At 71.0% G+C, this 54,925-nt stretch carries 57 protein-coding genes (1 of these 57 cut by a window edge); 27 read left to right on the top strand and 30 right to left on the bottom strand.

Features of this window, described 5'->3' with window-relative positions; translation table 11 throughout:
* The 3 genes from ACWC0C_RS30475 to ACWC0C_RS30465 all read right to left on the bottom strand — a co-directional run.
* Window positions 1-48, bottom strand: partial view of an ABC transporter permease gene (locus ACWC0C_RS30475; RefSeq protein WP_450867237.1) — the beginning only. The gene continues 1,404 nt to the left of window position 1, outside the view; only the first 48 of its 1,452 coding nucleotides appear in the window; it begins with the start codon at window positions 46-48; its stop codon lies beyond the left edge, outside the window.
* Window positions 49-174: 126 nt separating this feature from the next.
* Window positions 175-1,422, bottom strand: a complete 1,248-nt coding sequence (locus ACWC0C_RS30470; RefSeq protein WP_450867236.1) for a L,D-transpeptidase — start codon at window positions 1,420-1,422, stop codon at window positions 175-177.
* 223 nt (window positions 1,423-1,645) lie between these two features.
* A complete protein-coding gene (locus tag ACWC0C_RS30465; RefSeq protein WP_450867234.1) occupies window positions 1,646-1,990 on the bottom strand; it encodes a hypothetical protein in 345 nt (114 codons plus the stop codon).
* Between the two features lie 109 nt (window positions 1,991-2,099).
* On the opposite strand from ACWC0C_RS30465, the gene ACWC0C_RS30460 reads away from it, so the two are divergent.
* Window positions 2,100-2,426 carry a hypothetical protein gene (locus ACWC0C_RS30460; RefSeq protein WP_449195826.1) on the top strand — a complete coding sequence of 109 codons (327 nt, stop codon included), beginning with the start codon at window positions 2,100-2,102 and terminating at the stop codon, window positions 2,424-2,426.
* A gap of 42 nt (window positions 2,427-2,468) precedes the next feature.
* Window positions 2,469-3,257: a hypothetical protein gene (locus tag ACWC0C_RS30455; protein ID WP_450867232.1), complete on the top strand. Its 789-nt coding sequence runs from the start codon at window positions 2,469-2,471 to the stop codon at window positions 3,255-3,257.
* Between the two features lie 88 nt (window positions 3,258-3,345).
* On the opposite strand, the gene hutH is transcribed toward ACWC0C_RS30455, so the two are convergent.
* From hutH to ACWC0C_RS30440, 3 genes are all read right to left on the bottom strand, one after another.
* The gene (gene hutH, locus ACWC0C_RS30450) at window positions 3,346-4,884 is read right to left on the bottom strand and encodes a histidine ammonia-lyase (RefSeq protein WP_449195896.1); all 1,539 of its coding nucleotides are present in this window, start codon (window positions 4,882-4,884) and stop codon (window positions 3,346-3,348) included.
* Between the two features lie 108 nt (window positions 4,885-4,992).
* Window positions 4,993-6,138, bottom strand: coding sequence for a diguanylate cyclase domain-containing protein (locus tag ACWC0C_RS30445; protein ID WP_450867230.1), 1,146 nt, complete (start codon window positions 6,136-6,138; stop codon window positions 4,993-4,995).
* Window positions 6,139-6,319: 181 nt separating this feature from the next.
* Window positions 6,320-7,114, bottom strand: coding sequence for an enoyl-CoA hydratase/isomerase family protein (locus ACWC0C_RS30440; RefSeq protein ID WP_450867228.1), 795 nt, complete (start codon window positions 7,112-7,114; stop codon window positions 6,320-6,322).
* A 198-nt stretch (window positions 7,115-7,312) separates the two neighbouring features.
* Between ACWC0C_RS30440 and ACWC0C_RS30435 the strand changes: the two genes are divergently transcribed.
* Window positions 7,313-7,930 carry a hypothetical protein gene (locus ACWC0C_RS30435; RefSeq protein ID WP_450867226.1) on the top strand — a complete coding sequence of 206 codons (618 nt, stop codon included), beginning with the start codon at window positions 7,313-7,315 and terminating at the stop codon, window positions 7,928-7,930.
* Between the two features lie 47 nt (window positions 7,931-7,977).
* Here the strand turns inward: ACWC0C_RS30435 and ACWC0C_RS30430 are convergent, their stop codons facing one another.
* Both ACWC0C_RS30430 and ACWC0C_RS30425 read right to left on the bottom strand, forming a co-directional pair.
* Window positions 7,978-9,084, bottom strand: coding sequence for an adenylate/guanylate cyclase domain-containing protein (locus ACWC0C_RS30430; protein WP_449195831.1), 1,107 nt, complete (start codon window positions 9,082-9,084; stop codon window positions 7,978-7,980).
* Between the two features lie 329 nt (window positions 9,085-9,413).
* Complete coding sequence (locus ACWC0C_RS30425) at window positions 9,414-10,274, bottom strand: biotin--[acetyl-CoA-carboxylase] ligase (protein WP_450867224.1); 861 nt, start codon at window positions 10,272-10,274, stop codon at window positions 9,414-9,416.
* Between the two features lie 110 nt (window positions 10,275-10,384).
* Here ACWC0C_RS30425 and ACWC0C_RS30420 point away from each other — a divergent pair, with 110 nt between their 5' ends.
* The 4 genes from ACWC0C_RS30420 (at window position 10,385) to ACWC0C_RS30405 (ending at window position 13,069) form a co-directional block, all read left to right on the top strand.
* Window positions 10,385-11,968, top strand: a complete 1,584-nt coding sequence (locus ACWC0C_RS30420; RefSeq protein WP_449195833.1) for an acyl-CoA carboxylase subunit beta — start codon at window positions 10,385-10,387, stop codon at window positions 11,966-11,968.
* Window positions 11,969-11,977: 9 nt separating this feature from the next.
* Complete coding sequence (locus ACWC0C_RS30415) at window positions 11,978-12,187, top strand: acyl-CoA carboxylase epsilon subunit (protein WP_449195834.1); 210 nt, start codon at window positions 11,978-11,980, stop codon at window positions 12,185-12,187.
* Between the two features lie 88 nt (window positions 12,188-12,275).
* A complete protein-coding gene (gene mmpB, locus ACWC0C_RS30410) occupies window positions 12,276-12,404 on the top strand; it encodes a morphogenic membrane protein MmpB (protein ID WP_449195835.1) in 129 nt (42 codons plus the stop codon).
* A 32-nt stretch (window positions 12,405-12,436) separates the two neighbouring features.
* Entirely contained in the window at window positions 12,437-13,069 is a 633-nt protein-coding gene (locus tag ACWC0C_RS30405; protein ID WP_449195836.1) for a Maf family protein, read from the top strand.
* Here the strand turns inward: ACWC0C_RS30405 and ACWC0C_RS30400 are convergent.
* The gene (locus ACWC0C_RS30400; RefSeq protein WP_450867223.1) at window positions 13,041-13,625 is read right to left on the bottom strand and encodes a hypothetical protein; all 585 of its coding nucleotides are present in this window, start codon (window positions 13,623-13,625) and stop codon (window positions 13,041-13,043) included. The genes ACWC0C_RS30405 and ACWC0C_RS30400 overlap by 29 nt on opposite strands.
* 374 nt (window positions 13,626-13,999) lie before the next feature.
* On the opposite strand from ACWC0C_RS30400, the gene ACWC0C_RS30395 reads away from it, so the two are divergent.
* A complete protein-coding gene (locus ACWC0C_RS30395; protein ID WP_449195838.1) occupies window positions 14,000-15,772 on the top strand; it encodes an acetyl/propionyl/methylcrotonyl-CoA carboxylase subunit alpha in 1,773 nt (590 codons plus the stop codon).
* A gap of 210 nt (window positions 15,773-15,982) precedes the next feature.
* Here ACWC0C_RS30395 and ACWC0C_RS30390 read toward each other — a convergent pair whose 3' ends face one another.
* Together ACWC0C_RS30390 and ACWC0C_RS30385 are read right to left on the bottom strand one after the other, a co-directional pair.
* Window positions 15,983-16,915 (bottom strand): DeoR/GlpR family DNA-binding transcription regulator, encoded by a 933-nt coding sequence (locus tag ACWC0C_RS30390; protein ID WP_450867221.1) that lies wholly within the window; start codon window positions 16,913-16,915, stop codon window positions 15,983-15,985.
* Between the two features lie 166 nt (window positions 16,916-17,081).
* Window positions 17,082-18,530, bottom strand: a complete 1,449-nt coding sequence (locus tag ACWC0C_RS30385) for an NAD(P)H-quinone dehydrogenase (protein WP_449195840.1) — start codon at window positions 18,528-18,530, stop codon at window positions 17,082-17,084.
* A gap of 96 nt (window positions 18,531-18,626) precedes the next feature.
* On the opposite strand from ACWC0C_RS30385, the gene ACWC0C_RS30380 reads away from it, so the two are divergent.
* The 3 genes from ACWC0C_RS30380 to ACWC0C_RS30370 all read left to right on the top strand — a co-directional run bounded on the left by ACWC0C_RS30380 (window position 18,627) and on the right by ACWC0C_RS30370 (window position 21,744).
* Window positions 18,627-19,064 (top strand): gamma-glutamylcyclotransferase, encoded by a 438-nt coding sequence (locus ACWC0C_RS30380; RefSeq protein WP_449195841.1) that lies wholly within the window; start codon window positions 18,627-18,629, stop codon window positions 19,062-19,064.
* A 126-nt stretch (window positions 19,065-19,190) separates the two neighbouring features.
* Window positions 19,191-20,015: a purine-nucleoside phosphorylase gene (locus tag ACWC0C_RS30375; RefSeq protein ID WP_449195842.1), complete on the top strand. Its 825-nt coding sequence runs from the start codon at window positions 19,191-19,193 to the stop codon at window positions 20,013-20,015.
* A gap of 97 nt (window positions 20,016-20,112) precedes the next feature.
* On the top strand, window positions 20,113-21,744 hold the full coding sequence (locus ACWC0C_RS30370) for a phospho-sugar mutase (RefSeq protein ID WP_450867220.1): 1,632 nt from the start codon (window positions 20,113-20,115) through the stop codon (window positions 21,742-21,744).
* 170 nt (window positions 21,745-21,914) lie between these two features.
* Here the strand turns inward: ACWC0C_RS30370 and ACWC0C_RS30365 are convergent, their stop codons facing one another.
* A complete protein-coding gene (locus ACWC0C_RS30365) occupies window positions 21,915-22,604 on the bottom strand; it encodes a PH domain-containing protein (protein ID WP_450867218.1) in 690 nt (229 codons plus the stop codon).
* A 135-nt stretch (window positions 22,605-22,739) separates the two neighbouring features.
* Here ACWC0C_RS30365 and deoC point away from each other — a divergent pair, with 135 nt between their 5' ends.
* Genes deoC through ACWC0C_RS30350 form a run of 3 tightly spaced genes read left to right on the top strand, consistent with a single transcriptional unit; the run spans window position 22,740 to window position 26,045 of the window.
* Window positions 22,740-23,699: a deoxyribose-phosphate aldolase gene (gene deoC / locus ACWC0C_RS30360; protein ID WP_450867335.1), complete on the top strand. Its 960-nt coding sequence runs from the start codon at window positions 22,740-22,742 to the stop codon at window positions 23,697-23,699.
* 5 nt (window positions 23,700-23,704) lie between these two features.
* Window positions 23,705-25,165 (top strand): aldehyde dehydrogenase family protein, encoded by a 1,461-nt coding sequence (locus ACWC0C_RS30355; RefSeq protein ID WP_450867217.1) that lies wholly within the window; start codon window positions 23,705-23,707, stop codon window positions 25,163-25,165.
* A complete protein-coding gene (locus ACWC0C_RS30350; protein ID WP_450867215.1) occupies window positions 25,158-26,045 on the top strand; it encodes an aldehyde dehydrogenase family protein in 888 nt (295 codons plus the stop codon). The genes ACWC0C_RS30355 and ACWC0C_RS30350 overlap by 8 nt, the downstream gene beginning before the upstream one ends.
* Before the next feature lie 103 nt (window positions 26,046-26,148).
* Here ACWC0C_RS30350 and ACWC0C_RS30345 read toward each other — a convergent pair whose 3' ends face one another.
* Complete coding sequence (locus ACWC0C_RS30345; RefSeq protein ID WP_449195847.1) at window positions 26,149-26,520, bottom strand: hypothetical protein; 372 nt, start codon at window positions 26,518-26,520, stop codon at window positions 26,149-26,151.
* Between the two features lie 125 nt (window positions 26,521-26,645).
* Here ACWC0C_RS30345 and ACWC0C_RS30340 point away from each other — a divergent pair, with 125 nt between their 5' ends.
* Window positions 26,646-27,281, top strand: a complete 636-nt coding sequence (locus ACWC0C_RS30340) for a uridine kinase family protein (RefSeq protein WP_450867213.1) — start codon at window positions 26,646-26,648, stop codon at window positions 27,279-27,281.
* 180 nt (window positions 27,282-27,461) lie between these two features.
* Here ACWC0C_RS30340 and ACWC0C_RS30335 read toward each other — a convergent pair whose 3' ends face one another.
* The gene (locus tag ACWC0C_RS30335; protein WP_449195849.1) at window positions 27,462-28,202 is read right to left on the bottom strand and encodes a SigE family RNA polymerase sigma factor; all 741 of its coding nucleotides are present in this window, start codon (window positions 28,200-28,202) and stop codon (window positions 27,462-27,464) included.
* A 240-nt stretch (window positions 28,203-28,442) separates the two neighbouring features.
* Between ACWC0C_RS30335 and afsQ1 the strand changes: the two genes are divergently transcribed.
* The 5 genes from afsQ1 to ACWC0C_RS30310 all read left to right on the top strand — a co-directional run bounded on the left by afsQ1 (window position 28,443) and on the right by ACWC0C_RS30310 (window position 32,377).
* Window positions 28,443-29,120, top strand: a complete 678-nt coding sequence (afsQ1, locus tag ACWC0C_RS30330) for a two-component system response regulator AfsQ1 (protein ID WP_449195850.1) — start codon at window positions 28,443-28,445, stop codon at window positions 29,118-29,120.
* Window positions 29,117-30,748, top strand: coding sequence for an ATP-binding protein (locus tag ACWC0C_RS30325; protein ID WP_449195851.1), 1,632 nt, complete (start codon window positions 29,117-29,119; stop codon window positions 30,746-30,748). The genes afsQ1 and ACWC0C_RS30325 overlap by 4 nt, the downstream gene beginning before the upstream one ends.
* Entirely contained in the window at window positions 30,748-31,365 is a 618-nt protein-coding gene (locus ACWC0C_RS30320) for a hypothetical protein (RefSeq protein WP_449195852.1), read from the top strand. Before ACWC0C_RS30325 ends, ACWC0C_RS30320 begins: the two co-directional genes overlap by 1 nt.
* A gap of 170 nt (window positions 31,366-31,535) precedes the next feature.
* Window positions 31,536-32,096 (top strand): VanZ family protein, encoded by a 561-nt coding sequence (locus ACWC0C_RS30315; RefSeq protein ID WP_450867211.1) that lies wholly within the window; start codon window positions 31,536-31,538, stop codon window positions 32,094-32,096.
* Between the two features lie 80 nt (window positions 32,097-32,176).
* Window positions 32,177-32,377 carry a PspC domain-containing protein gene (locus tag ACWC0C_RS30310; RefSeq protein ID WP_076087760.1) on the top strand — a complete coding sequence of 67 codons (201 nt, stop codon included), beginning with the start codon at window positions 32,177-32,179 and terminating at the stop codon, window positions 32,375-32,377.
* A 77-nt stretch (window positions 32,378-32,454) separates the two neighbouring features.
* Here ACWC0C_RS30310 and ACWC0C_RS30305 read toward each other — a convergent pair whose 3' ends face one another.
* Both ACWC0C_RS30305 and ACWC0C_RS30300 read right to left on the bottom strand, forming a co-directional pair.
* Window positions 32,455-32,844, bottom strand: coding sequence for an ATP-binding protein (locus ACWC0C_RS30305; protein ID WP_449195854.1), 390 nt, complete (start codon window positions 32,842-32,844; stop codon window positions 32,455-32,457).
* 190 nt (window positions 32,845-33,034) lie between these two features.
* A complete protein-coding gene (locus ACWC0C_RS30300; RefSeq protein WP_449195855.1) occupies window positions 33,035-34,183 on the bottom strand; it encodes an adenosine deaminase in 1,149 nt (382 codons plus the stop codon).
* Window positions 34,184-34,317: 134 nt separating this feature from the next.
* Here ACWC0C_RS30300 and ACWC0C_RS30295 point away from each other — a divergent pair, with 134 nt between their 5' ends.
* Window positions 34,318-35,079, top strand: coding sequence for an alpha/beta hydrolase family protein (locus ACWC0C_RS30295; RefSeq protein WP_449195856.1), 762 nt, complete (start codon window positions 34,318-34,320; stop codon window positions 35,077-35,079).
* A 41-nt stretch (window positions 35,080-35,120) separates the two neighbouring features.
* Here ACWC0C_RS30295 and ACWC0C_RS30290 read toward each other — a convergent pair whose 3' ends face one another.
* On the bottom strand, window positions 35,121-36,083 hold the full coding sequence (locus ACWC0C_RS30290) for a LysR substrate-binding domain-containing protein (RefSeq protein WP_450867209.1): 963 nt from the start codon (window positions 36,081-36,083) through the stop codon (window positions 35,121-35,123).
* 62 nt (window positions 36,084-36,145) lie between these two features.
* Between ACWC0C_RS30290 and ACWC0C_RS30285 the strand changes: the two genes are divergently transcribed.
* Both ACWC0C_RS30285 and ACWC0C_RS30280 read left to right on the top strand, forming a co-directional pair.
* On the top strand, window positions 36,146-37,426 hold the full coding sequence (locus ACWC0C_RS30285) for an MFS transporter (RefSeq protein WP_450867207.1): 1,281 nt from the start codon (window positions 36,146-36,148) through the stop codon (window positions 37,424-37,426).
* A 131-nt stretch (window positions 37,427-37,557) separates the two neighbouring features.
* Window positions 37,558-38,571: a sigma-70 family RNA polymerase sigma factor gene (locus tag ACWC0C_RS30280; RefSeq protein ID WP_450867205.1), complete on the top strand. Its 1,014-nt coding sequence runs from the start codon at window positions 37,558-37,560 to the stop codon at window positions 38,569-38,571.
* On the opposite strand, the gene ACWC0C_RS30275 is transcribed toward ACWC0C_RS30280, so the two are convergent.
* Complete coding sequence (locus ACWC0C_RS30275) at window positions 38,455-38,841, bottom strand: STAS domain-containing protein (protein WP_449195860.1); 387 nt, start codon at window positions 38,839-38,841, stop codon at window positions 38,455-38,457. The genes ACWC0C_RS30280 and ACWC0C_RS30275 overlap by 117 nt on opposite strands.
* Before the next feature lie 98 nt (window positions 38,842-38,939).
* Between ACWC0C_RS30275 and ACWC0C_RS30270 the strand changes: the two genes are divergently transcribed.
* Window positions 38,940-39,860 (top strand): AEC family transporter, encoded by a 921-nt coding sequence (locus ACWC0C_RS30270; RefSeq protein WP_449195861.1) that lies wholly within the window; start codon window positions 38,940-38,942, stop codon window positions 39,858-39,860.
* A gap of 7 nt (window positions 39,861-39,867) precedes the next feature.
* Here the strand turns inward: ACWC0C_RS30270 and ACWC0C_RS30265 are convergent, their stop codons facing one another.
* From ACWC0C_RS30265 to ACWC0C_RS30230, 8 genes are all read right to left on the bottom strand, one after another.
* On the bottom strand, window positions 39,868-40,452 hold the full coding sequence (locus ACWC0C_RS30265; protein ID WP_450867204.1) for a Uma2 family endonuclease: 585 nt from the start codon (window positions 40,450-40,452) through the stop codon (window positions 39,868-39,870).
* A gap of 95 nt (window positions 40,453-40,547) precedes the next feature.
* A complete protein-coding gene (locus tag ACWC0C_RS30260) occupies window positions 40,548-41,825 on the bottom strand; it encodes a thymidine phosphorylase (protein ID WP_449195898.1) in 1,278 nt (425 codons plus the stop codon).
* 80 nt (window positions 41,826-41,905) lie between these two features.
* Window positions 41,906-42,310: a cytidine deaminase gene (locus ACWC0C_RS30255; protein WP_450867203.1), complete on the bottom strand. Its 405-nt coding sequence runs from the start codon at window positions 42,308-42,310 to the stop codon at window positions 41,906-41,908.
* The gene (locus tag ACWC0C_RS30250; RefSeq protein ID WP_450867201.1) at window positions 42,307-43,593 is read right to left on the bottom strand and encodes an ABC transporter permease; all 1,287 of its coding nucleotides are present in this window, start codon (window positions 43,591-43,593) and stop codon (window positions 42,307-42,309) included. The genes ACWC0C_RS30255 and ACWC0C_RS30250 overlap by 4 nt, the downstream gene beginning before the upstream one ends.
* Window positions 43,593-44,717, bottom strand: a complete 1,125-nt coding sequence (locus ACWC0C_RS30245) for an ABC transporter permease (RefSeq protein ID WP_449195865.1) — start codon at window positions 44,715-44,717, stop codon at window positions 43,593-43,595. The genes ACWC0C_RS30250 and ACWC0C_RS30245 overlap by 1 nt, the downstream gene beginning before the upstream one ends.
* Window positions 44,714-46,240 (bottom strand): ABC transporter ATP-binding protein, encoded by a 1,527-nt coding sequence (locus ACWC0C_RS30240; protein ID WP_449195899.1) that lies wholly within the window; start codon window positions 46,238-46,240, stop codon window positions 44,714-44,716. The genes ACWC0C_RS30245 and ACWC0C_RS30240 overlap by 4 nt, the downstream gene beginning before the upstream one ends.
* 271 nt (window positions 46,241-46,511) lie before the next feature.
* Complete coding sequence (locus ACWC0C_RS30235; RefSeq protein WP_450867200.1) at window positions 46,512-47,567, bottom strand: BMP family lipoprotein; 1,056 nt, start codon at window positions 47,565-47,567, stop codon at window positions 46,512-46,514.
* A 283-nt stretch (window positions 47,568-47,850) separates the two neighbouring features.
* Window positions 47,851-49,080, bottom strand: a complete 1,230-nt coding sequence (locus ACWC0C_RS30230; protein WP_450867198.1) for an amidohydrolase — start codon at window positions 49,078-49,080, stop codon at window positions 47,851-47,853.
* Between the two features lie 233 nt (window positions 49,081-49,313).
* Here ACWC0C_RS30230 and ACWC0C_RS30225 point away from each other — a divergent pair, with 233 nt between their 5' ends.
* The 3 genes from ACWC0C_RS30225 to ACWC0C_RS30215 all read left to right on the top strand — a co-directional run bounded on the left by ACWC0C_RS30225 (window position 49,314) and on the right by ACWC0C_RS30215 (window position 51,138).
* The gene (locus ACWC0C_RS30225) at window positions 49,314-49,970 is read left to right on the top strand and encodes a class I SAM-dependent DNA methyltransferase (protein ID WP_449195868.1); all 657 of its coding nucleotides are present in this window, start codon (window positions 49,314-49,316) and stop codon (window positions 49,968-49,970) included.
* A gap of 131 nt (window positions 49,971-50,101) precedes the next feature.
* A complete protein-coding gene (locus ACWC0C_RS30220) occupies window positions 50,102-50,554 on the top strand; it encodes an iron chaperone (RefSeq protein WP_450867196.1) in 453 nt (150 codons plus the stop codon).
* 233 nt (window positions 50,555-50,787) lie between these two features.
* Complete coding sequence (locus tag ACWC0C_RS30215) at window positions 50,788-51,138, top strand: hypothetical protein (protein ID WP_450867195.1); 351 nt, start codon at window positions 50,788-50,790, stop codon at window positions 51,136-51,138.
* A gap of 31 nt (window positions 51,139-51,169) precedes the next feature.
* Here the strand turns inward: ACWC0C_RS30215 and ACWC0C_RS30210 are convergent, their stop codons facing one another.
* The 4 genes from ACWC0C_RS30210 to ACWC0C_RS30195 form a co-directional block, all read right to left on the bottom strand.
* On the bottom strand, window positions 51,170-51,868 hold the full coding sequence (locus ACWC0C_RS30210; RefSeq protein WP_450867333.1) for an NADPH-dependent FMN reductase: 699 nt from the start codon (window positions 51,866-51,868) through the stop codon (window positions 51,170-51,172).
* Between the two features lie 90 nt (window positions 51,869-51,958).
* Complete coding sequence (locus ACWC0C_RS30205; protein ID WP_450867194.1) at window positions 51,959-53,125, bottom strand: hypothetical protein; 1,167 nt, start codon at window positions 53,123-53,125, stop codon at window positions 51,959-51,961.
* A 44-nt stretch (window positions 53,126-53,169) separates the two neighbouring features.
* On the bottom strand, window positions 53,170-54,108 hold the full coding sequence (locus tag ACWC0C_RS30200; RefSeq protein ID WP_449195878.1) for an N-acetylneuraminate synthase family protein: 939 nt from the start codon (window positions 54,106-54,108) through the stop codon (window positions 53,170-53,172).
* A gap of 13 nt (window positions 54,109-54,121) precedes the next feature.
* The coding region (locus ACWC0C_RS30195; RefSeq protein ID WP_450867193.1) for an HAD hydrolase family protein at window positions 54,122-54,925 on the bottom strand (804 nt) is incomplete at its 5' end.

The raw sequence follows: 54,925 nt of genomic DNA, 5'->3' as shown, positions 1-54,925 counted from the left end.
CGCCTTTCTGCGGCGGCGCAGTTCGCGCCTCAGGTAGGTGAAGAACATGGCCGCAAGCTAGGGACGGACCGTGACGGCACCCTAAGGCCGGCATAAAAGAAGCATGAGAACGCCGGTGCCGCCCCTGGGGGCGGCACCGGCACGCTGTGGAGGAACCGTCGGACGGCCGAACCGTCAGACGGCCGAACCGGCCTTCCACTGAGCCCAGTCCATGTTCCAGCCGTTGAGGCCGTTGTCCGGGGCGACCGTCTTGTCGCCGGTGTTCTGGACGACCACCACGTCACCGACCAGGGAGTTGTTGTAGAACCAGGCGGCCGGGGTGTTCGGGTCGCCGGCGCCCTTGGCGTCCTGCAGGCCGACGCAGCCGTGGCTGGTGTTGACACTGCCGAAGACGGAGGGCGCGCCCCAGTAGTTGCCGTGGATGAAGGTGCCCGAGGTGGTCAGGCGCATGGCGTGCGGCACGTCCTTGATGTCGTACTCGCCCTTGCCGTCGGAGTCCTTGAAGCCGACCGTGGCGCCGTTCATCCGGGTCTGCTTGAACTTCTCCGCGATCACCATCTGGCCCTGGTACGTCTTCTTGTCCGGGGCGCCGGCGGAGATCGGGATGGTCTTGATGACCTTGCCGTCCTGCGTGACCTTCATCTGGTGGGTCTGCGCGTCGACGTAGGAGACCTGGTTGCGGCCGATGTGGAAGGTGACCGTCTTCTGCTGGACGCCATGGATGCCGGGCGCGCCCTCGACCCCGTCGAGCGCGAGCTTCAGCGTGACGGTGGCGCCTTCCTTCCAGTACTGCTCCGGGCGGCAGTCCATCCGGTTGGCGTTGAACCAGTGGCAGGCGACCTCCTGGCCGCTGCTGGAGCTGACCGTGATGCCCTTCTGCACGGCCGCCTTGTTGGTGATCGCCTTGTCGAAGTTGATCGAGACGGGCATGCCGACACCGACCGTGGAGCCGTTGTCCGGGGTGAAGGTGCCTATGAAGCTGTTGGCCGGCGAGACCGTGGTGAAGGAGGCGTTCTCGTGGGCTATGCGGCCCTGGGAGTCCTTGGCCTCCGCGGCGACCTTGTACGTGGTGGAGCGCTCCAGCTGGACGCTGGGCTTCCAGCTCGTCTTGTCGGCGGAGAGCTGACCGGCGACGGCCTTGCCGTCCTGGGTGGTCATCGAGACGCCGGTGAGCGTGCCCTTGCTGACCGTGACGGCTGCGGAGTTGTTGATCGACGCGTTGTCGGAGCCGTCCTTCGGCGTGATCGTGATCTGCGCCTGCGAGGACTTCTTGGCCGCGGCCGCGTCGGCCTGGGCCTGCGAGGAGTCGCCGTTGCCGCTTCCGGAGGACTTGCCGCCGCCGGAACACGCCGTGAGCGCCAGAACACCGCCGAGCAGGGCGGACGCGGCCATCAGCCCCTTGCGCCGCTTACCGTCCGTCATCACACGCTTCTCCATCGTTGCCGAGTCGCCGAAAACCCCGAGAGTCCCCCGTAAGAATCCCCAACGCTACGGCCGTGCCGCCCCGTTCCCCATCCGCTGGATCTGTGGGGCACACCACGTACGCGCGGTGCGGGTGGTGCGGGAGCCGGTCCGTGCGTCCCCTGAGACGACGAAACCCCGGACGGCGGTTGCCGTCCGGGGTCGAAAACGCGTCCCGGGACGTTCAGCCGATGCCGTCCTCTTCTTCGTCGCCCTCCCCATCATCCTCGTCCAGGTCCCAGTCCGGCGAGTCCGGGTCGTAGTCGATCCGCTCACTCGACCAGGACGCCTGCTGCAGCTCCACCCCGGGCACCTCACTGACCAGGTCGAACGGGTCCACGAGGTAGGCGAGGGCCTCCGCGGTGTCTTCCGTCACAGCGGCCTCGGCCTGGGCCCGCTCCGCCTCCGGCACCTCCGGATCCTGCGCGAGCCGGCGCAGCGCGGCCTTGGTGACCTCGTCCTCGTCCTGCACCTCGAGGACCAGATCCACCCGAAGCCGTACAAAACGTGATGTCTGTTCAGCGCTCATGGCGCGAGCGTACGACCGAAACCTCCCGTGACTTTCCTGTGACCCGCGACTTTCACTAACATCGCTCCCCACGGCCAATTCGCCAGCGTCACAAGGGGATCGATATTCCGTGTCATCCGCTCGCCGTCCGCTGCTGACCGCCACCGCCGCGGGCACCCTGCTGTGCGCGCTGTGGTTCGTCCCGTCCGCGAACGCGTCGCAGGGCTCCGCGGCGAGAGTGAGCTCGGCGCAGTCCTCGACGACACAGGTCACCGAGCAGGCCAGGGCGGTGTCGCAGGCGACCGCGGAGACCGCGCGGGAGGCCGCGGAGGACACCGAACTCGCCGACACCGGAAGCCCGGACACCACTCCGTACGTCGTCGGCGGCACCCTCTTCCTCGGTGTGGGCGCCGCCTTCGTGGTGTATTCGGTGCGCCGCGAACGCATGGGCTTTTAATTCACCTTGACGAATCTTTGACGGTACCCACATAGTTCGCCCATGAAGAGATCATCGGGCGTGCGACTGTGCGCCACCGCGGTTCTGGGTGCGCTGTCACTCGCCCTTGTCGCGGGCTGTTCCAACGGTGGGTCGAAGGACCCCGGATCCGGCGGGTCCAAGGACTCGGGTACGGCCGCGAAGGCGCTGAGCGCCACGGAGTTGAAGAATCTGATCATCGCCGACGGCGAGGTCCCCGGGTACAAGGTGGGACCGGTGCCGACCGGCCGTGCCAAGCCGATCACGACGGACAGCGCCGCGTGCCGGCCGCTGGCCCGGGTGATGAGCGGACTCCCGCCGGCCGACGCGGCGGCCAAGACCGACCGTCTGGCCATGGAGAACCAGAAGAAGGCCCCCACGGCCAAGCCGACCTCCCTGGACGACCTCGGCGACGGGAAGTTCGAGGAGGCCATGCACAAGTCCCTGGACCGGGACGTCACCACGGTCACCCTCGCCTCGTACGACGGGGACGGTGCCGAGAAGGCCCTCACGTCGCTCTCCGCCGCCGTCAAGGCCTGCACGAGCGGCTTCCCCGGCACGCAGGCGGGGACGAAGGTGCAGTTCACCAAGGTCGCCGAGGAGAAGGCGACGGGCACCGGGGACGGGACGGTGGCGTTCACCGCGACCATGGACTCGGACGAAGGGGACCCGGCACCCGTCCACGCCGAGGTCGACCAGCACGGGGCCACCCTGTCGGTGTACTTCACGTCGAACCTGGGCGCGATGATGGCGAAGAAGGCGTACACGGTGTCGCCGGCGGTCGTCAAAGCCCAGCAGACCAAGCTGAAGTGACGTAGGAACAAAGCCGTAGGAACAAAAAAGACGTAGGAACAAAGAGGGGCCCTGCACACGGCAGGGCCCCTCTCGTCGTGCCGGGACGTTACTGCAGCGGGCCGGTGACCGACTCCGCGGCGGCGACGAGGTGACCGCCGCGCACGAACGCGTCGGCGGCGGCCAGGTCGGGCGCCAGGAACCGGTCCGGGCCGGGGCCCTGCACACCGGCGGCGCGCACGGCCTCGATGACGGCCTGGGAGGCGGGCGCCGGGGTGAGGCCCTCGCGCAGCTCGATGGCGCGGGTGGCCGCGTACAGCTCGACGGCGATGATCCGGGTGAGGTTGCCGACGGCGGTGCGCAGCTTGCGCGCGGCCGACCAGCCCATGGACACGTGGTCCTCCTGCATCGCGGAGGACGGGATGGAGTCCGCGGAGGCCGGTACGGCCAGCCGCTTCAACTCGCTGACCAGGGCCGCCTGCGTGTACTGGGCGATCATCAGGCCGGAGTCGACACCGGCGTCGTCCGCGAGGAACGGCGGCAGACCGTGGCTGCGGTTCTTGTCCAGCAGCCGGTCGGTGCGGCGCTCGGCGATGGAGCCGAGGTCGGCGGCGGCGATGGCGAGGAAGTCCAGGACGTAGGCGACCGGGGCACCGTGGAAGTTGCCGTTGGACTCCACGCGGCCGTCGGGCAGCACGACCGGGTTGTCGACGGCGGAGGCCAGCTCGCGCTCGGCGACCAGGCGGGCGTGCGCCATGGTGTCCCGGCCGGCACCGGCGACCTGCGGGGCGCAGCGCACCGAGTAGGCGTCCTGGACGCGGGGGGCGTCGTCCTGGTGGTGCCCGGTCAGGCCGGAACCCTTGAGCACGGCGAGCATGTTGGCGGCGCTGGCGCCCTGCCCCGGGTGGGGCCGGATGGCGTGCAGCTCGGGCGCGAGCACCTTGTCCGTGCCGAGCAGCGCCTCCAGGCTGAGGGCGGCGGTGACATCGGCGGACTTGTAGAGGGTGTCGAGGTCGGCGAGGGCCATGATCAGCATGCCGAGCATGCCGTCGGTGCCGTTGAGGAGGGCGAGGCCCTCCTTCTCGCGCAGCTCGACCGGCTTGATCCCGTGCGCGGCGAGCAGCTCACCGGCGGGACGGACGACGCCGTCGGGGCCCTCGGCGTCACCCTCGCCCATCAGCGCGAGGGCACAGTGGGACAGCGGGGCCAGGTCGCCGGAGCAGCCGAGCGAGCCGTACTCGTGCACGACCGGGGTGATCCCGGCGTTCAGCACGTCGGCCATGGTCTGCGCGACCTCCGGCCGCACACCGGTGTGTCCCGAGCAGACGGTCTTGAGCCGCAGGAACATCAAGGCCCGTACGACCTCACGCTCCACCCGCGGCCCCATCCCGGCGGCGTGCGAGCGGACGATGTTGCGCTGCAGCTGGGCGCGCAGTTCCTGGCTGATGTGCCGGGTCGCCAGGGCTCCGAAGCCGGTCGAGACGCCATAGACCGGTTCGGGCTTGGCCGCCAGCGCGTCCACGATCTCGCGGGCCGCCGCGAGGGCCGCCACCGCCTGAGCCGACAGCTCGATGCGGGCACCGCCGCGCGCCACGGCGAGAACGTCGGACGCCGTGACACCGGACGTCCCCACCACCACAGTGTGCATATCCATATTCAGGAGCGTACGCATTGAATGCGGGGATGTCACTAGTGGGGATCGGGAGTGACCCTTACCGATCCGTGTGGGCTTCGCCTCACCCGCCGGGGCCACGGCTCAGGGCCGGCGCCCGCGGAACCGGCGCCGCTCGGCGGGCGCCAGGTGCGGCGGCTCGTCGGCCAGCCGTACGACCGGATCCTCCGGCCCCTCCCGGCCCGCCACCACCGGCCGGTCGGCGCGCAGCGCCTTGGCACGGTACTGGGCTGCGTCGGCGAGCCGGAACAGCCGCCGGGCGTCCCGCACCTCCCCGATCGGGTCCTCGGTCGAGGCGACCCCGCACGCCACCCCCTCCCCCAGCTCCAACTCCCCTGCCCTGCGGCACAGTTCGTCGGCGGCCTTGACGACGTCGTCGGCGGGCGGCCCGGCGGCCAGCAGACAGAACTCGTCCCCGCCCAGCCGCGCGACCAGCGCGCCCGGCACCATCGCGCCGCACAGCGACAGCACCGAGCCGAAACGCTCCAGCAGCCGGTCGCCGACGGCGTGTCCGAGGGTGTCGTTGACCCGCTTCAGCCCGTTGAGATCACAGACGACGAGGCTGACGACCACGCCCTCCCTGCGGTGCCGCTCGACGGCCTCGTCCAGGAGTACGTCCACGGCACGACGGTTGGCGAGGCCGGTGAGGGCGTCGGTGTACGCGAGCCGGCGGGCCTCCTCCAGCCGCTCGGTCTGCGCGAGGCCCGCGGCGACGACGGAGGCCAGCACGGTGGCGAACTCGGCATCGGCCCGGTCGAACACGGGGGCCTTCACGGGCCGGGCGACATACAGCTCGCCCCAGGCCCTGCCGTGCAGCACGACCGGCGCGACCACGCAGCAACCCCGGCCGCGGCGGCGCAGGGCGGCGACCCGATGGTGGAAGTAGCCCGGGGTGCCGGCCGCGGTCCCCTCGGCGGTCTCCACCCAGGCGTTGGGCCCGCCCCCGCCGGCCCACCGCTCGTGCAGGAACTCGGTGATCTCCGGGAACTGGTGCACCGGGTAGGCCTCGGCCTCGGGGAACTCCTCCTCGTCCGGGCGCCTGTTCCCCACGTTCACGAGGACCCGCAGCCGGCCCAGTTCCCGCTCCCACACCGACAGCGCGGCGAAGCTGCCGTCCAGCGCTCGGCAGGCGCCGAGTGCGGCGGCCTGCCATGCCCCTGCCGGGGTGTGCGCCGCCGCCATGGTCTGCGCCAGCGCCACGACCGCGGCCAGCCGCTCGTCCTCGCCCATTACTCCAGGTTAGGGATGTTTTAGGGTATTCGGGACATCGGTGGGGCGATCAGGTGTATGGACTGCGCGGCTACGAGCTCGGGGCTGCGGACCGTTGCCGAGTGCGGGTGCGCGGTGGCTGGTCGCGCCCACGCGGCGGAGCCGCATATCGAACACAGCCCCGCGCCCCTTCGGGGGCGCTTCACTCCCCCGGCCACTCCGGCTTGCGCTTCTCGTTGAACGCCGCGACGCCCTCCGCCCGGTCCCCGGAGAACGCCACCGCCCGCCACGCCGCGTCCTCGACCTCGAGCCCCGCCCGCAGATCCAGCCCGTGCCCGAGGCGCAGCGCCCGCTTGGCGGCACGCAGGCCCACCGGTGAGTTACCGGCAATACGCGTGGCCAGCTCCAGCGCCTCCTCCCGGTCCCGGCCCTCCGCCACGACCCGGTCCACCAGCCCCAGCTCGGCCGCCTCCGCAGCCTCCACCCGCCGCGCCGAGAAGATCAGCTCGGCCGCGCGCGCCGCCCCGACCCGCCGTGGCAGCAGCTGCGTACCGCCGCCGCCCGGGATCACACCCACCGACACCTCCGGCAGCCCCACCACCGCCGTACGGTCGGCCACGATCAGGTCGCAGGACAGGGCCAGTTCGAAACCGCCGCCCAGCGCGAACCCGTGCACCGCCGCGATCGTGGGCATCGGCAGCTCCAGCACCCCGGTGTACGCCCCGCGCGTCACCGGCCGCTGCCGCAGCAGATCCGCGTCGCTGAAGGAGTTCCGCTCCTTCAGGTCCGCCCCGACGCAGAACGCCCGCTCATGGGACGAGGTCAGAACCACCACGCGCGCGTCCCGGTCGGCGGCCAGCGCCGTGCACGCGGCGACGAGGGAGCGGGCCATCCCGGTCGAGACGGCGTTCATGGCCTTGGGCCGGTCCAGCACCAGCTCCGCGACGTGCCCGTGCCGCCGCACCAGCACGAACTCCCCGAACCGCTCCTCGCTCATGACACCCTCCGGCCGACGTGTTAACGCGGGTTAACGCACTGTCGGCCCGATCATCGCAGCCGCACCCGGCCTCGGGAAAGCCCAGGGGGCTACGCCCGTTCGAGTGACATCCCGGCCGTCTCACCCCACATCGCCCACAGGACCGCATAGCGTGCGTCCGCCACGGCGCGCCCGGGACGCGCGGCGGGGAGGGGAACCATGTCACCGATACGCGCAGATGCCCGTACCGACGAGGCGCCGGAAGGGCAGGGCGAGGCGGGGTCCGGCGTACGGCGCGGGCGGCACCGCAAGCCGCGCCCCCGCAAGGTGCTGCTCGCCGCCGGCGGTCTCGCCCTGGCGGCGGGGGTGCTCAGCCTGGTCCGGGTCGCACCGGACTCCGGGGTCGGCGCGCCGGGCACGGCGGAGGCCGAGCCCGGCCTCGGCACGACCGGCGGCGCCGCGCACGACCCGGCGAACACCTCCGCCACGGCCGCCGCCGGCCCCACCGCACTGCCCTCGGCGACCTCCGTCATGGGCGGCAGGAGCCTCGCGCCGACGGCCACCGGCCCGGCCGGGAGCACAGCCGACCCGGCGACGCCTACGGCACCGTCCGGCGGCGGCACCGCCGTACCGACCGCGGCGACCGCCCTCCCGAGCGGAGCGGCCTCCACCCCGGGCGCCACACCACGGCCCTCGGCAACGGCATCCGCGCCGGACCCGGCCCCGACGACCACCCGGCCCGCACCGACCACTCCGGCGCCCGGCAACGGTCCCTCGGAGCCGGGCCCGGGCGGGCTGTGCGTACCGGTGCTCGGCCTGTGCGTGGACGCCCCCTAGGGGCGTGTACGGGCCCTACGACCGGCCCCACGACCGACCGCGCGGGTCTACGGCTGTTCGTCGCGGCGGGCCAGCAGCCAGGGTTCGACCACGCCGAGTCCACGGACCGGGCGCTGCCACATCGGCTGGAGCGCGAAGCGGTACTTCGGCGGCTCCTCGCCCTCCTTCTCGGCGGCCGCCGCGGCCTCGGCCGCCTCCGCCTCGGAAGCGGGCGCCTCGCCGGTACGGATCAGCTCCTCGGCGAAGTCGCTGTCCACCAGCACGGCGTCCCGGGGGGCTATCGAGGTCAGCCGGGAGGCCAGGTTCACCGTCGTACCGAACACATCACCCATACGAGTGGTGACCGTGCCGAACGCCATGCCGACCCGCAGCTCGGGCATCGTCTCGTCGTTCGCCAGCGTCTCCACCAGCCGCAGCGCGATGTCCGCGGCCGTTCCCGCGTCGTCCGCCGCGTACAGCACCTCGTCACCGAGGGTCTTGATCAGCCGGCCGCCGCGCGCGGCCACCAGGTCGGCGGCGGTCGTCTCGAACGCCTCGACCAGCTCGCCGAGTTCCTCTTCCTCCATCCGGCGGGTCAGCCGGGTGAACCCGACGAGGTCGGCGAAGCCGACGGCGAGCCGCCGGTCGACCATCTCCTCGTCGTCCGCCGACTGCACGACCCGGCCCGCCGAGGCGGCGAGCTGGCGGCGCCAGACGTAGACCAGGAACTCCTCCAGCTCGGGCAGGAGCAGTTCGACGATCGGGTACGTCACCTCGGTGCGGGTCATTCCGGGCTCGGGCGGCTCGGTCAGGCCCTCCAGGAAGGAATCCATCTGCCACTCGGCCAACCGGGCGGTGGTCTGCCCCGTGGACCGGGCCACCTGCACCGCCATGGCCTCGCTGAGCAGTCCCGCCTCGACCAGACCGGCGAGCCGGCGCAGGGCCAGTACGTCGGCCTCGGTGAGCGCCTTGGCCTGGCCGATGTCGGCGAAGCCCATGGCCCGCCAGAACCGTGACGCCAGCTCCATGGAGACACCGGCGCTACGGGCCGCCTGGAACGGGGTGTAGCGGCGCTCGGCGCCCAGGATGAGCTGTTCGAGGCGCAGGGCCAGCGGGTCCTCGCCGGGGTCGGCGGCGTCCGCGCCCGCGCCGGAGCCCGTGTCGTCGACGGTCACGCCTGCTGCCCTTCCGATCTGTCGCGGTCAGGTATCGACCGGCCTCAACTCTACGGCAGGTGTGCGCCAGCTCACTCCGTTGGGTTTGGCCGGGGGTATGTGCTCGGTACCGGGTGCGTGCCGTTTGCCTCGGTGGCTGTGCTGGAGAGGTCCGGGGGAGTCATCACCGTCGCAGAGTGCGGGTCCGTCGTGGCCGGTCGCGCAGTTCCCCGCGCCCCTGGGGAGCTGCAGTGCCGTAGGCAGCATCGCGCCGTAGCTGCGGGCAGTCGTGCCGCTAGGGGCGGCACGGGTGGGCGCAGCGGGACAGGGCACCACCAGCGCCGTATCCCCTACGCAGGCCGCAGATGGACGATGTCCCCCGCCCCCACCGCCTCCTGCACGCCCTGCTCCGTGGCGATGACAAGGCGGCCGTCCCCGTCCACCGCCACCGCCTCGCCCACGATCGACCGCTCCCCCGGCAGCTCGGCGCGCACGCTGCGCCCCAGCGTCGCGCACCCCGCCGCATACGTCTCCTGGAGTCCGCTGGCCGCGGGGTCCCCGCCCGCCGACCGCCACCGCCCGTACCAGTCCTCCAGCGACCGCAGTACCGCCCGCAGCAGCGGATCCCGGTCCATGCCCAGCGCCCCGGCCAGCGCCAGCGAGCCCGCCTGGGGCACCGGCAGCTCGTCCGCCCGCAGCGTGACGTTGATGCCGACGCCGATGACCACGCCGTCCTCACCGGCCCGTTCCGCGAGGATGCCGCCGGCCTTGCGCTCCTCTCCCCCCACCGTCACCAGCAGGTCGTTCGGCCACTTCAGGGCCGTGTCCACGCCCGCCGCCCGGGACAGCCCGGCGGCCACGGCGACCCCGGTGAGCAGCGGCAGCCAGCCCCACCGGGCCACCGGGACCTCGGCGGGCCGCAGGAACACGGAGAAGAAGAGGCCCGAGCGCGGCGGTGCCGTCCACCGGCGGTCCAGGCGCCCCTTGCCCGCCGTCTGCTCCTCCGCCACCAGCACCGCCCCCTCGTCGGCCTTCCCGGCGGCAACCCGGGCGACCAGGTCGGAGTTGGTGGAGCCGGTGCGCTGCACCACGTCCACCTCGCGGTACAGGCTCCCCTCGCGGACCAGCGCGCGCCGCAGTGCCGCGGCGTTCAGGGGCGGACGGTCCAGGTCGGACCAGCGGCTGTCGTCTGATGCATTGTGCGGCGTCATGCAAGTCACCCTAGGTGTGGGAAACGCCGCACTGCCGACCCACAGGCCCAGCACTACTCTACGGATGAGTAACCGTCCCCCCTTTTGAGCAGGCAGGGAGCCGCATCCCGATGTCCGAGCCGGAAGAGATCGACATTCACACGACCGCGGGCAAGCTCGCGGATCTGCAGCGCCGTATCCATGAGGCGACGCACGCCGGCTCGGAACGCGCCGTCGAAAAGCAGCACGCCAAGGGCAAGCTGACGGCCCGTGAGCGGATCGAGCTGCTGCTCGACGAGGGCTCCTTCGTCGAGCTGGACGAGTTCGCCCGGCACCGGTCCACGAACTTCGGCCTGGAGAAGAACCGCCCGTACGGAGACGGCGTCGTCACCGGTTACGGCACCGTCGACGGCCGTCCCGTCGCCGTCTTCTCCCAGGACTTCACCGTCTTCGGCGGCGCCCTCGGCGAGGTCTACGGCCAAAAGATCGTCAAGGTGATGGACTTCGCGCTGAAGACCGGCTGCCCGGTCATCGGCATCAACGACTCCGGCGGGGCCAGGATCCAGGAGGGCGTCGCCTCCCTCGGCGCCTACGGCGAGATCTTCCGCCGCAACACCCACGCCTCCGGTGTGATCCCGCAGATCAGCCTCGTCGTCGGCCCCTGCGCGGGCGGCGCGGTCTACTCCCCGGCCATCACCGACTTCACGGTCATGGTCGACCAGACCTCGCACATGTTCATCACCGGCCCGGACGTCATCAAGACCGTCACCGGCGAGGACGTCGGCTTCGAGGAGCTGGGCGGCGCCCGCACCCACAACTCCGCCTCCGGTGTGGCCCACCACATGGCCGGCGACGAGAAGGACGCCATCGAGTACGTCAAGCAGCTGCTGTCGTACCTGCCGTCCAACAACCTCTCCGAGCCCCCGGTCTTCCCCGAGGAGGCGGACCTCGCCGTCAGCGACGAGGACCGCGAGCTGGACACCCTCGTCCCGGACAGCGCGAACCAGCCGTACGACATCCGCACGGTGCTCGAACACGTCCTGGACGACGCCGAGTTCTTCGAGACGCAGGCCCTGTTCGCGCCGAACATCGTCACCGGCTTCGGCCGGGTCGAGGGTCACCCGGTCGGTGTCGTCGCCAACCAGCCGATGCAGTTCGCCGGCTGCCTGGACATCGACGCCTCCGAGAAGGCCGCCCGCTTCGTGCGCACCTGCGACGCCTTCAACGTCCCGGTGCTGACCTTCGTGGACGTCCCGGGCTTCCTCCCGGGCGTCGACCAGGAGCACACCGGCATCATCCGCCGCGGCGCCAAGCTGATCTACGCCTACGCCGAGGCGACGGTCCCGCTGATCACCGTGATCACCCGCAAGGCCTTCGGCGGCGCCTACGACGTCATGGGCTCCAAGCACCTCGGCGCCGACCTCAACCTGGCCTGGCCCACCGCCCAGATCGCCGTCATGGGCGCCCAGGGCGCGGTCAACATCCTGCACCGCCGCACCATCGCCGAGGCGGACGACGTCGAGGCCACGCGCGCGCGGCTGATGCGGGAGTACGAGGACACCCTCCTCAACCCCTACATCGCGGCCGAGCGCGGTTACATCGACGCGGTGATCATGCCGTCCGACACCCGCGCCCACATCGTCCGCGGCCTGCGTCAGCTGCGCACCAAGCGGGAATCCCTGCCTCCGAAGAAGCACGGCAACATCCCCCTCTAAGGAGCCGCTGTGACGATCAGAGTCGTACGGGGCAACCCGACCCCGGAGGAGCTGGCCGCCGCCCTGGCGGTGGTCCGCGCCCGCGCCGCGGCGGCAGCGGCAACGCCGCCCGGCGCGCAGGGCCCGAGGGACGCGTGGTCCGACCCGAGCAGGATCGCCTCCGCCCGCCTGCCCAAACCGGGCCAGGCGTCCTGGACCCGCACTTACTGGCCGAGCTGAGGGCAACTCCCCAGGGGCACCGCACCGGGCGCCAACTTGAGTAGCAGTACTCAGGCGCCCGCCCCCCGCAAAGCCGCACGCTGGATGAATGCTGTGGTCAGACCCGGAAGACGAGCCGCCGAAGGACCTGCGCGAAGCGCAGGCGATGCTTCGGCGGCTCGGCTTTCTCATGGCCCTGGCCATGATCCTGATCATGATCGTGATCGGCCTGAGGTGAGCCGACCGGCACCCCACGGCTAACCTGACCGCATGACTGCTACGCACCGCAGGTCTACGCGCCGCAGGCGACTCGTCCTCGCCTCGAAGTCCCCCGCCCGCCTGGCCCTCCTCCGACAGGCCGGCCTCGACCCCGAGGTGATCGTCAGCGGGGTCGACGAGGACGCCCTCACCGCCCCCACCCCCGCGGAGCTGGCGCTCGCCCTGGCCGAGGCGAAGGCCTCGGTCGTGGCGGCGAAGCCGGAGGTGCAGGGCGCCCTGGTGATCGGCTGCGACTCGGTGCTGGAGCTGGACGGGCAGGCCCTCGGCAAGCCCGCCGACCCCGAGGAGGCGACCGCCCGCTGGAAGGCGATGCGCGGGCGCGCCGGGACCCTCCAGACGGGGCACTGCATCTGGGACACGGAGGCCAAGCGGTACGTGTCCGGGACCGCCTCCACCGTCGTCTGCTTCGGCGAGCCCAGCGACGAGGAGATCGCGGCGTACGTGGCCTCCGGCGAACCGCTCTACGTCGCCGGGGCCTTCACCCTGGACGGCCGTTCGGCGCCGTTCATCGAGGGCATCGAGGGCGACCACGGCAATGTGATCGGCATCAGCCTGCCCCTGGTGCGCAAGCTGCTGGCCGAACTGGGCGTCGGTATCACGGAGTTGTGGTCACCGGGCGAGTGACCTGGGCGGGCACGGAGTCCTGCGGCGGCTCCGCGTCCCCGTCCTGCGGAGCGCCCGTACGGCTCCCCGGTGCGGCCCCCGCGTCCGGGGGCGTGGCGGGCTCGGTCTCGGCCTTCGGGTCGCCGCCCTGCCCCGCACCGCCGCCGGGGCCGGCCTCCTCCTGGCCGCCCGCGGCGTCGTACGTCATCAGGAGCAGGACGACGAGGCCGAGCACCACCATCAGGAACAGGAACGCCGTCCAGCCGACCATGCTCCAGGCGAAGGCGCCCAGCAGGCCGTGGACGACCGCCACGCTGATCAGCAGGACGCGGCCGAAGCCCGCGGGGGCGCGGTTGCGTATCGCGACCAGGACGGCCACCAGCGCGCACAGCGCGAAGTAGAGGCCGAAGACGACGCCGCCGATCTTCGAGGACGTCGCCATCACGGACGGGTCGAGGCCGGCCAGGGACATGTCCTGCCGGTCGACGACCACGCCGAGGAACCAGTTCAGCGCCGCGATGAAGAACGCCTCCACCAGGAGGACGATCGCCACGACCCATGCCACCGGTCTGCGCACCACCGGTCCCCACCCACTCTCAAGCTCTCTAGCCCGCGACTGTTACTCCAGGTACGTACGAGTCGTCATGAACGCTACTAACGGGTAAACCCTGGGACAAGGGTTCGCGCGGCAGCAAAGAATCATTGGGCCATTCGTAGGGACTCGACAAAGAAACAGAGTGGGCCGCAGCACGCTCTCACAGAGACCTTGACCACATGACCGGGCTAGGGTTTCCGGGAGGAGCCCTGCGTACCAAGGTGCGACAAGGCTTTTCGCGGGTCGAGCGAGCCTCGAATCACGCTCCGTGTGGGCAAGCTCACCATTGGGGACGGGTCGAAGTGCCGTGTCGGCAGTCCCTAAACTCGGCTTGTTTCAAGGAGGGAGCCTCAATCGTGCGCAAGGTGCTCATCGCCAACCGTGGCGAAATCGCTGTCCGCGTGGCCCGGGCCTGTCGGGATGCCGGGATCGCGAGCGTGGCCGTCTACGCCGACCCGGACCGGGACGCTCTGCATGTCCGCGCCGCGGATGAGGCGTTCGCCCTGGGCGGTGACACCCCGGCGACCAGCTACCTGGTGATCGACAAGATCCTGAACGCGGCACGCGAGTCGGGCGCGGACGCCATCCATCCGGGTTACGGCTTCCTCTCCGAGAACGCCGACTTCGCGCAGGCGGTCCTGGACGCGGGCCTGATCTGGATCGGCCCGCCGCCGCAGGCCATCCGTGACCTCGGTGACAAGGTTGCCGCCCGCCACATCGCCCAGCGCGCCGGCGCGCCCCTGGTGGCCGGTACGCCCGACCCGGTGAGCGGTGCCGAGGAGGTCGTGGCCTTCGCCGAGCAGCACGGCCTGCCGATCGCGATCAAGGCCGCCTTCGGTGGCGGTGGCCGCGGTCTGAAGGTCGCCCGCACCCTCGAAGAGGTCCCCGAGCTGTACGAGTCGGCGGTCCGCGAGGCCGTGGCCGCCTTCGGTCGCGGCGAGTGCTTCGTCGAGCGCTACCTGGACCGCCCGCGGCACGTGGAGACCCAGTGCCTGGCCGACAAGCACGGCAACGTGGTCGTCGTATCGACCCGTGACTGCTCCCTCCAGCGCCGCCACCAGAAGCTGGTGGAGGAGGCTCCGGCGCCGTTCCTCTCCGACGAGCAGGTCGCCGAGCTGTACCGCGCGTCCAAGGCCATCCTGAAGGAGGCCGCCTACGAGGGCGCGGGCACCTGCGAGTTCCTCGTCGGCCAGGACGGCACGATCTCCTTCCTGGAGGTCAACACCCGCCTCCAGGTGGAGCACCCGGTGACCGAGGAGGTCACCGGCATCGACCTCGTGCGCGAGATGTTCCGCATCGCCGACGGCGAGGAGCTGGGCTACGACGACCCGGCCGTCCGGGGCCATTCCTTCGAGTTCCGCATCAACGGCGAGGACCCGGGCCGCAACTTCCTCCCGGCCCCGGGCACGGTCACCAAGTTCGCCGCGCCGTCCGGCCCCGGTGTCCGCCTGGACGCGGGCGTGGAGTCCGGCTCGGTCATCGGCCCCGCCTGGGACTCCCTGCTCGCCAAGCTGATCGTCACGGGCCGCACCCGCAAGGAGGCCCTGGAGCGGGCCGCGCGCGCCCTGGACGAGTTCCAGGTGGAGGGCATGGCGACGGCGATCCCCTTCCACCGCACGGTGGTCAGGGACCCGGCGTTCGCCCCCGAACTGACCGGCTCCACGGACCCCTTCACGGTCCACACCCGCTGGATCGAGACCGAGTTCGTCAACGAGATCAAGCCCTTCGCCGCCGCGGCCGAAGCCGAGGCGGAGGAGGACACGGGCCGCGAGACGGTCGTCGTCGAGGTCGGCGGCAAGCGCCTGGAGGTCTCCCTCCCGGCCTCCCTCGGCATGTCCCTGGCCCGCACGGGCCTCGCGGCCGGCGCCAAGCCGAAGCGCCGCGCGGCCAAGAAGTCCGGCCCCGTGGCCTCCGGCGACACCCTCGCCTCCCCGATGCAGGGCACCATCGTCAAGGTCGCCGTCGAGGAGGGCCAGGAGGTCAAGGAGGGCGACCTGGTCGTCGTCCTGGAGGCCATGAAGATGGAACAGCCCCTCAACGCCCACAAGGCAGGCACCATCAAGGGCCTGAGCGCCGAGGTCGGCGCGTCCATCACGTCGGGCGCGGCGATCTGCGAGATCAAGGACTGACGGCAGGATTCACAAAGACGCCCGGCGGACCGATCCTTTCGGTCCGCCGGGCGTCGTCATTTCCAAGGCTTGCGGGGGGACTTGACTCCCTAAGGGTCAGCGGGCCCAAGGGGCGCAGGTAACTGCGCGAGCAACCACAAAGAGCCCGCACACGCCGACGGACCACAGCCCCACGGCGCTCAGGCACCGAACCCAAGCGAGCCTGGCAAGCTAACGCCGCCGCAGATCAGCGACGCGCCCCCGCTCAGGACCCGTCGGCTCCCCGAACCCCGCCCCCGAGCGGAGCGCCATGCCCCTGCGCGGCCCCGGCAGTGGGGCTCGCCGCGCCGGGGCCTGCTCACCCCCCGAAGGGGCTGCTCCGTTCGCCCCGGCCACGGCGATCTGCACCCCTTGGTCGGCAAGGGCCTGCAACTCGGTGGCGGCACGGTCGTCGTGAGCGGGCGGCTCGTCGGTGACCAGGCGGGTGATGAGGTCGGTCGGCACGGTCTGGAACATGGTGTCCGTGCCGAGCTTGGTGTGGTCGGCGAGGACCACGACCTCCGCTGCGGCCTGCACCAACGCCCGGTCCACGGACGCCGACAGCATGTTGGACGTGGACAGCCCCCGCTCCGCCGTCAGACCACTCCCCGACAGGAAGGCCTTCGACACTCTCAGCCCCTGCAGGGACTGCTCCGCGCCGGAGCCCACCAGGGCGTAGTTGGAGCCGCGCAGGGTGCCCCCGGTCATCACGACCTCCACCCGGTTGGCATGGGCCAACGCCTGGGCGACCAGGAGGGAGTTGGTGACGACCGTGAGGCCGGGCACCCGCGCGAGCCGGCGGGCCAGCTCCTGCGTGGTGGTACCCGCGCCGACCACGATGGCTTCGCCCTCTTCGACGAGGCCCGCCGCGAGGTCGGCGATGGCCGTCTTCTCGGCGGTCGCGAGATGGGACTTCTGCGGAAACCCGGACTCTCGCGTGAACCCGCCCGGCAGTACCGCACCGCCATGCCGGCGGTCGAGGAGTCCTTCGGCCTCCAGTGCGCGCACGTCACGCCGTACGGTCACTTCGGAGGTCTGGACGACGCGGGCGAGCTCACGGAGCGACACGGCACCGTTCGCTCGCACCATTTCGAGGATCAATTGGCGACGTTCAGCAGCGAACACGAAACTGACAGTAACCCCAGCGACCGTCTGGTTTCAGCAGTTTGCGCCGAATAACAGAAGTTGTTCGCATGGCAGGGCGGGAAGTGGTATAGGACCCATCTGCCCCGACTGCACCGTCCACACAGGCGCCAACTCCCCGTGAACAACGGGGAGTTGGCGTCCGCCGTCAGGCCTCCACGCCCGCCTTGCGGGTGTGCAGCTGCCGGGCCACCTCCGCGATCGACCCCGAAAGGGAGGGGTACACCGTGAAGGCGTTCGCGATCTGTTCGACCGTCAGATTGTTGTCGACGGCGATCGAGATGGGGTGGATCAGTTCCGAGGCGCGGGGCGCCACGACCACACCGCCGACCACGATGCCCGTACCCGGACGGCAGAAGATCTTGACGAAGCCGTCGCGGATGCCCTGCATCTTGGCGCGCGGGTTGCGCAGCAGCGGCAGCTTCACGACCCGGGCGTCGATCTTGCCCGCGTCCACGTCCGCCTGCGTGTATCCGACGGTCGCGATCTCGGGGTCGGTGAAGACGTTAGAGGAGACGGTCTTCAGGTTCAGCGGGGCCACCGCGTCGCCGAGGAAGTGGTACATGGCGATACGGCCCTGCATGGCGGCGACGGAGGCGAGGGCGAACACACCGGTCACGTCACCGGCCGCGTACACGCCGGGAGCGGTCGTCCTGGACACCTTGTCGGTCCAGATGTGCCCGGAGTCGCGCAGCTTGACGCCGGCCTCCTCCAGGCCGAGCCCCGCACTGTTCGGGATGGCACCGACGGCCATCAGGCAGTGCGAGCCGGTGATGACCCGGCCGTCGGCCAGCGTCACCTCGACCCGGTCGCCGACGCGCTTGGCGGAGGCGGCACGGGAGCGGGCCATCACGTTCATGCCACGGCGCCGGAAGACGTCCTCCAGCACGGCGGCGGCGTCCGGGTCCTCGCCCGGCAGCACGCGGTCGCGGGAGGACACGAGCGTGACCTTCGACCCCAGGGCCTGGTAGGCACCGGCGAACTCGGCACCGGTGACACCGGAGCCGACCACGATCAGCTCTTCGGGCAGCTCGTTGAGGTCGTAGACCTGGGTCCAGTTCAGGATGCGCTCGCCGTCGGGCTGGGCGTCGGGCAGCTCGCGTGGGTGACCACCGGTGGCGATGAGGACGGCGTCGGCGGTGAGGGTCTCCTCGGTGCCGTCGGCGGCGGTGACGACGACCTTCCGGGACCCGTCGAGGGCCTGCATGCCGTCCAGCCGTCCGCGCCCGCGCATGACCCGGGCGCCGGCGCGCGTGACGGAGGCGGTGATGTCGTGCGACTGCGCGAGCGCGAGCCGTTTCACCCGCCGGTTGACCTTTCCGAGGTCGACCCCGACGACCCGGGCGGCCTGCTCCAGGGGCGGCGTGTCGTCGGCGACGATGATCCCCAGCTCTTCGTACGACGAATCGAAGGTGGTCATCACCTCGGCCGTAGCGATGAGCGTCTTCGACGGCACGCAGTCGGTCAGTACCGACGCTCCGCCCAGACCGTCGCAGTCGACGACGGTCACCTCCGCACCGAGCTGGGCGGCCACCAGGGCCGCTTCATATCCGCCGGGTCCGCCACCGATGATCACGATCCGAGTCACGTACTCCATTGTCCCGCACGCTTCAAGGTGCCACTGCCCGGGGGCGCACGGAAGCTTCCACTGGGGCAACAGTGACTCGCGTTCCCCCTGCCGTACCCTCTCTGCATGTCGCTCTATGCCGCCTACGCCGGCAACCTCGACGCACGGCTGATGTCCGTCCGCGCCCCGCACTCCCCGCTGCGCGCCACGGGCTGGCTGAACGGCTGGCGGCTGACATTCGGCGGCGAGCAGCTGGGCTGGGACGGCGCGCTGGCGACGATCGTCGAGGATCCGCTCGCGCAGGTCTTCGTCGGCCTGTACGACATCGCACCCATGGACGAGGAGTCCCTCGACCGGTGGGAGGGCGTGGGCATGGACCTCTACCGCCGGGTACGCGTGCGCGTGCACACCCTCGACGGCGAGGAGGCGGCGTGGACGTACGTCCTCAACGGCTACGAGGGCGGCCTGCCCTCGGCACGCTATCTGGGCGAGATCGCCGACGCGGCCGAGTCCGCCGGGGCGCCGCACGACTATGTGATGGAACTCCGCAAGCGCCCCTGTTGACCAGTCGCGAACAAGCGCGGGCGCCCCTTGTGCCGCAGCCTTCGTTGGAAACGACAAGGCAACGATCCCCATCCCGTGTGCTCTGTCATCTACGCGCGTAGGCGAAGACGAGCTACTCTCGTCGACGTGAACGCATCTCTTCTTCCGGACGACATCCAGGGCGATCCCTACGCCGCCGCCGACGCCGCCGCCGCGCGCCTGCGCGAACTGACCGGCGCCGAGACCCACGACGTCGCCCTCGTGATGGGCTCCGGCTGGGCTCCGGCCGTCGACGCCCTGGGCGCACCCGACGTCGAGTTCCAGGTCACCGAGCTGCCCGGCTTCCCGCCGCCGGCCGTCGCGGGGCACGGCGGAAAGATCCGCTCGTACTCCTTCGGTGACAAGCGCGCGCTGGTCTTCCTGGGCCGCACGCACTACTACGAGGGCCGTGGCGTCGCCGCCGTCGCCCACGGCGTCCGCACGGCCGTGGCGGCAGGCTGCAAGACCGTGGTCCTCACCAACGGCTGCGGCGGCCTCCGCGAGGGCATGCGCCCCGGCCAGCCGGTCCTGATCAGCGACCACATCAACCTGACGGCGACGTCCCCCATCGTCGGCGCCAACTTCGTCGACCTCACCGACCTCTACTCCCCCCGCCTGCGCGCCCTGTGCAAGGAGATCGACCCCACCCTGGAGGAGGGCGTCTACGCCCAGTTCCCCGGGCCGCACTACGAGACCCCGGCCGAGATCCGCATGGCCCGCGTCATCGGCGCGGACCTGGTCGGCATGTCCACGGTCCTCGAGGCCATCGCCGCCCGCGAGGCCGGCGCCGAGGTCCTGGGCATCTCCCTGGTCACCAACCTCGCGGCCGGCATGACCGGCGAGCCCCTCAACCACGAGGAGGTCCTCCAGGCCGGCCGCGACTCGGCGGCCCGGATGGGGGAGCTGCTGGGACAGGTACTCGGGAAGCTGTAAGCGGACGCGGGCGCTGCCGCGCCGGTAACGGGGCAAACGGGGCACTGGGGGCTGAGCCCCCAGTGGACCAGGCAAACACGGAGAGGTTGATCCCAAGGTGCACGACGATCTCATCAGCAAGGCCAACGCATGGCTCGCCGAGGACCCCGACCAGGAGACTCGCGACGAACTCGGCAAGCTGATCGACGCCGGTGACATCAAGGAACTGTCGGCCCGCTTCAGCGGCACGCTCCAGTTCGGCACCGCCGGCCTGCGGGGCGAACTCGGCGCCGGCCCCATGCGCATGAACCGCAGCGTCGTCATCCGCGCCGCCGCCGGCCTCGCCGCGTACCTGAAGAAGAACGGCCAGACCGGCGGCCTCGTCGTCATCGGCTACGACGCCCGCCACAAGTCCGCCGACTTCGCCCGCGACACCGCCGCCGTGATGACCGGCGCCGGCCTGCGCGCGGCCGTACTCCCCCGCCCCCTGCCCACCCCCGTGCTCGCGTTCGCCATACGGCACCTCGGCGCGGTCGCGGGCGTGGAGGTCACCGCCAGCCACAACCCGCCCCGGGACAACGGCTACAAGGTGTACCTCGGCGACGGCTCCCAGATCGTCCCGCCCGCCGACGCGGAGATCGCCGCCGAGATCGACGCGATCGCGAGCCTGGACGACGTACCGCGCCCGGACTCCGGCTGGGAGACCCTGGACGACACGGTCCTGGACGCCTACCTCGCCCGCACGGACGCGGTCCTGGCCCCCGGCTCCCCCCGCACCGCCCGCACCGTCTACACGGCCATGCACGGCGTCGGCAAGGACGTCCTGCTCGCCGCGTTCGCCCGCGCCGGCTTCCCGGAGCCGGTGCTGGTGGCCGAGCAAGCCGACCCGGACCCCGATTTCCCCACGGTCGCCTTCCCGAACCCGGAGGAGCCGGGCGCGATGGACCTGGCCTTCACCCAGGCCCGTACGAGCGACCCGGACCTGGTCATCGCCAACGACCCCGACGCCGACCGCTGCGCGGTGGCCGTCAAGGACGGCGCCGACTGGCGCATGCTGCGCGGCGACGAGGTCGGCGCCCTGCTCGCCGCCCACCTGGTCCGCCAGGGCGCGACCGGCGTGTTCGCCGAGTCGATCGTCTCCTCCTCCCTCCTCGGCCGGATCGCCGGGAAGGCGAACCTCCCCTACGAGGAGACACTGACCGGCTTCAAGTGGATCGCCCGCGTGGACGGCCTGCGCTACGGCTACGAGGAGGCCCTCGGCTACTGCGTGGACCCCGAGGGCGTGCGCGACAAGGACGGCATCACGGCGGCCCTCCTCATCACGGAGCTGGCCTCGCAGCTGAAGTCGGAGAACCGCACCCTCCTGGACCTCCTCGACGACCTCGCCGTGGAACACGGCCTGCACGCCACCGACCAGCTCTCGGTCCGCGTCGAGGACCTCTCCCTCATCGCGGACGCCATGCGCCGCCTGCGCGAGCAGCCGCCGACGGAGCTGGCGGGCCTGCCCATCATCCGCGCCGAGGACCTCACCCAGGGCACGGACAAGCTGCCGCCCACGGACGGCCTGCGCTACACCCTCGACGGCGCCCGGGTGATCGTCCGCCCGAGCGGCACCGAACCGAAGCTGAAGTGCTACCTGGAGGTCGTGGTCCCGGTCGCCACCCACACCGACCTCCCGGCCGCCCACACCCGCGCGACCGAACTCCTCACCACGATCAAGCGCGACCTGTCGACGGCGGCAGGCATCTGAGCCGTACGACGGCAGGGGGTGCCCGGTCCGGGGCACCCCCTGCCTCTCGCGCCACAGGTCCGGCCGGCTGAGGCGAGCCGTGGAAGCACGACAGCGGCCAGGAAACGGGCGGCCCAACGGCCGCCTACGAACGCCGGCCGGCACTCACCCACCCAAGACCCCGGCCGACCTCACCCCGTCGCCAGCAGAATCGCGAACAGCACCGCCCCCGCCAGTGCCGGTGCGATCACCTCGTACGCCCACCGCACCGTGACCTCCCCCTGCGCCGACTCCGCCTCGCCCCGCCGCTCCAGCAGTTCCCGCAGCTCGTCCATGACCTGGTCGGCCTCCGCGCGGGTCGACCCGGTCGGGACGTCCGCGCCGCCGAAGCCGCCCATGCCGCCGAAACCGAGGCCGCGGCGCGGCGCCGCACCGCCGCGGGCCGCCTCCGCCGCCGCCCGCGACTTGCGCTGCTCCGCCTTCTTGCGGGCCCGCAGCGAGACGGGCACGGACCACAGCTGGTACTTGCGGCCGGACTTCGCGACGACCTCGTTGGAGTAGCCGGAGCGCAGCGAGGCGACCTCGCCCCAGGGCAGGCGGATCACCCGGAACGGGTTGCGGATCCGCAGCCGGTCCTCGCCCGCGAAGACCGCAGGGCGGAGCGTGAAGGCGGTCACCAGCGGCACGGCCAGGATCATCCCGGCGAGCGCCAGCCACGGCGTACGGCCATGGCCCTGGAACAGCGCGTCGAAGCCCAGCCAGCCGACGACGAGCAGCAGCAGCACGCCGCCCGCGAGCGCCATGGGCGAGCGGTAGACCCGGTCCTTGGCGGTGGGGACCGGGGGCTGTGACGCGGGTGACTGGTGGTCGGGGGTGGTCATGGGGCAAGTCTGCATGACACCGGCGGCCGTACCGCCAGGCACCCCGGAACCGGCGCTCATCCGTGATCTCGGGACAGGAGATGAGCACCGGGGCTATACATCCGCTACGCGCGTAGATATGCTCGTCTGGTGACCATGCCCACCACTGCACCCACAGCACACGCTCTCGCTGACGTCACCGCGTCCGACAGCACGCTGCGCCGCTTCCTGCACGGGCTGCCCGGCGTCGACGCGGTCGGCCTGGAGGCGCGCGCCGCGTCTCTCGGCACCCGTTCCATCAAGACCACCGCGAAGGCGTACGCCATCGACCTCGCCATCTCGATGGTCGACCTGACGACGCTGGAAGGCGCGGACACCCCGGGCAAGGTCCGGGCGCTCGGCGCCAAGGCGGTCCACCCGGACCCGACGGACCGGACGACCCCCACGACCGCGGCCGTCTGCGTCTACCCCGACATGGTGGCCGTCGCCAAGGAGGCCGTCGCCGGTTCCGGCGTCAAGGTCGCCTCGGTCGCCACCGCCTTCCCGGCCGGCCGCGCCGCCCTCGACGTGAAGCTGGCCGACGTCCGTGACGCCGTCGCCGCGGGCGCCGACGAGATCGACATGGTCATCGACCGGGGCGCGTTCCTCGCCGGCAAGTACCTGAAGGTGTACGACGAGATCGTCGCCGTGAAGGCGGCCTGCGGCGACAGCGCCCGCCTGAAGGTCATCTTCGAGACCGGCGAGCTGTCGACGTACGACAACATCCGCCGCGCCTCCTGGCTCGGCATGCTGGCCGGTGCCGACTTCATCAAGACCTCCACCGGCAAGGTTGCCGTCAACGCGACCCCGGCCAACACCCTCCTGATGCTGGAGGCCGTGCGGGACTTCCGCGCCCAGACCGGCATCCAGGTCGGCGTGAAGCCGGCCGGCGGCATCCGCACCACCAAGGACGCGATCAAGTTCCTCGTCCTGGTCAACGAGACGGCCGGCGAGGACTGGCTGGACAACCACTGGTTCCGCTTCGGCGCCTCCTCGCTCCTGAACGACCTGCTGATGCAGCGTCAGAAGCTGGCCACCGGCCGCTACTCCGGCCCCGACTACGTGACGGTGGACTGATCACCATGACCGAAAAGATCACGGAAAAGCGGTCTTCCGCATTCGAGTACGCCCCGGCGCCCGAGTCCCGCTCGGTCGTCGACATCGCCCCCTCCTACGGCCTGTTCATCGACGGTGAGTTCGCCGACGCGGCCGACGGCAAGGTCTTCAAGACGGTCAGCCCGTCGACCGAGGAGGTCCTCTCCGAGGTCGCCCAGGCAGGCGCCGAGGACGTCGAGCGCGCGGTCAAGGCCGCCCGCAAGGCCTTCGAGAAGTGGTCGGCGCTGCCGGGCTCCGAGCGCGCCAAGTACCTGTTCCGCATCGCCCGCATCATCCAGGAGCGCAGCCGTGAGCTGGCCGTCCTGGAGACGCTGGACAACGGCAAGCCGATCAAGGAGACGAGGGACGCGGACCTCCCCCTGGTCGCCGCGCACTTCTTCTACTACGCGGGCTGGGCCGACAAGCTCGACCACGCCGGCTTCGGCGCGAACCCGCGGCCGCTCGGCGTGGCGGGCCAGGTCATCCCCTGGAACTTCCCGCTGCTGATGCTGGCGTGGAAGATCGCCCCGGCCCTCGCGACCGGCAACACGGTGGTGCTCAAGCCCGCCGAGACGACCCCCCTCTCCGCGCTCTTCTTCGCGGACATCTGCCGCCAGGCCGGCCTGCCCAGGGGTGTCGTCAACATCCTTCCGGGCTACGGCGACGCGGGCGCCGCGCTCGTCGCGCACCCGGACGTCAACAAGGTGGCGTTCACCGGCTCCACCGCCGTGGGCAAGGAAATCGCGCGGACCGTCGCCGGCACCCGCAAGAAGCTCACCCTCGAACTGGGCGGCAAGGGCGCCAACATCGTCTTCGACGACGCCCCGATCGACCAGGCCGTCGAGGGCATCGTCACCGGCATCTTCTTCAACCAGGGCCAGGTCTGCTGCGCGGGCAGCCGTCTGCTGGTGCAGGAGTCGGTCCAGGACGAGCTGCTCGACTCCCTCAAGCGCAGGCTCTCGACCCTCCGGCTCGGCGACCCGCTGGACAAGAACACCGACATCGGCGCGATCAACTCCGCCGAGCAGCTGGCCCGGATCACCGCGCTCGCCGACCGGGGCGAGGCGGAGGGCGCCGAGCGCTGGTCCCCGGCCTGTGAACTGCCCTCCTCCGGCTACTGGTTCGCCCCGACGCTCTTCACGAACGTCACCCAGGCGCACACCATCGCCCGCGACGAGATCTTCGGCCCGGTGCTGTCGGTCCTCACCTTCCGCACGCCGGACGAGGCGGTCGCCAAGGCGAACAACACGCAGTACGGCCTGTCGGCGGGCATCTGGACCGAGAAGGGCTCGCGGATCCTCGCCGTCGCGAACAAGCTGCGCGCCGGTGTCGTCTGGTCCAACACGTTCAACAAGTTCGACCCGACCTCGCCGTTCGGCGGCTACAAGGAGTCGGGCTTCGGCCGCGAGGGCGGCCGCCACGGCCTGGAGGCGTACCTCGATGTCTGATGCACGACTGTCGGTGTTCAAGACCTACAAGCTGTACGTCGGCGGGAAGTTCCCGCGTTCCGAGAGCGGCCGGGTGTACGAGGTGACCGACTCGAAGGGCAAGTGGCTGGCCAACGCCCCCCAGTCCTCCCGCAAGGACGCCCGTGACGCGGTGGTCGCCGCGCGCAAGGCGTTCGGCGGCTGGTCCGGCGCGACGGCGTACAACCGCGGCCAGGTCCTCTACCGCGTCGCGGAGATGCTGGAGGGCCGCAAGGACCAGTTCGTCCGGGAAGTGGCCGACGCCGAGGGCCTGTCGAAGTCGAAGGCCGCCGCGGTGGTGGACGCGGCCGTCGACCGCTGGGTCTGGTACGCCGGCTGGACCGACAAGATCGCCCAGGTGGTCGGCGGCGCCAACCCGGTCGCGGGCCCGTACTTCAACCTCTCCTCCCCGGAGCCGACGGGCGTCGTGGCCGTCCTGGCCCCGCAGGAGTCGTCCTTCCTCGGGCTGGTCTCGGTCGTGGCCCCGGTGATCGCCACCGGCAACACGGCGATCGTGATCGCCTCCGAGAAGGCCCCGCTGCCGGCCCTCTCCCTCGGCGAGGTCCTGGCCACCTCCGATGTGCCGGGCGGCGTGGTCAACGTCCTGTCCGGCCGTACGGCGGAGCTCGCGGCGCCGCTGGCCGCGCACCAGGACGTCAACGCGATCGACCTCGCGGGGGCGGACGAGGAGCTGGCGAAGGAGCTGGAGATCGCGGCGGCCGACAATCTGAAGCGGGTGCTCCGCCCACAGGCTGTGGATTACTTCGAGACGCCGGGCACCGACCGGCTGACGGCGTTCCTGGAGACCAAGACGGTCTGGCACCCGACGGGGTCGCTGGGCGCGTCCGGCTCGTCCTACTGAGCCCGCCCTACGGACCGAGAGCCGCGTCCTCCCCCCGTCCGGGGAGGACGCGGCTCTCTCGTTCACGGCTCTCTCGTCCCGTTCACCGCTCTCCCGTCCGCGGTCAGTCGTCCGCCCCGCCCAGGCCGCCCAGCACGCCCCCCACCCCTTTTTCGAGCGCCGGCATGGCGCCGAACGCACTCGCCCGGGCGATCGGACCGGTCAGGCCGGAGAGATCGCCGGTGTCCACCGGGTGACCGAGCGGGGTGTACTGGAGGGCCTGGACGGGGGTCGCGGCGTAGCTGGTCAGCCCCGGCACCTGGGTGCCGGCCTGCGGGGTCATCGTGCCGAGCGAGGCGGGCCGGGGCACGTCCGGGACGCGAGCGGCGTCCGCGGATGCCGTCGCCACCCCCGCACCCAGAGCCGCCGAGGCGGTCGCGAGGACGATCAGGGCGCGCCGCGCGGTGTGGTTGAGGGGGGACGCGTGTCGTGTCATGCGGGGTCACCTTCTGATACTCAGGGTGAAACTGTCGACACGAAGGGTAGTTGAGGCGGGAGTCACGCTCAAAAGCCGACCCGCGGGGTCGGCAGGCGGGCCGCCATGCGTCAAACTGGTGTTCCGTGAGCATTCATCCCCCGTCACCCGCCCGTGTCGTGCTGCTGTGCGGTCCCTCGGGCTCGGGCAAGTCCCTCGTCGCCGCCCGTTCCGGGCTCCCCGTCCTGCGCCTGGACGACTTCTACAAGGAGGGTGACGACCCGACTCTGCCGCTGGTGCAGGGGAGTTCGGACATCGACTGGGACCACCCGGAGTCCTGGGACGCGGAGGTCGCCGTCGCGGCCATCGCCCGGCTGTGCGCGACGGGCTCGACGCCGGTGCCGGTGTACGACATCGCGCTGAGCGCCCGTACCGGCGAGGAGACGCTGCACATCGGGCGTACCCCGCTGTTCCTCGCGGAGGGCATCTTCGCGGCGGAGATCGTCGAGCGCTGCCGGGAACTGGGCGTGCTCGCGGACGCGCTGTGCCTGAGCCGCGGGCCGGTCACCACCTTCCGCCGACGCTTCCTGCGGGATCTGCAGGAGGGCCGCAAGTCGGTGCCGTTCCTGCTGCGCCGCGGCTGGCGGCTGATGCGCGCGGAACGCTCGATCGTCGCCCGCCAGGTGTCGCTGGGTGCGCATCCGTGCGACCGCGACGAGGCGCTGGGGCGGCTGGCGGCCGCGGCGGCGGGGCGGCAGGCGCGTCGGCAGACGGTGGCGTAGGGGTCGTACCACGCGAAAAGCGGGACTGGACAGGCCCCCCGGCCCTCCAGCCCCGCTTCTTCCGCTCCCCCGTTGCCCCTCCCCGGTTTCCCCCGTCGACCCCATCCCCCGGTGGGGTCCTTCCGTCCCCCGTTCCCCCGTGTTCTCCCCCTCGGGTCACCCCCCAGTGACCCCTGACCTTCAGGCGACCAGTTCGCCGAAGGCGTCCTCCTCGTCACGGCCGAAGCTGAGGACCTCGTCCTCCCGCAGCCGGCGCAGCGACCGCCAGATGCTGGACTTCACCGTGCCGACACTGATGTCGAGGATCTCCGCGATCTCCGGGTCCGTGCGGCCCTCGTAGTAGCGCAGGACCAGCATGGTGCGCTGGAGCTCGGGCAGCCGGGCCAGCGCCTGCCACAGGACCGCGCGCAGCTCGGTGCCGCGCATCGCGTCCGTGTCGGAGGGCGTCTCCGGCAGTTCCTCGGTCGGGTACTCGTTGAGCTTGCGGCGCCGCCAGGCGCTGATGTGCAGGTTGGTCATGGTGCGGCGGAGGTACCCGCCGACCGCGGCCTTGTCGCTGATCCGGTCCCACGCCTTGTACGTCGAGAACAGCGCGCTCTGCAGCAGGTCCTCGGCCTCGAAGCGGTCGCCGGTCAGGTGGTAGGCGGTGGCGTACAGGGAGGCGCGGCGTTCCTGGACGTAGGCGGTGAACTCCGCCTCCGTCAGGGAACGGCGCTGCTCCCCCGAGTCCTCCCTGTACGACGTTCCCCCGTGCGTGTCCCCCGTGTGCGCGTCAACCACCGTCATGTACGCGGTGTGCTGACGCCCGGCGCCGCGAGCGCACCCCCGCCCGCTCACGGCACCGGACTTCTCGGAACCCCGGTTCACGTCGTGCAGTCGCGTGATTACGGCGCTGGTGCTGATGCTGTGCAGCGTGTTCATCTCGCGCTCCCCGTCGTGGACTTCCGGTGGTTCGGTCCTGCCCGGGCCGGCTCGGCTGGCCGTCCTGCCCGTGCCCAAAAGACTGCCGGGGCGACTTCATGGCCGTGTCCGCCGACTGTCACAGAGCTGTCACAGGGGTCCGGGCCAGGTCGGTCACAGGAAGTGCACAGATGGTGGCGGTAGGGAAGGCCCGGTGTCTGCGGGTCGTACGACAGGCCGTCCATGGGCCAGAATGAGCCCGTGCCTTCCCTGTTGCTGATCGAGGACGACGACGCCATCCGCACGGCCCTGGAGCTCTCCCTGACGCGCCAGGGACACCGGGTGTCGACCGCTGCCAGCGGTGAGGACGGTCTGAAGCTGCTGCGCGAACAGCGGCCCGACCTGATCGTGCTGGACGTCATGCTGCCCGGCATCGACGGCTTCGAGGTGTGCCGGCGCATCCGGCGCACCGACCAGCTGCCGATCATCCTGCTGACCGCGCGCAGCGATGACATCGACGTGGTGGTCGGGCTGGAGTCCGGCGCCGACGACTACGTCGTCAAACCCGTCCAGGGCCGGGTGCTGGACGCCCGGATCCGGGCCGTGCTGCGGCGCGGGGAGCGCGAGTCCAGCGACTCGGCGACGTTCGGCGGCCTCGTCATCGACCGGTCGGCGATGACCGTGACGAAGAACGGCGAGGATCTGCAGCTGACCCCGACCGAGCTCAGGCTGCTGCTGGAGCTGAGCCGGCGGCCCGGTCAGGCGCTGTCCCGCCAGCAGCTGCTGCGGCTGGTGTGGGAGCACGACTACCTGGGCGACTCGCGCCTGGTGGACGCGTGTGTGCAGCGGCTGCGCGCCAAGGTCGAGGACGTTCCGTCGTCGCCGACCCTGATCCGTACCGTCCGTGGTGTCGGCTACCGCCTGGACACTCCTCAGTGACCGACAAGCAAGGGGGGCTGCGCGGCTGGGCCGCGGGGCGCAAGGGAAATCTGTCGCGGCTCAGGTTCACCAGCCTCAGGCTGCGCCTGGTCGTCGTCTTCGCACTGGTGGCCCTCACGGCCGCCGTGTCGGCATCCGGCATCGCCTACTGGCTGAACCGGGAGGCGGTGCTCACCCGTGCCCAGGACGCGGTGCTGCGCGACTTCCGGCAGGAGATGCAGAACCGCGCGGGCGCGCTGCCGGAGCACCCCACCCAGGACCAGCTGCAGCGCGCGGCGGGCCAGATGGCGGCCAGCAGCCAGCACTTCAGCGTGCTCCTGGTCGCGTCGGGCCCCGACGGCAGGACGGTGTACGGCAACTCGGGCGGCATCAACGGCTTCTCGCTGGAGGACGTGCCCAAGTCGCTGCGTGCGGCCGTCGACAAGCGGCAGAAGGTGACGGACTCCAACAAGGAGCCGTACCACCTGTACTGGCAGCGGATCGTGGAGCACGGCACGCCGTACCTGGTGGCCGGTACGAGGGTGATCGGCGGGGGTCCGACCGGCTACATGGCGAAGTCCCTGGAGCCGGAGGCGAAGGACCTCAACTCGCTGGCCTGGTCGCTGGGCATCGCCACCGGGCTCGCGCTGATCGGCGCCGCGCTGCTCGCGCAGGCCGCCGCCACGACCGTACTGAAGCCGGTGCACCGGCTGGGGGTCGCCGCGGCGCGGCTGGGCGAGGGCAAGCTGGACACCCGGCTGCGGGTGTCCGGCACCGACGAACTCGCCGACCTGTCCCGGACGTTCAACAACGCGGCCGAGGCGCTGGAGAAACGGGTCGCGGAGATGGCCGCGCGGGACGACGCCTCGCGTCGCTTCGTCGCCGACATGAGCCATGAGCTGCGCACGCCGCTGACCGCGATCACCGCGGTGACGGAGGTGCTGGAGGAGGAGCTGGACTCCGAGGCCGGCGGCATCGACCCGATGATCGAGCCCGCGGTCCGGCTGGTGGTGAGCGAGACCCGCCGGCTGAACAACCTGGTCGAGAACCTGATGGAGGTGACCCGCTTCGACGCGGGCACCGCCCGGCTGGTCCTGGACGACGTCGACCTCGCCGACCAGATCACCGCCTGCATCGACGCCCGGGCCTGGCTGGACGCGGTCGAGCTGGACGCCGAGCGCGGCCTGCACGCCCGCCTCGATCCGCGCCGCCTGGACGTCATCCTCGCCAACCTCATCGGCAACGCGCTCAAGCACGGCGGGTCGCCGGTACGGGTGTCGGTGCGGGCGGCGGACGACTCGGTGGTGATCCAGGTCCGCGACCACGGGCCGGGCATCCCCGAGGACGTCCTGCCGCACGTCTTCGACCGCTTCTACAAGGCGAGCGCGTCCCGGCCGCGGTCCGAGGGCAGCGGTCTGGGCCTGTCCATCGCCATGGAGAACGCCCACATCCACGGCGGCGAGATCACCGCCGCCAACTCGCCGGACGGCGGCGCGGTGTTCACGCTGCGGCTGCCGCGGGACGCCTCCCGGCTGACGGAGGAGACGGACGAGGGCGGGAAGACCGGCCAGGACGCGCCGGGGAATCCGGGAAACACGGGAAGCTCCGGAAGCACGGGAAGCTCTGGAAATTCAGGAAGGGAGGGGTGATGACCGTACGACGCCTGACCGTAGGGCGCCTGCTGGCGCTGCCCCTCCTGGGCCTGCTGCTGTCCGGCTGCGGCATCCGGGCCACGGAGGTGCCGACCGACTTCGGGGCGGCGCCTTCCCGGGTGCCGTGCTCGCTGGCCGGCCCGGACCGGGCCACGCAGTCCGCGCAGGGCGTGCCCGTGCAGGTCTTCCTGCTCTGCGGGGCGTCCCTGGTGGCCGTGGACCGGACGGTACCCGTCCCGGAGGGCACCCCGGACGCACGGCGCCGGGTGATCGTGGCGCAGGGCCTCCTGGACCAGCTCGCCGCGCCGCCCTCGGCAGCGGAGCGCTCCGCGGGCTACACGACGTACGTGCCGGGCGGCCTCACCGTGAGCGGCCCCGGCCCGCGGGACCCGGAGGACACGCTCCACCTGAGCACGGCCCCGTCCCGGCTCACCTCCTACGCCCTGGCCCAGCTGGTGTGCACCCTCTCCGACTCCGGCGCGGCGGAGGGCGACGGCTCGGTCATCCTGGGCGGCCCCGCCACCGGCCTCCTCCGCCGCTACGAGTGCACGACCGACGTCCGCGACCGCCCGGGCAACACGGAGCCGCCGTCCACTGTGGTCGCGGGGAGGTAGCGGGGTTTCGCCGCGGGCAGTCGTGCCGCTCGGGGCGGCGCCCGTCCCGCGGAAAGCGGCACCCTGCCGGCGCCGGCGAGGCGACCCGACCCCCCGCCCGGCCACAGCGCACGGCAACCAAAGGGTTCCGCTGCGGAACCGATCGTGCCCGGGGTTGCGTCTAGGGGGTCGTGCAGCGTCAAGGCTCCATCGGCGGCGGCAGCGCCGCGATCCGCATCCGGGTGACCGGGAGTGTCCTCCTCGTCGCCCACCTGGCCCTCGTCGCCTGGCTGATGCTGCGACCCCTGGACGTGCCCTGGGTGACACCCGCCAACGTGCACCCGCTGGCCGGCATCCGGGCCGACCTGGCGCTGGGCTGGCCGCAGGCCGCCAGACGCATCGGCGAGGGCCTGGCCCTGCTCGCCCCGCTGGGCGTACTGCTGCCGATGGCACACGGCAGGCTCACCGTCTCCCCGCTCGCCTCCCTGATCAGTACGACCGCCGCGGGCGCCCTGATCTCCGTCGGCATCGCCCTGCTGCAGACCGGCGTACCCGGCAGGGTGGTGGACGTCGACTCGCTGCTGCTCAACACCGCCGGCGTGATCCTGGCCCACCTCCTCGTCGTACCCGCGGGCCGCGCCCGGCTGCGGCGGCAGCTGCGCGACCACGGCGAGGCGCGGCCCGCCCCCGTCCAGGAGGACCTTTCTCAGGGGCGTACCCCGACGATTCCCAGGGTCGGGATAGCTCCGTAGAGTGACGCTTCGCCCGCTTCGTCCCCGTACCGTCGAAGACAGCTGAAGGACAGCGAATCGACGACCACGGAGGAGCCGTCATGACCGCCCTTGCCCGTCCCACCCACGGCCGCATGATCGGCGGAGTGTGCGCAGCGCTGGCCCGGCGCTTCGGCACCTCCGCGACGACGATGCGGGTGATCTTCCTGCTGTCCTGCCTGCTGCCCGGCCCGCAGTTCCTGCTCTACATAGCGCTGTGGATCCTGCTGCCGGCGGAGGACAAGACGCGTACCGCCTGGTGAGCGCCGTACGACAGACGCCGCCGGGGCGCTCCCGCACCGGACCGGGGCGCCCCGACGGCGTCGTAGGGCAATCGGCGTCAGCCGAGCGAGACCCCCTTCACCGGCAGGCCCTGCGTGGGCAGGCCCTGGGTGGGCAGCCCCTGGGTCGGCAGTGCGCCGAGGCGGCTGTGGATCGGCCCGGTCGGCCCGCCCGCCAGCGCGTTCTCGACGGCCGGCTGCGTGGCGGCCATCCCGGCCCCCAGGGCGTTCTGCCCCCGGCTGAGGGCGTCCTGCCCGCGGGTGAGGGCGTCGACGGCACCCGGCTGCGCCATGCCGGTGTTCTCGGTCGGCAGCGTCCGGGTGACGCTGTCCAGCGCCGGGGTCGCGTTCGGGACGGCCGGGGCCGCGTTGGCCGCGCCCGCGCCGAGGGCGGCGAATGCGGCACCGAGAGCGGCGACACCGAGGGTCCTGGCGGCGGAATGCTTCATGGTAATTGCGTCCTTGAAAACGAGGGGACGGGGGGAACAAAAACGATGAACGTTCCACGACCGTAAACACGCCGGATAGCCCGCCGCAAACACCGAAATGCGGACGGGTTGTGAACGCTCCGTTCACAACCCGGAACCCGACGAACCGCCCTCACCTCGCAGAACCATCAGAAGCCCTGGTGGAGGCCGTCTACTGAAACAGCCATTCGGATTTCAGTTCCGCATATCCGGGCTTGACGACGTCATTGATCATCGCAAGCCGTTCATCGAAAGGAATGAACGCCGATTTCATGGAATTGACGGAGAACCATTGGAGATCGTCGAGGGTGTAGCCGAAGGCCTCGACGAGATGCTCGAATTCCTGGCTCATGCTCGTGTGCGACATCAGCCGGTTGTCGGTGTTCACCGTGGCCCGGAAGTGCAGCCGGCGCAGCAGCCCGATCGGGTGCTCGGCATAGGAGGGCGCCGCCCCGGTCTGCAGGTTGGAACTGGGGCAGAGCTCCAGCGGGATGCGCTTGTCGCGGACGTAGGACGCCAGCCGGCCGAGCGTGACCGAGCCGTCCTCGTGGACCTCGATGTCGTCGATGATCCGCACCCCGTGCCCGAGCCGGTCGGCGCCGCACCATTGCAGCGCCTGCCAGATGGAGGGCAGCCCGAAGGCTTCGCCGGCGTGGATGGTGAAGTGGTTGTTCTCGCGCTTGAGGTACTCGAAGGCGTCCAGGTGCCGGGTGGGCGGGTAGCCGGCCTCGGCTCCGGCGATGTCGAAGCCGACCACGCCGGAGTCCCGGTGGCGGTTGGCGAGTTCGGCGATCTCCAGGGAGCGGGCCGCGTGCCGCATGGCGGTCAGCAGGGCTCCGACCCGGATGCGGTGGCCGTTCTCCCGGGCGAGCCGCTCGCCCTGCCGGAACCCCTCGTTGACGGCCTCGACGACCTCTTCCAGGGTGAGCCCCCGGTCGAGGTGCTGCTCGGGGGCGTACCGCACCTCGGCGTAGACGACCCCGTCCTCGGCGAGGTCCTCGGCGCACTCCCGGGCGACCCGGACCAGCGCCTCCCGGGTCTGCATCACGCCAACGGTGTGCTTGAAGGTCTCCAGATACCGTTCCAGCGAGCCCGAGTCGGCGGCCTCGCGGAACCAGAGGCCCAGCTTGTCCGGATCGGTCTCGGGAAGTTCCGAGTAACCCGCTTCCTGGGCGAGTTCGACGACGGTCCCGGGGCGGAGCCCGCCGTCGAGGTGATCGTGCAGCAGAACCTTGGGCGCCCGGCGGATCTGGTCCGGCGTCGGAATCTGCGCCGGGACACTCGCCGGGACGGTCCCGGTCGGTGCAGTCTGGCTCGTCATTTCCGCACTCTAACGCCTACGCGCGTAGAGAGCCCGGTGAACGCGGCGGTTGCTTCCGGGCACTTTTCCGTCGATACGCAACGGTGACCGCACGTACGGGTTTCGTCCACCGCCTCTTCTGACACTGTTCTGTCATGGGACAGCAAGCGACAACGGCCCGAACGGCCGGGCTGGGAAAGGCGGTCGGCCCGTTGCCGACGGCGGTGAGCGGAGCGGTGCTGCTGCTCCCCGGCGGGGAGGAGGTCTCCGCCCGCAGGCCGTCCCCCGTATGGGCGACGGTCACGCTGCGCTCGCTGAGCCGCCGGTTCGCCCGCGCGGGGCGGGCGGAAGGGCTGGCTGTCCATACCGTCCACTACCGCTATCGGGGCTGGAACGGCAGCGAGGCCCACCTCGCGGTGGACGCGGAGTGGGCGGCCGACGAGGTCGTACGACGGTACGGAGACGTTCCCGTGTGCCTGGTCGGGGTGGACATGGGCGGACGGGCGGCGCTGCGGGCGGGCGGGCACGAGGCCGTCAACTCCATTGTGGCGCTGGCCCCTTGGCTGCCCGAGGAGGATGTGGCCGCGCCCGCCGAGCCGGTGAAGCAGTTGGCGGGGCGGCGGGTGTTGATCGTGCACGGCACGAATGACGAACGGACCGATCCTGAGTTGTCGTTCCGGTTCGCCGCGCGGGCCAAGAAGACGAATCGGGAGGTGTGCCGGTTCGAAGTGCATTCCGATGACCACGGATTTAATGGTCACCGGGATGAAGTGGGCTGCCTGGCTGTTGACTTCACGATGGGGGCGTTGTTCGGGCACTCTGTGTCGCGCCCCGTCGAGGATGCGCTTGCCGCTCCGCCGCCTATCGGTTTGAGGATGCCGTTGGCCGTGGGCTTCGGGCGGTCTTTGAAGCGGTAGGACTCGAGGGGATCTGCCGTCTTCGGGGGCGGGTATCGCCCTTAGGCCGGCAGTAGGTTGCCCCTTCGTGAGAGCAGGAACTTCTTGAAGGCGGCCACCGGCGGGGTGTCCGGGCGGTCCGCCAGCCACGCCACGCCGATTTCACGGGCCGCCCGTGGGGCCGTGACCGTCAGTTCGACCACGCCCGGGCGGGGCACCGTGGGCGGAGGGAGGAGGGCGACGCCCAGCCCGGCGGCCACCAGGCCCCGCAGGGTCTCGGCCTCCTCGCCCTCGAAGGCGACCTTGGGGCGGAAACCGGCCTCTTGGCACAGGGAGTCGAAGATCCGGCGCAAGCCGTAGCCGGGCTCCAGGCTGACGAAGGTTTCGTCGGCGGCTTCGGCGAGGCGGATGCGGCGGCGGGTGGCCAGACGGTGGTCGGCGGGGACGACCAGGCGGAGTTTCTGCTCGTCCAGTCGGCGGGCCACCAGGTCCGGGGCGTCCGGCACCGGGGAGGTCAGGCAGAGGTCCAGCTCGCCGGCGCGCAGGCGTTCCAGCATGGCCTCGCCGTAGTTCTGGACCAGGCTGAAGCGGACGCGCGGGTGGTCGGCGCGGAAGGCGTGGAGGAGCCCGGGCACGGTCTCGGCGCCCATGGTGTGCAGGAAACCGAAGGCGACCTTGCCGGTGGCCGGGTCGGCGTCGGCGCGCACCTCCTCGGCGGCCCGCTCGATCTCGGCGAGGGCGCGTTCGACGGAGGCGAGGAAGGTGCGGCCGGCGGTGGTCAGGGAGACCGTGCGGCCGTGGCGGGCGAACAGGTCGACGCCCAGGTCCTGCTCCAGGCGGGCCATCGCGCGGGAGAGGGTGGACTGCGGGACGTCCATCTCGTGGGCGGCCCTGGTCACGTGCTCGGTGCGGGCCACACCGGCGAAGTAGGCGAGGCGGGGAGCGAGCACCCTCGACATTGCAGACATGTCTTGTGTGTCACTGTTCGATGACAGTCGAGCCTGTGAACTCTGCTGATGCGCCATGGGAACGATTATGGCCATTCCATGCATTGGACGGATGAGTGGCCGGTCCATACGGTCGAAGCATGTCTCCCGCCAGTACCGGGGCGTCCACCATCGTGGGCGCCGTATCGTCCGTCCCCGTCGCCGACTCCGCTGCCGACTCCCGTATGACTCCGGGCGGCCCCGGCTACCGCCGGATGAGCCTCGCCCTCTTCCTCGCCGGAGTCGCGACCTTCGCCCTCCTGTACTCCACGCAGGCCCTGCTGCCGCTGATCTCCGGCGAGTTCGGCGTCGCGGCGAGCGAGGCGAGCTGGACCGTGGCGGCCGCGACCGGCGGACTGGCGCTGTTCGTCCTGCCGATGAGCGCCCTGTCGGAGCGCTACGGCCGCCGTACGGTGATGACGGCCTCGCTGGCCGTCGCGGTCACCGTCGGACTGCTGGTGCCGTTCGCGCCGTCGATCGGCGCGCTGGTGGTGCTGCGGGCGGTGCAGGGGACGGCGCTGGCCGGTCTGCCGGCCTCGGCGCAGGCCTATCTGGCCGAGGAGGTCCGGCCCAAGGCGCTGGTCACGGCGATCGGCCTGTTCGTCGCGGGCAACAGCGTCGGCGGTATGAGCGGCCGGGTGATCACCGGCTGGGTGGCCCAGGAGTGGGGCTGGCGGGTCGCGGTCGGCGTGATCGGCGTGATCGCGGTGGCCTGCGCGATCGCCTTCCGGCTGCTGCTGCCGGCGCCGCAGCACTTCAAGGCGGGCTCGCTGCGGCCCCGGGTGCTGCTCGGCACGGTCCGCGACCACCTCGCCAACCCGCTGCTGCGGCGCCTGTACGCGATCGGCGCGCTGTTCATGACGGTGTTCGGCGGTGTGTACACGGTGATCGGCTACCGGCTGACGGGTGCGCCGTTCGGGTTGCCGCAGGGCATCATCGGCTCGATCTTCCTGGTCTACCTGGTGGGTACGGTGTCGGCGTCCACGGCGGGCCGGCTGGTGGGCCGGCTCGGCCGCCGGGGCGCGCTGTACCTGGCGGGCGGTACGACGGCCACGGGCCTGCTGCTCTCGCTGGCCCCCACGCTGCCGCTGGTGCTGCTGGGCCTGGTACTGATCACGGCGGGCTTCTTCGCGGGCCACGCGGTGGCCTCCTCGGCGGTCAGCAAGACGGCCACGCACGGCCGCGCCCAGGCTTCGGCGCTGTACCAGTCGACGTACTACATCGGCTCCAGCGCCGGCAGCACGATCGGCGCGATGGCCTTCCACGCGGACGGCTGGGGCGGCACGGTGGGGGTCGGCCTGCTGGCGATCGTCGGCGTCGTGACGATCACGGTCCTCGGCTCCGTGGCGGCCCGGCGCACACTCGTGGCGCACGCTCACTGAGGCGCTCTGACCGGGGGCACCCCTTCGACCTGCGCCTTTTCGTACCCGAGGGGCCATTGTCAGTCCCCTGCGGTAGCTTCCCAAGTGGCGCGAAGGTGCGCCACGGGAACGGCCACAGGGGTGGGTGGACGATGGGCAACAGCACAGCGACGCCGGAACTCGACGTCGCACTGGAAAAGCACCGGACCGAGCTGACCGGGTACTGCTACCGGATGCTCGGCTCCTCCTTCGAGGCCGAGGACGCGGTGCAGGACACCCTGGTGCGGGCCTGGCGGAGTTACGAGAAGTTCGAGGGCCGCTCCTCGCTGCGTTCATGGCTGTACCGGATCGCGACGAACGTGTGCCTGGACATGCTGACGGCGGGCAACAAGCGGGCGCGGCCGATGGACCTCACGGATTCGACACCGCTGGCCCAGGCGGCCCTGGCGCCCCGCCCGGACAGCACCTGGCTGGAGCCGATGCCGGACGCGCGGGTGCTGCCGACGGTCGACGACCCGGCGGAGGCCGCCGTCGCGAAGGAGTCGGTCCGGCTGGCCTTCATGGCGGCCCTGCAGCAACTGCCGCCCAAGCAGCGGGCGGTGCTGATCCTGCGCGAGGTGCTGGCGTGGAAGGCGAGCGAGGTCGCCGAGCTGCTGGACACCACGGTCGCCTCGGTCAACAGCGCGCTGCAGCGGGCGCGGGCCACACTCGCCGAGCGCGCGGACGCGGGCCCCGAAGGCGCGGTCTCGGACCCGCTGGACGAGGGGCAGCAGAAGCTGCTCGAGCGCTATGTGAAGGCCTTCGAGGGCTACGACATGACGGCGCTGACGGCGTTGCTCCACGAGGACGCGATCATGACGATGCCGCCGTTCGACCTGTGGCTGCGCGGCCCGTCCGACATCACCGGTTTCATGACCACCCTCGGCGCGTCCTGTGCCGGCTCCCGGCTGCTTCCGGTACAGGTCAACGGCCTGCCGGGGTTCGCGCACTACAAGCCGGACGAGGAGAGAGGCGGCTTCAGCCCCTGGGCCGTGCAGGTGCTGGAGCTGTCAGACGGCCGGATCACCGGTTTCCACTGCTTCCTCGACTCCAAGCGCTGGTTCCCCCTCTTCGACCTGCCCCTCCACCTGGAAGCGGAGCCCGACGAGGTCGAGCAGGGCGAGTAGCGCCGGGTCGGGATCCCGGAGCAGGATCCGCCCGCCGGCCCGGCGGGCGGCCAGTTCCAGCCGCGCCAGCAGATCCACGACGGCCAGCCCCGGGGGCCCGAGCCCGCCCGCATCGCATACGACGACCCGGCCCCCGCTCCCCGCCAGCAGCACGCGCACCTGGTCGCACAGTCCCGCCACCTCGTCCCGGGTGACGGGGCCGGGCAGCACGAGCACGGCGGGTTCCTTGGCGTCCACGTACGGTAGACCGGCGGGGCGGGCGGAACTCATCGACGAAGATCACCACGGCGCGGATCACCATCGGCCCGGATCACCATCGGCACAGATCACATTGACCAGTTCCCGCTCCTCCTCGGAGGGTTGGGCGTGTGACGGGGGTGCTGAGCGGGTTCGCGGTGATCGCGGTGGTCATCGGGGTGGGCTATGGGCTCGGGCGGCGCGGGACGCTCGGCGCGCAGGGTGGCGAGGTGCTGACGCGGCTGGCCTTCACGGTGGCCGGTCCCGCGCTCCTCTTCACGACGCTGGCACGCGCCGACCTGTCGGTGCTCTTCTCGGCACGGCTGCTGGTGACGGCGCTCAGCACGGCGGCGGTAGCCGGTTTCTTCGTGGCGATCGGCACGGTCCGCCGCTGGGGCGTGGGCCGTACGACGATCGGCGCCCTGTGCTCCGGTTACGTCAACTCGGGCAACCTCGGCATCCCGATCGCCGCGTACGTCCTGGGCGACGCGTCCCTGGTGGCACCGGTGCTGCTCTTCCAGGTGGTCCTGGTGACGCCGGTCGCGCTGACGGTCCTGGACCTGTCCGGCATGGGCGAGAAGGGCACGGTGTGGCGGCGCCTGCTCACACCGCTGCGGAATCCGATAGCGGTGGGCTCGCTGTCGGGGGTCGTGGTGTCGGCGGCGGGCTGGACGATCCCCGGCCCGCTGATGAATCCCCTCACCCTGATCGGCAACATGTCCGTCCCGGCGGCCCTGCTGGCCTTCGGCATGTCCCTGCACGGCAGTTCGGCCCCCGGCCGGGGCCGGGACCGCCAACTGGTCCTGTTGTCCGTGGTGTTGAAGTCAGTGGGCCAGCCACTGGCGGCATGGGCGCTGGCGACGGCCGTCTTCGGCCTGCACGGCGGGCCCCTGCTGGATGTGGTGGTGACCTCGGCCCTCCCGGCCGCCCAGAACCTCTTCACCTATGCCAGCCGCTACCGCGTGGCCGAGGGCCTGGCCCGCGAGTCGATCCTGCTGTCGACGGTGGTTTCGGTGCCGGTGTTGGTGGGGGTGGCGGCGGTGTTGGGGTGACGCCGGGTCAGTCGACGGGGAACTCGCTGGTGTCGATCGTGATGTCGAACGGTGCCGGGAGCTTGATGGGGTCGCCGAACTTCACGGCGCTGAGGACCCGGTAGACATCGCCCTTCGGCTCCCCGTAGAGGGTGGCGGTGGGGCCTCCGGGTGCCCAGCGGTCGATAAGGAGGTAGAGCGGGATCCCGGCGGTGGCGTATGCGGCGGCCTTGCTGACGCGGTCGTGGCGCGCGTTGGACCTGGAGGTCACCTCGACGACGAGTTCGGCGAGGGCTGCGGGGATGTAGGAGTCCGTCTCCGGAGGCTCTTGCACCGGTGTCACCAGCAGGTCCGGGATGAGCATGCCCAGCCGTGACGGTACGGCGATCGACTGGGTCTGGAAGATCTCCCAGTCCTCAGGGATCACGGAGTAGAGGCGACGCTGGATGCGGGCCGCGATCACGTTGTGGCGGAACGCGGGAGTGGGTGACACGGTGATGATCCCCTCGATGATCTCCACCTTGCTGCCCTCGGGCCATTCCATCTCCTCCCAGTACCGGACGAGGTCGTCCCAGTTCTGGTCGGGGTCCTGGCTCACGGTGAGTGCGCTCATGGCGGTCTCCTATCGGTGCGTCACCGATCCCAGCATGCCGAACGGGACCGGCGGCGGTCCACCGGTCCCGTTCACTCAAAAGAGAAATCCCCTGGTCAGGCGATACGTTCCAGCACCACCGGCGTCGCCTGGAAGTCCGTGCCCGGTGCCGCGATGTCGTACGAGCCCTCCACCGCCTGCAGCGCGTACTCGAAGCGCTCGGGGGTGTCCGTGTGGAGGGTGAGGAGGGGCTGGCCCTCGGTCACCGTGTCTCCCGGCTTGGCGTGCATCTCCACGCCCGCGCCCGCCTGCACCGGGTCCTCCTTGCGCGCACGCCCCGCGCCCAGGCGCCAGGCCGCGACGCCGATGTCGTACGCGTCGAGGCGGGTCAGCACACCGGAGGACGGCGCCTTGATGACGTGCTGTTCCTTCGACGTGGGCAGCACCGCGTCCGGGTCGCCGCCCTGGGCCGCGATCATCCGGCGCCAGACGTCCATCGCCGAGCCGTCGGCCAGGGCCTTCGCCGGGTCGGCGTCCTTCACCCCGGCCGCCTCCAGCATCTCGCGCGCCAGAGCCAGCGTCAGCTCGACCACGTCCGCCGGGCCGCCGCCCGCCAGGACCTCCACCGACTCGCGGACCTCCAGCGCGTTGCCGGCCGTCAGGCCCAGCGGGGTCGACATGTCCGTCAGGAGCGCGACCGTCTTCACGCCGTGGTCGGTGCCGAGGCCGACCATCGTGGTCGCCAGTTCGCGGGCGTCCTCGATCGTCTTCATGAACGCGCCCGTGCCGACCTTGACGTCCAGCACCAGGGAGCCCGTGCCCTCGGCGATCTTCTTCGACATGATCGAGGAAGCGATGAGCGGGATCGCCTCCACCGTTCCCGTCACGTCCCGCAGCGCGTACAGCTTCTTGTCCGCCGGGGCCAGGCCGTCGCCCGCCGCGCAGATCACCGCGCCCGTCGTGTCCAGGACGTTCAGCATCTCCTCGTTGGAGAGCAGCGCGCGCCAGCCCGGGATCGACTCCAGCTTGTCCAGCGTGCCGCCGGTGTGGCCGAGGCCCCGGCCCGAGAGCTGCGGGACGGCAGCCCCGCACGCGGCCACGAGCGGCGCCAGAGGCAGCGTGATCTTGTCGCCCACGCCGCCCGTCGAGTGCTTGTCCGCCGTCGGGCGGGACAGCGACGAGAAGTCCATGCGCTCGCCGGAGGCGATCATGGCCGCCGTCCAGGTGGCGATCTCGCGCCGGTTCATGCCGTTGAGCAGGATCGCCATGGCGAGCGCGGACATCTGCTCGTCGGCGACCTCGCCGCGGGTGTACGCGTCGATGACCCAGTCGATCTGCTCGTCGGTCAGCTCGCCGCGGTCCCGCTTGGTGCGGATCACGGAGATGGCGTCCATGGCCATGGCGGGTGTGGTTCCTTCCGGGAGGTGCGAAGTGCACGGCCCCCCTGCGAGCGGGGCAGGGGGGCCGTACGGCATTACTTGGTGAGATGGTCCGGGCCGAAGGCCTGGGGCAGCATCTCGGACAGCGGGAGGACGCCCGCGGGGGTGTCCAGCAGGAGGTCCGGGCCGCCGAACTCGTACAGGAGCTGGCGGCAGCGGCCGCACGGGACCAGCAGGCCGCCGGTGCCGTCGACGCAGGTGAAGTGCGTCAGGCGGCCACCGCCCGTGCGCTGCAGGTCCGAGACCAGGCCGCACTCGGCGCACAGGCCGAGGCCGTAGGAGGCGTTCTCCACGTTGCAGCCGGTGACGGTGCGGCCGTCGTCGACCCGGGCCGCCACACCGACCGGGAAGCCGGAGTAGGGGGCGTACGCGTGGGACATCGCCTCGCGCGCCACCTCCCGCAGCGCCTCCCAGTCGAACCCGGCGGCCGGTGTCGTCACTTGCCCTGGCCCTTCCGGTACCGCATGCCGTCCGCCTTCGGCATCCGCAGGCGCTGCGCCGAGAGCGAGAGCACCAGCAGCGTGACGACGTACGGGGTGGCGCCGACGAAGTCGCTCGGGACCTCGTCCGTCAGCAGGTACCAGACCAGGACCAGCGCGGCCATGACGGCGCTGAGCGCGCCCTGCCACACGGCCTTCTTGTAGAGCTTCCAGCCCGCCAGGACGGCGAGCAGGACGACCAGCAGGAGCAGCAGGGCGTGGACCGTCACGCCGCCGTTGCGCAGCTGGAGGGCGTCGGAGTAGCCGAACAGGCCCGCGCCCATCGCGAGGCCGCCCGGACGCCAGTTGCCGAAGATCATCGCCGCGAGGCCGATGTAGCCGCGGCCACCGGTCTGGCCCTCCAGGTACGTGTGCGAGGTGACCAGCGCCAGGAAGGCGCCGCCGAGGCCGGCGAGGCCGCCGGAGACGGCCACGGCCGCGTACTTGTAGGTGTAGACGTTGACGCCGAGGGACTCCGCGGCGGTCGGGTTCTCGCCGCAGGAGCGCAGCCGCAGACCGAACGGGGTGCGCCACAGCAGCCACCAGCTGCCGACGAACAGCAGCACGGCGAGGATCGTCACCACGGACAGGTTGGTGACCAGACCGCCGAGGATGCCCGCGATGTCGGAGATCAGGAACCAGTGGTGGTTCTCGATCGAGTGCAGGCCGCTGGACAGGCCGGGCACGGTGACCTGGGGCAGCGAGTCGACCGGCGGGGACTGCTTGGGGTTGCCGCCCGCGCTCGCGGCCTTGCCGCCCGCGAAGAACAGCTTGGCGAGGTACTGGGTGGCGCCGAGGGCGAGCAGGTTGATCGCGACACCGGAGACGATGTGGTCGACGCCGAAGGTGACGGTGACGACGGCGTGCACCAGACCGCCGAGGACACCGAAGGCGATGCCCATCAGCAGGCCGAGCCACGGGCTGGTCTGCCAGCCGATCCAGCCGGCGCCGAAGGTGCCGAGGATCATCATGCCCTCGAGGCCGATGTTGACCACGCCGGACCGCTCCGACCACAGACCGGCGAGGCCGGCGAGGCCGATCGGCACGGCGAGGCCGAGCGCGGCGCCGACCTGGCCGGCGGAGTCGAGCGAGTCGGAGCCGGTGATCATACGGACGGCGGAGACGAGCAGCAGGGCACCGGCGACGATCAAGAGGATCTGGCCGAGGGAGCGGCCCGTGCGCTGCGGCGCTCCCGCCGCCTTGGGCGCCGCGGGCGGCGGCGTGTCGGTCATCGTGGCAGTCATCACGCCACCTCCTGCTTCTTCGTCGCGGCGGCCTGAGCGGCGAGTTCCGCGCCGACCTTCTGCTGCTGGCGCTTGAGGCCGTAGCGTCGTACGACCTCGTAGGCGATCACGACGCAGAGGACGATGACGCCCTCGATGACGCCGAGGATCTCCTTGTCGTAGCCCTGGAACTCCAGGTGGTTGGTGGTGCGCTCCAGGAAGCCCCACAGCAGGGCGCCCAGCGCGATGCCGACCGGGTTGTTGCGGCCGAGCAGCGCGATGGCGATGCCGGTGAAGCCGATACCGGTGGGGAAGCTGTTGTCGTACTGGTGGCTCTCGTTCAGCAGCGTGGGCATGCCGACCAGGCCGGCCACCGCGCCCGAGATGATCATGCTGGTGGCGACCATCTTCTTCACCGACACACCGCTCGCGGCGGCGGCGCTCTCGGACTGGCCGACGGTGCGCAGGTCGAAGCCGAAACGGGTGCGGCCGAGCACGAACCAGTAGGCGAGGCCGACGATCACGGCGACGATGATGAAGCCGTCCAGGATGCCGGCCGGGCCCGTGTCGATGGTGAAGAAGTACGAGTCCGACGGCAGCGGCTTGGTGGAGACCAGGGTGCCGCCCTGCTGGAGTTCGCCCAGCTTCCCGGGCTGGAGCAGGTAGGCGATGATCGCGGTGGCGATCGAGTTCAGCATGATGGTCGAGATGACCTCGCTGACGCCCCGGGTCACCTTGAGGACGCCGGCGATGGCCGCCCACAGGGCACCGGTCGCCATGGCGCAGATGAGGATCAGCAGGATGGAGAGCCAGCCCGGCAGGGTCAGCGCCCCGCCGAGGACGGCGGCGATGAACGCGGCGAGCCGGTACTGGCCGTCGACACCGATGTTGAACAGGTTCATCCGGAAGCCGATGGCCACCGAGACACCCGCGAGGTAGTACGTCGTCGCCTTGTTCAGGATGTAGACCTGGCTGTCGCTGGCGAAGCCGTAGGTCACCATGTCGCTGAACGCGTCGCCGGGGTTCTTGCCGGTCGCGAGGATCACCAGGGTGGTGACGACGAGCGCGGCGACGACCGCCAGCAGCGGCGCGGCGATGCCGAGGAGCAGCCGCTCCTTGTCGATGCGTTGGGTCAGCTTGTTCATCGCTCGTCGTCCTCTGTGTGCTCCAGGTGGCCGGTGGCCGCACCCGTCATGGCGGAGCCCAGCTCTTCGGGGGTGATCGTGGCGGGGTCGGCGTCGGCGACCAGGCGGCCGCGGTACATCACCCGCAGGGTGTCGGAGAGCCCGATCAGCTCGTCCAGGTCCGCGGAGATCAGCAGTACGGCCAGGCCCTCGCGGCGGGCCTCGCGGATGTAGTCCCAGATCGCGGCCTGTGCGCCGACGTCCACACCGCGGGTGGGGTGGGCGGCGATGAGCAGCTTGGGGTTGTGGCTCATCTCGCGGCCGACGATCAGCTTCTGCTGGTTGCCGCCGGACAGCGAGGCCGCGGTGACGTCGATACCGGGGGTGCGGACGTCGTAGGCCTCGACGATCCGCTCGGTGTCGGCGCGGGCCGCCTTGATGTCGAGCAGTCCGCCGCGCGCGTTGGGCCGCTCGGTGACATGGCCGAGGATGCGGTTCTCCCACAGCGGGGCCTCGAGGAGCAGGCCGTGGCGGTGGCGGTCCTCGGGGATGTAGCCGATGCCGGACTCGCGGCGGTCGCGGGTGGGGGCGCGGGAGATGTCGGTGCCGTCGAGGGTGATGACACCGGCGTCCGGATGGCGCATGCCCATGATCGCCTCGACCAGCTCGGACTGGCCGTTGCCCTCCACACCGGCGATGCCCAGGACCTCGCCCTTGTGGATGGTGAAGGAGATCTGGTCCAGGATGATCCGCTCGATGCCTTCGAGGTCGGTCTGCGCGAGGTGCAGCCCCTCCAGCTTCAGCATCGGGACGTCCGTGACGGTGGACTCCTCGGTCTCCGGGGTGGGCAGTTCGCTGCCGACCATCAGCTCGGCGAGCTGCTTGGGTGTGGTGCCCCGCGGCTCGACCGTGCCGACGGTGGTGCCGCGCCGGATGACGGTGATCTCGTCGGCGACCGCCAGTACCTCGCCCAGCTTGTGGGAGATGAAGATGACGGTGAGGCCCTCGGACTTCAGCTCGCGCAGGTTGTCGAAGAGCGCGTCGACCTCCTGCGGCACGAGCACCGCGGTGGGCTCGTCCAGGATGAGGGTCTTGGCGCCGCGGTAGAGGACCTTGAGGATCTCCACGCGCTGGCGGTCGGCGACGCCCAGCTCCTCGACGAGCACGTCCGGGCGGACGTTCAGGCCGTACGCGTCGGAGATCTCCTTGATCTTGGCGCGGGCCTTGCCCCCGATGCCGTACAGCTTCTCCGCGCCGAGGACGACGTTCTCCAGCACGGTGAGGTTGTCGGCGAGCATGAAGTGCTGGTGCACCATGCCGATGCCGCGGGCGATGGCGTCGCCGGGGTTGTGGAAGGTGACCTGTTCGCCGCCCACCGTGATGGTGCCCTCGTCCGGCTGCTGCATGCCGTAGAGGATCTTCATCAGGGTGGACTTGCCGGCGCCGTTCTCACCGCACAGGGCGTGGACGGTGCCCGTGCGAACGGTGATGTCGATGTCGCGGTTGGCGACGACGCCGGGGAAGCGCTTGGTGATGCCGCGCAGTTCGACGGCAGCGGGAGGGCTGGACGCGTTGATGGCGCACTCTCCTCGGGGAAAGGGGCTGCGTGGGGGAGGTGGCGGGCGTCGGCGACGCTAGCGCGGCAACTCCGCGCTACACGCGTAGAGTTGACACATTGTTATGGCTCGGCGAGGGGGCCTCACGAAAGGCGCCCCCGCGCCGAGCCCAGGTCCGGCGGACTCCGAGGCGAACCCTCGCAAGCCGTCCGGTGGGACCCCGCGGAATCCGTTGCGGATCCTTCGGGGTCCCGTCAGGTCACTTGGTGGTGTTGACCTTGATCTGGCCGTCGACGATCTTCTTCTTCGCGGCGTCCAGCTGGGACTTGATGTCGTCGATGAAGCCACCGCTGGTGGCCAGCGAGACACCGTTCTTGGCGAGCGAGTAGGTGTTGGTGCCGGTCAGCGGCTTGCCGTCGTGGACGGACGAGATGAAGTCGTAGACACCGACGTCGACGTTCTTGACCATCGAGGTCAGGATCGCGTTCTTGTACTTGGCCAGACCCGGGATGTTGTACTGGTCCGAGTCGACACCGATCGCCCAGGCGCCCTTCTTGCCGGCGACGGCCTCGATCGCGCCGTTGCCGGAGGAGCCGGCCGCCGAGTAGATGACGTCCGCGCCGCTGTCGAGCATGCCCTGCGCGGCCTCCTTGCCCTTGTCGGGGCTGGCGAAGCCGGAGGTGTCCGAACCGTGCGACAGGTACTGGCTGTCGACCTTGACCTTCGGGTTGGTGTCGTGGACGCCCTGGATGTAACCCGCCTCGAACTTCTTGATCAGCGGGACGTCGACACCGCCGATGAAGCCGACGTGCTTCGTCTTGGTCTTCAGCGCGGCGGCGACACCGGCCAGGTAGGAGCCCTGCTCCTCGGTGAACGTGATGCTGTCGACGTTCTTGGCGTTCACGACCGAGTCGACGATGCCGAAGCTGGTCTTCGGGTACTTCGCGGCGACCTTGGTCATGGACGGGGCGTAGGCGTAACCGACGGCGATGATCGGGTTGTAGCCGGCGTCCGCAAGGTCCGACAGGCGCTGCTCGCGGTCGGCCTCGGTGTCCGAGGTCTTGGCGGTCAGCTCCTTGATCGAGCCGCCGAACTCCTTCTGGGCCTTGTCGGCACCGCGCGCGGCGGAGTCGTTGAAGGAGCGGTCACCACGGCCGCCGACGTCGTAGGCGAGACCGATCTTGACACCCTTGCCGCCGCCGGAGGGGGAGGAGGCGGTGTTGTTGTCGGAGGAGGTGCTGCCACAGGCAGTGGCAGTCACGGCGAGTGCTGCGGTGGCGATGCACGCAGCGGAAAGCTTGGCTACCCGGCGCACGGGAGGCTCCTTCACCTGACCTGAGCGCCGTGTCGGCGCTTGATGTGAGCACCATGCCAGTGCTCGAGCCGGAACGCCCCGTCGGCGTCGGCTTCGCGGCATCGTAACGCGCGTAGATGTCGCAAAAAACCCTCTCGCGAAGCCGTTATCGATTCGAGGCAAACAGCGTCTGAACTCGGACTCTCATCCCTCTCATGGCCCTGTTGCGCCCCGTGCACGAATGGCTTACCAGTGTGTTGCGCCGGTCAGGGGAACGGCCCCCGCAGGGGCCGCGGCCTCAGCCCTATACGCCGTTCGGCTCCAGGAAGGCGGCCGCCGTGAACATCTCCACGCCGACCGTGATCGCGTGCTCGTCGGCGTCGAAGTCGCCCTGGTGCAGATCACGCACCGTGCGCTCGCCCGGTGTGCGCACACCGAGGCGGGCCATGGCTCCCGGCACCTGCTCCAGGTACCAGGAGAAGTCCTCGCCGCCGAGGCTCTGCTCGGTGCTCTCGACGGAGTCCCGGCCGCGCCGTGCGGCCATCGACCGGCGCAGCAGGTCGGTGGACTCCTTGTCGTTGACGACCGGCGGCACTCCGCGTACGTAGGTGATCTCGGACTTGGCGCGGTGCAGGGTGGCGACCTCGTCGATGGCCGCGTGCACGATGTCGGGGGCCTGCCGCCAGGCCTCCAGGTCCAGGCAGCGGATGGTGCCGGACAGCTCGGCGTGCTGCGGGATCACGTTCGGCGCGTGCCCCGACTCGATCCGCCCCCAGGTCATCACCAGGCCGGCGCGGGTGTCGACGCGGCGGGCGATCACGGCGGGGACGTCCACGGCGACGCGGGCGACGGCGGTGACCAGGTCGGTGGTCAGATGCGGCCGCGCGGTGTGCCCGCCGGGTCCGTTCAGCGCCACCTCCAGGCGGTCGCACGCACTCGTGATCGCCCCGTGCCGCAGCCCGACCTTCCCGGCGTCGACCCGGGGGTCGCAGTGCACGGCGAGGATCCGCCCGACCCCGGCCAGCACCCCGTCCTCGATGGCGTCCAGCGCGCCGCCGGGCAGCACCTCCTCGGCGGGCTGGAAGAGCAGCCGCACCGGCCGGGACAGCAGTCCCTTGCTGTGCAGGTCGGCGAGGACCAGCCCGGCGCCGAGCACCACGGTCGTGTGCACATCGTGACCGCACGCATGCGCCCGGTCGGGCACGGTCGACCGGTACGGACAGTCACTCTTGGTGTCCGGGATGGGCAGGGCGTCGATGTCCGCGCGCAGTGCGAGCAGCGGTACGGCCGGCCGCTCACCCTCCGCGAGCCCGATGTCACACACGAGTCCGGTCCCCTTGGCGAGCACCCGGGGCCGAAGCCCTGCCTGCTCCAGCCGCTCCTTGATCGCGGCGGTCGTGCGGAACTCCTGATTGCCCAGCTCAGGGTGCATGTGCAAGTCGCGACGGAAGGCGACGAGTTCGGCGTGCAGGGCTTCGCTCAGCACACCGGGGAGCACATCCCCCGCGAGGCCGGCCTCGGACTCTAGGGACATCAATTGCTTCACCCTCTGAAGGGTAGGACGCCCGGTAGGTCAACTACCCCTCGATCAACAAAAGTTCAGCCCGTTAGGGGAAGAAAATCTGACCGGCGGACGCATGGCGGCGGACTCTGATGGGTAAAACCCTTCTTTCTCCTTCCACGCATACCACGCCTCACGGCACTCACGCTCGCCATGTCCACGAACCGGACCCCGCCCGGCGCTCCCCGCCGGTAGATTCCGCACCCGTGACCGAGACCTTCCTCCAGACGACCCGTACCTCCTACGACGCGATCGCGAAGGACTACGCGGCCCAGTTCCCGGCCGGCGACTGGCACCCCCTCGACCGCACCCTGATCACCGCCTTCGCCGAGCTGGTCACCGGGCACGGCACAGCCCCCGTGGCCGACCTCGGCAGCGGCCCCGGCCACGTCACCGCGCTCCTGGACGAGCTGGGCGTCCCGGCCTTCGGCGTCGACCTCTCCCCCGCCATGGTGGCCCTGGCCCGCGAGGCCTATCCCCAACTGCGCTTCCACGTGGGCTCGATGACGTCCCTGGACCTGCCGGACGCCACCCTGGGCGGCATCCTCGCCCTGTACTCGACGATCCATGTCCCCGACACCCACCTGCCGGCGGCCTTCGCGGAATTCCACCGCACCCTGCGGCCCGGCGGCCACGCCCTCCTCGCCTTCCAGACCGCCCCCGAGCCCGGCCACCTCCACCTGCCGGAGCGCTTCGGCCACGAGATCGACCTCGACTACTACTGGCGCACCGCGGAGCAGATCACCCGGCTGCTGACGGAGGCGGGCCTGGAGCTGGTGGCGACGGTACGGCGGGAGCCGGCCGGGGAGGAGAAGTGGGCACGGGCGTTCGTACTGGTCCGCAGGCCGGGTGGCGAAGGCTGAGCGGTGCCGTTTGTCAGTGGGCCGGGGTAATCTCCCGACCCAAGATCCACGCTCAGGGACTGCTCAGGGAGAGCACAGAGTTTCAGGCATTCAGCGATTCAGCGATTCAAGGATTCAAGGGGGAATCTGCCATGACCGGCACCGACAGCAGCGCCTACGAGGGGTTCACGGCCGAGGAGCGGGCCGCGATGAAGGAGCACGCCCGGGAGCTGAAGACTTCGGCCCGCCGCACCTCGGCCGCGGAGAAGGCGGCACAGACGGAGGCCGACGTGCTCGCGAAGATCGCCGAGATGCAGGACGCGGACCGGATCATGGCCGAGCGCGTCCACGCCGTGATCACCGCGACGGCCCCCGCCCTGGCACCGAAGCTCTGGTACGGCATGCCCGCCTACGCACTGAACGGCAAGATCGTCTGCCACTTCCAGAGCGCGGAGAAATTCAAGTCGCGCTACGCGACCCTCGGCTTCAGCGACCAGGCCGACCTGGACGAGGGCCCGATGTGGCCGACCGGTTTCGCCCTGACCGAGGTGACGGCTGAGGTGGAGGCCCGGATCGCGGCCCTGGTGAAACGCGCGGTGGGCTGACGACGCGCCCCTCTTTACGCCACCCCCGGTACTCCGCGCGAGCCTTCACCAACCCCGGCAAGGGGCACGGCGGTTCGGGCGGCGCCGGGTCGGTGTCCCACGTCGAGACGCGTATGCGTCGCTTGGCCGCACGGCCCTGAAGGACCCAACAAGCCGCACAGTTGGACCGAACCGGATGTAACACCCCCATCCGATCCGCACCATGGGGAGGGACGAAGTCCGGGAGGAACAGCATGGAGAAACACCAGCGTCGGCAGTTTCTCGGCGAGGTTCACGACGAGCGGGACCGGCTGCTGCCGCTCCGCGCGGAAGCGACGCGGACCACGATCGAAATGGTGCGGACGAGCGGGAGGCAGGTCGCGGAACCCGACCTCGTGCCCTATCTGAACCTGGCCTACCTGCTGGCGGTCAAGCGCACTCGTAGCGAGGACGAACTGCTGGCCTTCGCGCTGTCGTTGGCGAACTGGGCGGTCGCGGCGGTCGCCGACCTCGCGAAGTACACCGACCGGACGGTGGAAGAGGTCGTCGACGTGTACGAGACCGCGATCATGGCCGCGGCGGATGCCGACGAGGAACCGAGCTGATCCGGTCCGCCGGGAGAGCCGGTCGGAACCGTCACTCCTCGGTCCGCTGTGTGACGGGTGCGCTCGTGCTGTCGCCGAGGAACTCGTACCAGCGGCGCTGCAGGCAGAGGTAGAGCGTGTCGGCCTCGACCAGGTCGAGGAAGGCGCCCACGGCCTCGGCCAGCCGTTCCTGCAGCCCGGTGTCGAGCAGGTCACCGTCGTCCGCGAACGCCTGATGGGCCTTGGCCAGGCTGAACATGTCGGGGTAGACGCGGGCCCCCAGGTGCTCGAGCGGGACGCGCAGCGCCCACAGCCCCCGGTTGCCGCCCACCATGGAGGGGGAGGCCGAGACAAGCATCGTCTGCTTGTCCTTGAAGGGCTGGGGCCGGAACCGGGACACCCAGTCGATGGCGTTCTTCACCACACCGGGCACCGACGCGTTGTACTCGGGGGAAGCGATGACGAGAGCCTGGGCCGACTGGACGCGGTCACGCAGTGCCACGGCCCCCGCGGGTGGCCCTTGGGCCTCCTCCACGTCCCCGTCGTAGGAGGGGGTGTCGAAGTCGCGGAGACGGGCCAGGTCGGCCGTGGCACCGGCCCGCTCCACGAGTCGCGCGACGAGCGTGGCCAGACGTGAATTGACGGAGCTGGTCCTGGACGATCCGGCCAGTACGAGCACGCGCAGCGCCGCGCGGTTCCCAGGCGAGTCCGGGGCGTGGGGATCGTCGGGCCAGCGTCGGGTATCCGTCATCATCGTGCCTCTCGCGTCGCCGTCTCGAACCCGCTACCTGCGCGTTCCACCGCGAGAAGATCCTCACCCCAACGGTCTGCCGACGCATCCCTAAGCCATGCTCACCGCCGCCAACCGATGCACGTCCCGCGCCGTCCCCGTCACCCCCGACAGGAACCCCTGCGCTCGCGGCGAGGCGGTCTCCGTCAGCCAGGAAGGGTCGATGTCGCACACCGCCACCCGCACCCCGGTGCCCGCCAGTGCCAGCGGCAGGGTGTGGACGACCGTCGAGGGGAAGCTGAGGATCGTACGGCCGATCGGGCCCCTGCGGGCGATCAGCTCCAGGGGAAGGTCCGGGCGGACGATCTCCAGGCCGGTCTCCGCCGCCAGGCGGTGGAGTTTCTGCGCGCTCTCCCTGCGGTGCGCGAAGTAGCGTGTCGCGCCGTGGGCCCTGGCCAGGCCGCGGACGGCCTCCAGATAGCGGTCGCCGTCCACGACTCCCGTCTCCACCAGGGAGGTGCCGACCATGTCCGCGGTCTTGGTGATGCGCGGCGGGCCGAAGCGGGCGCGGGTCCAGGAGAAGTCGTTCGCCGTGACCGTCACTCCGTCCGGCGTCTCCGTCACCGGCATGGAGGAGAACACCTCCACCCGGCGGCGGGCGCTCGGTGTCAGGCGGCGGCGGGCCGAGGAGGAGACCGGGGCGAACAGCAGGTCCCTCGCGCCCGGGCGGCCGCCCTTGCGGTGCCAGCGGACCAGGCGCTCGCCCTTCGCCAGCTGGGCGACGAACTCCATCGTCGCCGTGCCGTCGTCGACCACGACCAGGTCCCGGGCCCGGGTGATGGTCAGCAGCAGTTGCACATAGCGGGAGAAAGGGTCTCCCATGACGATGCGGTCCGCCCGCCTCAGAGCCCCGGTCAGCCCGCCGATCGTCTGGAACGGGGCCGCCGGGCCGCCCCGCGCCTCCTCCCAGCGCACCCGGTACCCCTCGTCCCGGGCCAGGTCCGCCATACGGCGCAGCTGGCCCCGGGTCATGGGGTCGGTCGGGGACAGGACGACGACCGTGAGGTCCGCGCCGGCCGGTGGCGGGTCGCCGGCCACCGTCCGCCTCACCTGCGCGGGCACGGACGGAAGCGGGTCCGGGTCCGGCAGCGGGTCCGGCTCCGCGCCGCGCAGGCCCTGCAGATGCGCCCACTCCAGTACGTTCAGCAGCTGGACCGGGCTCTCCACGAAGGCGAGCGTGCGGGGAGGGTGGCCGGCCTGACCGGCGCGGGGGCTCATCGGCGTACGACCGTCCCGTCGTCAGGGGATCAAGAGGCCAGGGTTCAGACCGTGACCGGCTCGCCGGCCGCGGCCGCGATCTCCGCCTCGGCGACGACGCCGGCGACACGGCGCAGCTTCTTCATCGGGGCCAGCTCGGAGTCGTAGACCTTCTTCACGCCGTCGCCGAGGGAGGCCTCGATCACCCGGATGTCGCGCACCAGGCGCTCCAGGCCCTGCGGCTCCACCGACGCGGCCTGGTCGGAGCCCCACATGGCGCGGTCGAGGGTGATGTGGCGCTCGACGAACGTCGCGCCGAGGGCGACGGCGGCCAGCGTCGTCTGCAGGCCGGTCTCGTGGCCGGAGTAGCCGATCGGGACGTTCGGGTACTCCTTCTCCAGCGTGTTGATCACGCGGAGGTTCAGCTCGTCGGCCTTCGCCGGGTAGGTCGACGTGGCGTGGCACATGAGGATGTTGTCCGAGCCCAGGACCTCGACCGCGTGGCGGATCTGCTTCGGGGTCGACATGCCGGTGGAGAGGATGACCGAGCGGCCCGTCGCGCGCAGGGCGCGCAGCAGTTCGTCGTCCGTCAGGGACGCGCTCGCCACCTTGTGGGCCGGGAGGTCGAACTTCTCCAGGAAGGCGACGGCCTCGGTGTCCCACGGGGAGGCGAACCAGTCGATCCCCTTCTCCTTGCAGTACTCGTCGATCTGGCGGTACTCGTCCTCACCGAACTCCACGCGGTGGCGGTAGTCGATGTAGGTCATCCGGCCCCAGGGGGTGTCGCGCTCGATGTCCCACTGGTCGCGGGGGGTGCAGATCTCCGGTGTGCGCTTCTGGAACTTGACCGCGTCGCAGCCGGCCTCGGCGGCCACGTCGATCAGCTTGAAGGCGTTCTCCAGCTCACCGTTGTGGTTGATGCCGATCTCGCCGCAGATGTAGACGGGGCGGCCGGGGCCGACCTCGCGTGAACCGAACGTGCGGATGCGGGAGTTGCTGCTCATGGGGGAGATTTCCTTACTTGGGGAGGGAATCGAGAGAGGGGCCGAGGATCCAGCTGGCGATCTCTCGGATCGCGCCGTCACCGCCCGGGAGGGTGGTGACCGCGCGTGCGGCGCCGCGTACGACGTCGTGGGCGCTCGCGACCGCCACGGGCCAGCCGACGAGGGCGAAGCACGGCAGGTCGTTGACGTCGTTGCCGACGTAGAGCACGCGCTCCGGCGCGATGCCCTGCTCCTCGCACCACTGCTTCAGCGCGAGGTCCTTGCGGTCGATGCCGTGCAGCACCGGGAGCTTGAGCTTCCGGGCGCGGGCGGCGACCACAGGGTTCTGTTCCGTGGACAGGATCAGCATCTTCAGGCCGCTGCGACGCAGGGCCGCGATGCCCAGTCCGTCGCCGCGGTGCACGGAGACGAACTCCCGTCCTTCGGAGTCGATCAGCACCCGGTCGTCGGTCTGGGTGCCGTCGAAGTCCAGTACGACCGCGTCGATGTCGTCGGCGGTCGGCAGCGAACCGGGGCGGTCCGCGTCGAAGAGGGGCGCGAGCGCGCGGGCCCGGGCCAGGTCGTGCGGGTCGTCGATCTCCAGCACGCGCGCGGGGTCGGTGCGGACGAGTTCCGTGCGGCCGAAGAAGCGGTGCCGGTGCTTGCGGAAGCCCGTCGCGTCCATCGCGTAGGCGGCGCCGGTCTCCAGGAAGTCCTGGGGGCGGTCCTGGCGGCGCGGGCGGAAGGACTTGTCGTGGTTGACGCCGTGGCCTCCGGCCGCCGGCGCGGGAACGGCGTGGCTGCCGCCCGCCGCCGCGGCCACCGGGGCCGTGCCGGG

This window comes from Streptomyces sp. NPDC001709, from assembly GCF_053596375.1.
Note: the sequence above shows the minus strand (reverse complement) of the source record. Positions and strands in the feature narration are given on the sequence as shown.

Excerpts from the sequence above, each read along its gene's own strand:
- ACWC0C_RS30470 (WP_450867236.1), bottom strand. The coding sequence starts at position 1,422 with ATGACGGACGGTAAGCGGCGCAAGGGGCTGATGGCCGCGTCCGCCCTG.
- ACWC0C_RS30465 (WP_450867234.1), bottom strand. The coding sequence starts at position 1,990 with ATGAGCGCTGAACAGACATCACGTTTTGTACGGCTTCGGGTGGATCTG.
- ACWC0C_RS30455 (WP_450867232.1), top strand. The coding sequence starts at position 2,469 with ATGAAGAGATCATCGGGCGTGCGACTGTGCGCCACCGCGGTTCTGGGT.
- hutH (WP_449195896.1), bottom strand. The coding sequence starts at position 4,884 with ATGCACACTGTGGTGGTGGGGACGTCCGGTGTCACGGCGTCCGACGTT.
- ACWC0C_RS30445 (WP_450867230.1), bottom strand. The coding sequence starts at position 6,138 with ATGGGCGAGGACGAGCGGCTGGCCGCGGTCGTGGCGCTGGCGCAGACC.
- ACWC0C_RS30440 (WP_450867228.1), bottom strand. The coding sequence starts at position 7,114 with ATGAGCGAGGAGCGGTTCGGGGAGTTCGTGCTGGTGCGGCGGCACGGG.
- ACWC0C_RS30435 (WP_450867226.1), top strand. The coding sequence starts at position 7,313 with ATGTCACCGATACGCGCAGATGCCCGTACCGACGAGGCGCCGGAAGGG.
- ACWC0C_RS30425 (WP_450867224.1), bottom strand. The coding sequence starts at position 10,274 with ATGACGCCGCACAATGCATCAGACGACAGCCGCTGGTCCGACCTGGAC.
- ACWC0C_RS30420 (WP_449195833.1), top strand. The coding sequence starts at position 10,385 with ATGTCCGAGCCGGAAGAGATCGACATTCACACGACCGCGGGCAAGCTC.
- mmpB (WP_449195835.1), top strand. The coding sequence starts at position 12,276 with ATGCTGTGGTCAGACCCGGAAGACGAGCCGCCGAAGGACCTGCGCGAA.
- ACWC0C_RS30405 (WP_449195836.1), top strand. The coding sequence starts at position 12,437 with ATGACTGCTACGCACCGCAGGTCTACGCGCCGCAGGCGACTCGTCCTC.
- ACWC0C_RS30385 (WP_449195840.1), bottom strand. The coding sequence starts at position 18,530 with ATGGAGTACGTGACTCGGATCGTGATCATCGGTGGCGGACCCGGCGGA.
- ACWC0C_RS30380 (WP_449195841.1), top strand. The coding sequence starts at position 18,627 with ATGTCGCTCTATGCCGCCTACGCCGGCAACCTCGACGCACGGCTGATG.
- ACWC0C_RS30365 (WP_450867218.1), bottom strand. The coding sequence starts at position 22,604 with ATGACCACCCCCGACCACCAGTCACCCGCGTCACAGCCCCCGGTCCCC.
- deoC (WP_450867335.1), top strand. The coding sequence starts at position 22,740 with ATGCCCACCACTGCACCCACAGCACACGCTCTCGCTGACGTCACCGCG.
- ACWC0C_RS30355 (WP_450867217.1), top strand. The coding sequence starts at position 23,705 with ATGACCGAAAAGATCACGGAAAAGCGGTCTTCCGCATTCGAGTACGCC.
- ACWC0C_RS30350 (WP_450867215.1), top strand. The coding sequence starts at position 25,158 with ATGTCTGATGCACGACTGTCGGTGTTCAAGACCTACAAGCTGTACGTC.
- ACWC0C_RS30345 (WP_449195847.1), bottom strand. The coding sequence starts at position 26,520 with ATGACACGACACGCGTCCCCCCTCAACCACACCGCGCGGCGCGCCCTG.
- ACWC0C_RS30335 (WP_449195849.1), bottom strand. The coding sequence starts at position 28,202 with ATGAACACGCTGCACAGCATCAGCACCAGCGCCGTAATCACGCGACTG.
- ACWC0C_RS30320 (WP_449195852.1), top strand. The coding sequence starts at position 30,748 with ATGACCGTACGACGCCTGACCGTAGGGCGCCTGCTGGCGCTGCCCCTC.
- ACWC0C_RS30310 (WP_076087760.1), top strand. The coding sequence starts at position 32,177 with ATGACCGCCCTTGCCCGTCCCACCCACGGCCGCATGATCGGCGGAGTG.
- ACWC0C_RS30305 (WP_449195854.1), bottom strand. The coding sequence starts at position 32,844 with ATGAAGCATTCCGCCGCCAGGACCCTCGGTGTCGCCGCTCTCGGTGCC.
- ACWC0C_RS30300 (WP_449195855.1), bottom strand. The coding sequence starts at position 34,183 with ATGACGAGCCAGACTGCACCGACCGGGACCGTCCCGGCGAGTGTCCCG.
- ACWC0C_RS30295 (WP_449195856.1), top strand. The coding sequence starts at position 34,318 with ATGGGACAGCAAGCGACAACGGCCCGAACGGCCGGGCTGGGAAAGGCG.
- ACWC0C_RS30290 (WP_450867209.1), bottom strand. The coding sequence starts at position 36,083 with ATGGCGCATCAGCAGAGTTCACAGGCTCGACTGTCATCGAACAGTGAC.
- ACWC0C_RS30285 (WP_450867207.1), top strand. The coding sequence starts at position 36,146 with ATGTCTCCCGCCAGTACCGGGGCGTCCACCATCGTGGGCGCCGTATCG.
- ACWC0C_RS30280 (WP_450867205.1), top strand. The coding sequence starts at position 37,558 with ATGGGCAACAGCACAGCGACGCCGGAACTCGACGTCGCACTGGAAAAG.
- ACWC0C_RS30275 (WP_449195860.1), bottom strand. The coding sequence starts at position 38,841 with ATGAGTTCCGCCCGCCCCGCCGGTCTACCGTACGTGGACGCCAAGGAA.
- ACWC0C_RS30265 (WP_450867204.1), bottom strand. The coding sequence starts at position 40,452 with ATGAGCGCACTCACCGTGAGCCAGGACCCCGACCAGAACTGGGACGAC.
- ACWC0C_RS30260 (WP_449195898.1), bottom strand. The coding sequence starts at position 41,825 with ATGGACGCCATCTCCGTGATCCGCACCAAGCGGGACCGCGGCGAGCTG.
- ACWC0C_RS30250 (WP_450867201.1), bottom strand. The coding sequence starts at position 43,593 with ATGACTGCCACGATGACCGACACGCCGCCGCCCGCGGCGCCCAAGGCG.
- ACWC0C_RS30245 (WP_449195865.1), bottom strand. The coding sequence starts at position 44,717 with ATGAACAAGCTGACCCAACGCATCGACAAGGAGCGGCTGCTCCTCGGC.
- ACWC0C_RS30230 (WP_450867198.1), bottom strand. The coding sequence starts at position 49,080 with ATGTCCCTAGAGTCCGAGGCCGGCCTCGCGGGGGATGTGCTCCCCGGT.
- ACWC0C_RS30220 (WP_450867196.1), top strand. The coding sequence starts at position 50,102 with ATGACCGGCACCGACAGCAGCGCCTACGAGGGGTTCACGGCCGAGGAG.
- ACWC0C_RS30215 (WP_450867195.1), top strand. The coding sequence starts at position 50,788 with ATGGAGAAACACCAGCGTCGGCAGTTTCTCGGCGAGGTTCACGACGAG.
- ACWC0C_RS30210 (WP_450867333.1), bottom strand. The coding sequence starts at position 51,868 with ATGACGGATACCCGACGCTGGCCCGACGATCCCCACGCCCCGGACTCG.
- ACWC0C_RS30205 (WP_450867194.1), bottom strand. The coding sequence starts at position 53,125 with ATGAGCCCCCGCGCCGGTCAGGCCGGCCACCCTCCCCGCACGCTCGCC.
- ACWC0C_RS30200 (WP_449195878.1), bottom strand. The coding sequence starts at position 54,108 with ATGAGCAGCAACTCCCGCATCCGCACGTTCGGTTCACGCGAGGTCGGC.